The sequence below is a fragment of the Streptomyces hygroscopicus subsp. hygroscopicus genome, assembly GCF_001553455.1.
GTDB lineage: Bacteria > Actinomycetota > Actinomycetes > Streptomycetales > Streptomycetaceae > Streptomyces > Streptomyces hygroscopicus.
Map to the genome: position 1 here is coordinate 1 of NZ_BBOX01000260.1, position 43,201 is coordinate 43,201.

At 70.1% G+C, this 43,201-nt stretch carries 43 protein-coding genes and 3 pseudogenes; 23 read left to right on the forward strand and 23 right to left on the reverse strand.

Annotated features, from left to right (window positions below):
- The coding region (locus tag AXW62_RS24970) for a TerD family protein (RefSeq protein WP_442267818.1) at positions 1 to 702 on the forward strand (702 nt) is incomplete at its 5' end.
- A 52-nt stretch (positions 703 to 754) separates the two neighbouring features.
- Here AXW62_RS24970 and AXW62_RS24975 read toward each other — a convergent pair.
- Complete coding sequence (locus AXW62_RS24975) at positions 755 to 1,957, reverse strand: glycosyltransferase (RefSeq protein WP_174556427.1); 1,203 nt, start codon at positions 1,955 to 1,957, stop codon at positions 755 to 757.
- Positions 1,958 to 2,037: 80 nt separating this feature from the next.
- On the opposite strand from AXW62_RS24975, the gene AXW62_RS24980 reads away from it, so the two are divergent.
- Positions 2,038 to 2,832 (forward strand): glutamate racemase, encoded by a 795-nt coding sequence (locus AXW62_RS24980; protein ID WP_060946478.1) that lies wholly within the window; start codon positions 2,038 to 2,040, stop codon positions 2,830 to 2,832.
- A gap of 98 nt (positions 2,833 to 2,930) precedes the next feature.
- Positions 2,931 to 3,488 carry a hypothetical protein gene (locus AXW62_RS24985; RefSeq protein WP_060946479.1) on the forward strand — a complete coding sequence of 186 codons (558 nt, stop codon included), beginning with the start codon at positions 2,931 to 2,933 and terminating at the stop codon, positions 3,486 to 3,488.
- Positions 3,489 to 3,587: 99 nt separating this feature from the next.
- Here the strand turns inward: AXW62_RS24985 and AXW62_RS46740 are convergent, their stop codons facing one another.
- Positions 3,588 to 4,613 (reverse strand): O-antigen ligase family protein, encoded by a 1,026-nt coding sequence (locus tag AXW62_RS46740; RefSeq protein WP_060946480.1) that lies wholly within the window; start codon positions 4,611 to 4,613, stop codon positions 3,588 to 3,590.
- A gap of 204 nt (positions 4,614 to 4,817) precedes the next feature.
- Between AXW62_RS46740 and AXW62_RS24995 the strand changes: the two genes are divergently transcribed.
- From AXW62_RS24995 to AXW62_RS25005, 3 genes are all read left to right on the forward strand, one after another.
- Complete coding sequence (locus AXW62_RS24995) at positions 4,818 to 5,297, forward strand: NUDIX hydrolase (protein ID WP_060946481.1); 480 nt, start codon at positions 4,818 to 4,820, stop codon at positions 5,295 to 5,297.
- 54 nt (positions 5,298 to 5,351) lie between these two features.
- A complete protein-coding gene (locus tag AXW62_RS41395) occupies positions 5,352 to 5,636 on the forward strand; it encodes a hypothetical protein (protein ID WP_060946482.1) in 285 nt (94 codons plus the stop codon).
- Positions 5,637 to 5,938: 302 nt separating this feature from the next.
- A complete protein-coding gene (locus tag AXW62_RS25005) occupies positions 5,939 to 6,157 on the forward strand; it encodes a hypothetical protein (protein ID WP_060946483.1) in 219 nt (72 codons plus the stop codon).
- Here AXW62_RS25005 and AXW62_RS25010 read toward each other — a convergent pair.
- From AXW62_RS25010 to dhaK, 9 genes are all read right to left on the reverse strand, one after another.
- The gene (locus AXW62_RS25010; protein ID WP_060946484.1) at positions 6,151 to 7,566 is read right to left on the reverse strand and encodes an MFS transporter; all 1,416 of its coding nucleotides are present in this window, start codon (positions 7,564 to 7,566) and stop codon (positions 6,151 to 6,153) included. The two genes, AXW62_RS25005 and AXW62_RS25010, sit on opposite strands and share 7 nt — an antisense overlap.
- Before the next feature lie 345 nt (positions 7,567 to 7,911).
- Positions 7,912 to 8,592, reverse strand: a complete 681-nt coding sequence (locus AXW62_RS25015) for a TetR/AcrR family transcriptional regulator (protein ID WP_060946485.1) — start codon at positions 8,590 to 8,592, stop codon at positions 7,912 to 7,914.
- Positions 8,593 to 9,028: 436 nt separating this feature from the next.
- The gene (locus tag AXW62_RS25020) at positions 9,029 to 10,390 is read right to left on the reverse strand and encodes a cytochrome P450 (RefSeq protein ID WP_060946506.1); all 1,362 of its coding nucleotides are present in this window, start codon (positions 10,388 to 10,390) and stop codon (positions 9,029 to 9,031) included.
- 82 nt (positions 10,391 to 10,472) lie between these two features.
- Complete coding sequence (locus AXW62_RS25025; RefSeq protein WP_060946486.1) at positions 10,473 to 11,834, reverse strand: cytochrome P450; 1,362 nt, start codon at positions 11,832 to 11,834, stop codon at positions 10,473 to 10,475.
- 13 nt (positions 11,835 to 11,847) lie between these two features.
- Entirely contained in the window at positions 11,848 to 12,771 is a 924-nt protein-coding gene (locus AXW62_RS25030) for a terpene synthase family protein (protein WP_060946487.1), read from the reverse strand.
- A complete protein-coding gene (locus AXW62_RS25035) occupies positions 12,768 to 13,847 on the reverse strand; it encodes a polyprenyl synthetase family protein (RefSeq protein WP_060946488.1) in 1,080 nt (359 codons plus the stop codon). Before AXW62_RS25035 ends, AXW62_RS25030 begins: the two co-directional genes overlap by 4 nt.
- 841 nt (positions 13,848 to 14,688) lie before the next feature.
- A complete protein-coding gene (dhaM, locus tag AXW62_RS25040) occupies positions 14,689 to 15,105 on the reverse strand; it encodes a dihydroxyacetone kinase phosphoryl donor subunit DhaM (protein WP_030829539.1) in 417 nt (138 codons plus the stop codon).
- Positions 15,102 to 15,737 carry a dihydroxyacetone kinase subunit DhaL gene (gene dhaL / locus AXW62_RS25045; RefSeq protein ID WP_030829537.1) on the reverse strand — a complete coding sequence of 212 codons (636 nt, stop codon included), beginning with the start codon at positions 15,735 to 15,737 and terminating at the stop codon, positions 15,102 to 15,104. Before dhaL ends, dhaM begins: the two co-directional genes overlap by 4 nt.
- 58 nt (positions 15,738 to 15,795) lie before the next feature.
- The gene (gene dhaK, locus AXW62_RS25050; protein ID WP_060946489.1) at positions 15,796 to 16,788 is read right to left on the reverse strand and encodes a dihydroxyacetone kinase subunit DhaK; all 993 of its coding nucleotides are present in this window, start codon (positions 16,786 to 16,788) and stop codon (positions 15,796 to 15,798) included.
- Between the two features lie 143 nt (positions 16,789 to 16,931).
- Between dhaK and AXW62_RS45185 the strand changes: the two genes are divergently transcribed.
- The 4 genes and pseudogenes from AXW62_RS45185 to AXW62_RS25070 form a co-directional block, all read left to right on the forward strand.
- A complete protein-coding gene (locus tag AXW62_RS45185) occupies positions 16,932 to 19,166 on the forward strand; it encodes a pyridoxamine 5'-phosphate oxidase family protein (protein ID WP_079115780.1) in 2,235 nt (744 codons plus the stop codon).
- A gap of 136 nt (positions 19,167 to 19,302) precedes the next feature.
- On the forward strand, positions 19,303 to 20,481 hold the full coding sequence (locus AXW62_RS25060; protein WP_060946490.1) for an acyl-CoA dehydrogenase family protein: 1,179 nt from the start codon (positions 19,303 to 19,305) through the stop codon (positions 20,479 to 20,481).
- Positions 20,482 to 20,523: 42 nt separating this feature from the next.
- Positions 20,524 to 21,483 (forward strand): oxygenase MpaB family protein, encoded by a 960-nt coding sequence (locus tag AXW62_RS25065; RefSeq protein WP_060946491.1) that lies wholly within the window; start codon positions 20,524 to 20,526, stop codon positions 21,481 to 21,483.
- 128 nt (positions 21,484 to 21,611) lie between these two features.
- Positions 21,612 to 21,885 (forward strand): annotated as a pseudogene (locus AXW62_RS25070) (transposase); the annotation flags it as partial.
- A gap of 69 nt (positions 21,886 to 21,954) precedes the next feature.
- Here the strand turns inward: AXW62_RS25070 and AXW62_RS25075 are convergent.
- From AXW62_RS25075 to AXW62_RS41400, 5 genes are all read right to left on the reverse strand, one after another.
- Positions 21,955 to 22,383, reverse strand: coding sequence for a VOC family protein (locus AXW62_RS25075; RefSeq protein WP_014677231.1), 429 nt, complete (start codon positions 22,381 to 22,383; stop codon positions 21,955 to 21,957).
- A 150-nt stretch (positions 22,384 to 22,533) separates the two neighbouring features.
- Entirely contained in the window at positions 22,534 to 23,541 is a 1,008-nt protein-coding gene (locus AXW62_RS25080; RefSeq protein ID WP_060946492.1) for an ABC transporter permease, read from the reverse strand.
- 1 nt (position 23,542) lies between these two features.
- Entirely contained in the window at positions 23,543 to 24,571 is a 1,029-nt protein-coding gene (locus tag AXW62_RS25085; protein WP_060946493.1) for an ABC transporter permease, read from the reverse strand.
- Entirely contained in the window at positions 24,568 to 26,100 is a 1,533-nt protein-coding gene (locus AXW62_RS25090) for a sugar ABC transporter ATP-binding protein (protein WP_060946494.1), read from the reverse strand. The genes AXW62_RS25085 and AXW62_RS25090 overlap by 4 nt, the downstream gene beginning before the upstream one ends.
- A gap of 46 nt (positions 26,101 to 26,146) precedes the next feature.
- Positions 26,147 to 27,151, reverse strand: a complete 1,005-nt coding sequence (locus tag AXW62_RS41400) for a substrate-binding domain-containing protein (protein WP_159060954.1) — start codon at positions 27,149 to 27,151, stop codon at positions 26,147 to 26,149.
- A 66-nt stretch (positions 27,152 to 27,217) separates the two neighbouring features.
- Here AXW62_RS41400 and AXW62_RS41405 point away from each other — a divergent pair.
- Positions 27,218 to 27,408, forward strand: a pseudogene (locus tag AXW62_RS41405) (IS5/IS1182 family transposase); the annotation flags it as partial.
- Positions 27,409 to 27,495: 87 nt separating this feature from the next.
- Here AXW62_RS41405 and AXW62_RS25095 read toward each other — a convergent pair.
- Positions 27,496 to 28,383, reverse strand: a complete 888-nt coding sequence (locus AXW62_RS25095) for an alpha/beta fold hydrolase (RefSeq protein ID WP_107406344.1) — start codon at positions 28,381 to 28,383, stop codon at positions 27,496 to 27,498.
- Between the two features lie 475 nt (positions 28,384 to 28,858).
- On the opposite strand from AXW62_RS25095, the gene AXW62_RS25100 reads away from it, so the two are divergent.
- Complete coding sequence (locus tag AXW62_RS25100; RefSeq protein ID WP_062011767.1) at positions 28,859 to 29,863, forward strand: LacI family DNA-binding transcriptional regulator; 1,005 nt, start codon at positions 28,859 to 28,861, stop codon at positions 29,861 to 29,863.
- 154 nt (positions 29,864 to 30,017) lie between these two features.
- Here AXW62_RS25100 and AXW62_RS25105 read toward each other — a convergent pair whose 3' ends face one another.
- The gene (locus AXW62_RS25105) at positions 30,018 to 31,127 is read right to left on the reverse strand and encodes an FAD-dependent monooxygenase (protein WP_060946496.1); all 1,110 of its coding nucleotides are present in this window, start codon (positions 31,125 to 31,127) and stop codon (positions 30,018 to 30,020) included.
- Positions 31,128 to 31,183: 56 nt separating this feature from the next.
- On the opposite strand from AXW62_RS25105, the pseudogene AXW62_RS46085 reads away from it, so the two are divergent.
- Positions 31,184 to 31,348, forward strand: a pseudogene (locus AXW62_RS46085) (serine/threonine-protein kinase); the annotation flags it as partial.
- Here AXW62_RS46085 and AXW62_RS25110 read toward each other — a convergent pair.
- Complete coding sequence (locus tag AXW62_RS25110) at positions 31,317 to 32,672, reverse strand: NsdA family TPR-like regulatory protein (protein WP_174556426.1); 1,356 nt, start codon at positions 32,670 to 32,672, stop codon at positions 31,317 to 31,319. The pseudogene AXW62_RS46085 and the gene AXW62_RS25110 overlap by 32 nt on opposite strands.
- Positions 32,673 to 32,697: 25 nt before the next feature.
- Positions 32,698 to 33,183 (reverse strand): DNA-processing protein DprA, encoded by a 486-nt coding sequence (locus AXW62_RS25115; protein ID WP_244503218.1) that lies wholly within the window; start codon positions 33,181 to 33,183, stop codon positions 32,698 to 32,700.
- A 36-nt stretch (positions 33,184 to 33,219) separates the two neighbouring features.
- Here AXW62_RS25115 and AXW62_RS25120 point away from each other — a divergent pair, with 36 nt between their 5' ends.
- From AXW62_RS25120 to AXW62_RS44105, 4 genes are all read left to right on the forward strand, one after another.
- Entirely contained in the window at positions 33,220 to 33,465 is a 246-nt protein-coding gene (locus AXW62_RS25120; protein ID WP_060946497.1) for a hypothetical protein, read from the forward strand.
- Positions 33,462 to 34,058: a hypothetical protein gene (locus AXW62_RS25125; RefSeq protein WP_060946498.1), complete on the forward strand. Its 597-nt coding sequence runs from the start codon at positions 33,462 to 33,464 to the stop codon at positions 34,056 to 34,058. Before AXW62_RS25120 ends, AXW62_RS25125 begins: the two co-directional genes overlap by 4 nt.
- Entirely contained in the window at positions 34,055 to 34,540 is a 486-nt protein-coding gene (locus tag AXW62_RS25130) for a hypothetical protein (RefSeq protein WP_060946499.1), read from the forward strand. The genes AXW62_RS25125 and AXW62_RS25130 overlap by 4 nt, the downstream gene beginning before the upstream one ends.
- 165 nt (positions 34,541 to 34,705) lie before the next feature.
- Positions 34,706 to 34,879 (forward strand): hypothetical protein, encoded by a 174-nt coding sequence (locus AXW62_RS44105; protein WP_159060955.1) that lies wholly within the window; start codon positions 34,706 to 34,708, stop codon positions 34,877 to 34,879.
- A 15-nt stretch (positions 34,880 to 34,894) separates the two neighbouring features.
- On the opposite strand, the gene AXW62_RS25135 is transcribed toward AXW62_RS44105, so the two are convergent.
- The 3 genes from AXW62_RS25135 to AXW62_RS44595 are packed head-to-tail and all read right to left on the reverse strand — an operon-like array spanning position 34,895 to position 36,395.
- Positions 34,895 to 35,692: a hypothetical protein gene (locus tag AXW62_RS25135; RefSeq protein WP_060946500.1), complete on the reverse strand. Its 798-nt coding sequence runs from the start codon at positions 35,690 to 35,692 to the stop codon at positions 34,895 to 34,897.
- Positions 35,689 to 36,240 (reverse strand): RNA polymerase sigma factor, encoded by a 552-nt coding sequence (locus AXW62_RS25140; protein WP_078961908.1) that lies wholly within the window; start codon positions 36,238 to 36,240, stop codon positions 35,689 to 35,691. The genes AXW62_RS25135 and AXW62_RS25140 overlap by 4 nt, the downstream gene beginning before the upstream one ends.
- Positions 36,237 to 36,395 carry a hypothetical protein gene (locus tag AXW62_RS44595; RefSeq protein ID WP_164502468.1) on the reverse strand — a complete coding sequence of 53 codons (159 nt, stop codon included), beginning with the start codon at positions 36,393 to 36,395 and terminating at the stop codon, positions 36,237 to 36,239. The genes AXW62_RS25140 and AXW62_RS44595 overlap by 4 nt, the downstream gene beginning before the upstream one ends.
- 277 nt (positions 36,396 to 36,672) lie before the next feature.
- On the opposite strand from AXW62_RS44595, the gene AXW62_RS25145 reads away from it, so the two are divergent.
- From AXW62_RS25145 to AXW62_RS25170, 6 genes are all read left to right on the forward strand, one after another.
- A complete protein-coding gene (locus AXW62_RS25145; RefSeq protein ID WP_060946501.1) occupies positions 36,673 to 38,229 on the forward strand; it encodes a phytoene desaturase family protein in 1,557 nt (518 codons plus the stop codon).
- A 300-nt stretch (positions 38,230 to 38,529) separates the two neighbouring features.
- Positions 38,530 to 39,633, forward strand: coding sequence for an NAD(P)H-dependent flavin oxidoreductase (locus tag AXW62_RS25150; protein ID WP_060946502.1), 1,104 nt, complete (start codon positions 38,530 to 38,532; stop codon positions 39,631 to 39,633).
- Positions 39,634 to 39,763: 130 nt separating this feature from the next.
- A complete protein-coding gene (locus AXW62_RS25155) occupies positions 39,764 to 41,311 on the forward strand; it encodes an acyl-CoA synthetase (RefSeq protein ID WP_060946503.1) in 1,548 nt (515 codons plus the stop codon).
- Between the two features lie 111 nt (positions 41,312 to 41,422).
- On the forward strand, positions 41,423 to 41,848 hold the full coding sequence (locus AXW62_RS25160) for an Hsp20/alpha crystallin family protein (RefSeq protein ID WP_060946504.1): 426 nt from the start codon (positions 41,423 to 41,425) through the stop codon (positions 41,846 to 41,848).
- Positions 41,849 to 41,893: 45 nt separating this feature from the next.
- Positions 41,894 to 42,340: a DUF2267 domain-containing protein gene (locus tag AXW62_RS25165; RefSeq protein ID WP_030829493.1), complete on the forward strand. Its 447-nt coding sequence runs from the start codon at positions 41,894 to 41,896 to the stop codon at positions 42,338 to 42,340.
- Positions 42,341 to 42,475: 135 nt separating this feature from the next.
- On the forward strand, positions 42,476 to 43,084 hold the full coding sequence (locus tag AXW62_RS25170; RefSeq protein ID WP_060946505.1) for a chorismate mutase: 609 nt from the start codon (positions 42,476 to 42,478) through the stop codon (positions 43,082 to 43,084).
- The last annotated feature ends 117 nt before the right edge of the window (positions 43,085 to 43,201 follow it).

Consider the following 43,201-nt stretch of genomic DNA (forward strand, 5'->3'; position numbering starts at 1 on the left):
GCCGTCCCCACGCCCCTGCCGCCGCCCCCGCCCGCCCCGGCCCCCGCGCCCGCCACGGCGCCGGTGAGCCTCAGCAAGGTCACCCTGACGAAGGAGGCGCCCGCGGTCTCGCTCACCAAGCAGGGCGGCACCTCCGGCGCCATGCGGGTCAACCTCAACTGGCAGTTGCACAAGCAGTTTTCCGGGTGGGCCTCCAAGCTTGGCAAGGCCATGGCCCTGCACAGCGACCTCGATCTCGACCTGGGGGCGCTGTTCGAACTCGCCGACGGCAGCAAGGGCGTGGTCCAGGCGCTCGGCAACTCCTTCGGCGCACTGCACCAGCCGCCCTTCATCCACCTGGACGCCGACGACCGGACCGGTGCGCGGGCGGCCGGTGAGAACCTCACCATCAACCTCGACCACCGGCAGGCGTTCCGGCGGATCCTGGTCTTCGTGACCATCTACGAGGGCGCCCGCAGCTTCGCCAACCTCCATGCCACGGTCACCCTGCAGCCGCAGTTCGGCGCCCCGATCGACTTCTCGCTCGACGAGTGCACCGTCCCGTCCCCGGTCTGCGCGCTCGCGCTCATCACCAACACCGGCGGCGATCTCGTCGTCCAGCGCGAGGCCCGCTATCTGGTGCCGGAGCGCGGCGTCAGTCCGCAGCGCACCCTCGACCACGCCTACGGCTGGGGCATGAACTGGACCCCGGGCCGCAAGTGACGGCCCGGGGCCCACACGGCGCGGGCGTCAGGGCGTGGCGCTGGGACGGGCGTCAGGGTGCGGCGCTGGGGCGGGCGTAGGTGCGCCCCTTCCAGGCCGCGCCCGCCCCGAGGTGGTGCCGCACCGCCGAATCCACCGTCATCAGCAGGTAGAGAAAGGCCGTCAGCGGCAGCAGCGGCGCCAGCCACAGGGTCTGCCGGTAGTAGCGCAGCATCGGGATGTAGCTGCCCGCCATCAGGGCCCAGGCGGCGACGCCCGCCGCCAGCGGCGCGGGACGCCCGGTCAGCGCTCCGGCGGCCACGGCCACGGGCGGTACGAGGTACACCACCGCGAGCCCCGCGACCGTCAGCAGCAACAGCAGCGGATTATGGCGCAGTTGGGTGTACGCGCTGCGCGCGACCATCCGCCACAGCTCGCCCAGCCGCGGATACGGCCGCACGCTGTCGACCCGGTCGGCGAGTCCCAGCCAGATCCGTCCGCCGGACCGTTTCACCGTACGGGCCAGCGCCACGTCGTCGATGACCGACCGCCGGATCGTCTCCGGGACCCCGGCCCGCTCGGCCGCCTCCCGGCGCAGCAGCACGCAGCCGCCCGCGGCCGCCGCCGTACGCGCCCCGGGCCGGTTGACCCACCGGAAGGGGTACAGCTGTGCGAAGAAGTAGACGAACGCGGGCACGATCAGCCGCTCCCAGTAGGTCGCCACCCGCAGCCGCGCCATCTGGGAGACCAGATCCAGCCCGTTCGCCTCGGCCGCGCGCACCAACTCCCGCAGGGAGTCAGGCTCGTGCGCGATGTCCGCGTCCGTCAGCAACAGGTAGTCGACGCCGCCGTCCTCGGCGTCCGTGGCGGGACGGTGCGAGGCGAGCGCCATGCCGTGCCGCACCGCCCACAGCTTGCCGGTCCAGCCCGGACCGGGTTCGCCGGGGGAGGCGACCGTCAGCGGCAGCCCGCCGTACTCGTCGGCCAGTTCCCGGGCCAGCTTCCCGGTGCCGTCCGAGCTGCCGTCGTCGACCAGGAAGATCTCGGCGGGCCCCGGATAGTCCTGGGCGAGCAGCGAGGGCAGGCTCGCCGGAAGCACGGCGGACTCGTCCCGGGCGGGCACCACGACGGCCACCGAGGGCCATACGGCGGGCTCCGGCGGCCCGGACGGCTCCGGTGGGCCGGTCCGCGGCAGTCGGACGTCCGTACGCCAGAAGAAGCCCTGGCCCAGCAGCAGCCACAGCCAGGCGGCCAGGGACCCGGCGGCGATCCACATCAGCACGCTCACCCGTCGAAGTCTGCCGGAAGGTGTGCCCGGCCGTCGGGCACACCGGACCGATCCCTTAAAGTGATCGGGTGAAGATCGCGCTCATGGACTCCGGAATCGGGCTGCTGCCCGCCGCCGCGGCGATGCGCCGACTGCGACCGGACGCCGATCTCGTCCTCTCCTCCGACCCCGCCACCATGCCGTGGGGGCCGCGCACCCCCGAGGACGTCACCGAACGCGCCCTGGGCTGCGCGCGGGCCGCCGCCGACCACCGTCCCGACGCGTTGATCGTCGCCTGCAACACCGCCTCCGTCCACGCCCTGCCCGCGCTGCGGGCCGAGCTGGAGCCCGGACTGCCGGTCATCGGCACCGTGCCCGCGATCAAGCCCGCGGCGGCCGGGGGCGGGCCGATCGCCATCTGGGCCACCCCCGCCACCACCGGCTCCCCGTACCAGCGCGGACTGATCCGTGACTTCGCGGACGGCGTCGAGGTGACCGAGGTGCCGTGTCCGGGGCTCGCGGACGCGGTACAGCACGCCGACGCCGAGGCGATCGACGCCGCGGTGGCCGCCGCGGCGGCCCGCACCCCGCGCGATGTGACCACCGTGGTCCTGGGCTGCACCCACTACGAACTGGTCGCCGACCGCATCCGCGCCGCCGTGCAGCGGCCCGGCACGCAGCCGATCGCGCTCCACGGCTCGGCCGGGGCGGTCGCCGCACAGGCCCTGCGCCGGATCGGCGCCGACCCCTTCCCACCGGGCGACGAGGTCCCCGCGGGCGGCCTGACCGTCCTCCTCGGCGGGCGTGAGGCCACCCTGCCGGAGACCGCCCTGACCTACGCCGAAGGGGTGCTGCTGGCACCCGTCGCGCCGGCGCGCGGTTGACGGCGGCGCCCCGTGCGCTGAGCTGACCGAAACGCTCCTCACCAGCGTATTCGCCCGCCCCGCTGCCGTGGTGCCGGAAGGTGAGTACGCTGCCAGACATGAGGCACCACGACCACGGCACGCCGACCGCCCACGGGCAGCTGCCCGAGGTCTGGACCGGACGCGCCCACAACCGTGTGCAGTGGGTGCTGGCCGCGGCGGGCGCCGCGTGCCTGGCGCTCGGTGTCGACCTCGCCGTCGACTCGCCCTGGGGCTCGGGCCTCGCCCCGCTGCTGATGGCCGTCATCGGCTGTGTCGCCGCCGGGCTGCTGATGCTCTTCGGCACCCTCGCCTTCGTCCATGTGGCGGTGCGGGTCGACCACGAGGTGCTGGAGGTCCGCTGCGGCCATATGGGGCTCCCGCGCCGCCGTATCCCGCTCAGCGATGTGATCGACGCCGATGTGGCCCACAAGGTCACCCCCTGCCAGTGGGGCGGCTGGGGCTACCGCTGGCGCCCCGAGAAGGGCACGGCGGTGGTGGTGCGCCGGGGCGAGGGGCTTGTGGTGCGCCTCGGGGACGGCCGCGTCTTCACGGTCACGGTGGACGACGCGGAGGCGGCGGCCCGGGTCATCCGCGACCGGCTGCGGCTGATCGCGGCGCGCACGTCCCAGGTCTAGCCGGTCCGCGCTCCCCTTTTCCGCGGTTCCGCGTCCCCCTCTTGACGGGGGACGCGCTCATCTTCCGGGGGGACGCGCTCCCTGGGGCCGTACCGGGCGTCAGGGAAGCGCCCCCGAGCCGTCGTCCGGGCGGCGGGCGGCCGCCAGCCCGGCGAGGAGGCCCGCTCCCGCGGTGATCTGGGAGAAGCTCAGGGCGTTGCCCAGACAGGACACGACGGCCAGGGCCGTCAGGGCCGCGCCCGCCGTAAGGACCACCGGAGTGGGGCGCGGTGACCGCCACAGGGCGTGGAGCAGCCACCCGAAGGCCGCGCCCAGCAGGGCCACCCCCGGCAGTCCCTGACCGGCCGCCTGCTGAAGCGGCGCCGAATGGGGCTTGGCCTCCAGGCCCGCCGGCTGGGGCACCGCGGAGCTCAGCTCCCCGAAGCGGTCCGGGCCCGCGCCGCGCACCGGGTCCGTCGCGCCGATACGGGCCGCGTCCTGCCACAGCCCGATCCGGTGCTCGGTGAGACGGGTGCGCAGGGTGGACGGCAGCCCGCCCGGGACCGCGTCCTCGGCCACCATCCAGGTGCCGCCGACCGCGACCGCCGCGACCAGCGCGCAGCCGGCGAGCGCCGGGAGCCGCCGCCGCGGCCGGGCGGCCATGAGCGACAGCAGCAGGACGGCGCCACCGGCCGCCGCGCCCGCCGTCGCGCCGCTCACCACGGCCGTCAGCGTGATCGCCGCGGCCGACAGCCACAGCGCCGGCCGGAACGCTCGCGGGGCGGCCCAGGCCGCGCAGCAGACCGCGCCGGTGGCCAGGGTGAGCTGGGCCGCGCCCGGCCCCTCGTGGCCGGTGAGTCCGTACGGCGAGGTGCAGGCCAGGACGAAACCGGCGAGCCCGGCGGCCGCCGCCGAGGCGACCGGCAGCAGCGATCCGGCGATCCGGCCGCACGCGTAACCGGCGGCCACGGCCAGCACCGCCAGCAGCACCCCCTCGGGACGGGCCGGCCGCCCCAGGGCCGCGATCAGGGCCCAGACGGCACAGCCGCCCAGGACCAGGACCCCCGCGACATCGGACGCGCCGCCGCGTCCCCCGGCCGGTCTGCCGTGGTTCCGCGCGACCGGCTCCACCACTGATGACGTCATCCCGCCGACCCCCCGTCGTGACGGGCATCGCGTCCGGCGGCCTTGCGCCCGGGACACGAGCCATGACACCCGGAACGGTAGCGCTTGTCGTAAGGAATGTGTATATGGGTCGCAGAAACGTTGAGTCGGAGGTGAAACACCCGGCGCGGAGGGCGCGGTTCGGCCGCCGGACGCACTCCCGGCCGCGCCCGATACCCTCGGCCCATGCCGACTCCCGACTTCATCCGTGACCTCAGGGCCTCCATCGGCCACCAACTGCTCTATCTGCCGGGCGTGAGCGCCGTGGTCTTCGACGACCAGGAGCGGGTGCTGCTGGGCCGCCGGGCCGACAACGGCCGCTGGACGATCATCTGCGGCATCCCCGAGCCCGGTGAGCAGCCGGGGACGGCGGTGGTCCGCGAGGTGGAGGAGGAGACCGCGGTGCGCTGCGTCCCCGAGCGCATCGTGCTCGTACGGACCCTGGCGCCGGTGACCTACCCCAACAACGACACCTGCCAGTTCGTGGACATCTGCTTCCGCTGCCGCGCGGTCGGCGGCGAGGCGCGGGTGAACGACGACGAGTCGCTGGACGTGGGCTGGTTCCCGCTCGACGCGCTGCCCGAGATGGAGGACTTCTCCCTGTCCCGGATCAAGCAGGCGCTCGACGACGGCCCGGCATGGTTCGAACCCATCGTCGCGCAGTGAGGTATGTGGCGCCCCCACATCGGTCCGGGCCCGGCGGCTGCCCAGGGGCCCCTCATGAGCGCGTCCACCACACCAGGCCCGGCCCTCCGGCCCTCCGGTGGCCCCGGCCGCCTCGGTCTGTCCGGCCGTACCGCACTCGTCACGGGTGCCGCCGGGGGCGTCGGCCGGGCCGGTACGCTGCGGCCGGCCACCGCCGGGGCCCGGGTGCGGGCCGTCGATCCGGACGCCGGGGGCCTCACCGACCCGGCCGCCGGGGCCGTCGCGTACCTCCGCGGTCCGCACACCTCCTCCAGCACCGGTGCCTCGCTCGGCATGGACGGCGGATGGACCGCCCGCTGAGCGGCCCACCGGACCGGCCACCGGCCGATGGAGGCCGATCGGCGCGGCCGGCGGGGCACGGAAGGCGACGGGCGCAATCGGCTCAGCCGGCGGACCACGGAGGAACCATGGCTGAGCCACCGGACCATGAGGGCGCATCGGTTCAGCCACCGGGGCAGGAAGGCCGATCGGCTCCGCCAATCGGCCATGAGCGCCCCTTGGTTCAGCCACCGGACCGCGTATTGCCCGGTCGCCCCCTCGCGGGGGCACCGGGCCGCCTTACGGCTGGCGCCGCCGCGCCCGGCGGGAGTATGTCTGTGCCCATGTCCGACGACCCGCCGGAGAACCCCTACCTGGAACTGCTCGTACGCGGCGCGCCCGCCGAGGCGTACGAGCGCCCGGTGCTGCGCGCCCGCGCCGACAGGGCACCGGCCGACCGGCTGGGGTGGCTGCTCGGCCCCGACTGGCAGTCGCCCGCTCGCTCCCTGGAGATCCAGCTCGCCTTGCGGTTGCACCGCCTGGCCTCGGCCGTGGCCTACTGACCCGAGCCCGAACGCGCCCGGTGTCCGGCCGGCTTGGGCGCCGGGGGCGGGGACGGGGCCGCGGCCGGTTCGACGGAGGCCAGATCGCGGTCCCGGGTCTCCTTGGCGGCGCCCACGGCCACCAGGGTGAGCAGGGCCGCCGCGATCACATAGAGCGCGATCGGCGTGGCGCTGTCGTAGTCGGCCAGGAGCGCGGTGGCGATCAGCGGGGCGGGCGCGCCGGCCGCGACCGACGAGAACTGCGCGCCGATCGACGCCCCCGAGTACCGCATCCGGGTCGCGAACATCTCGGAGAAGAAGGCCGCCTGGGGCGCGTACATCGCCCCGTGGAAGATCAGCCCGACCGTCACGGCGAGCACCAGGGCCGAGAAGTCCTCGGTGTCGATGAGGAGGAAGAAGGGGAAGGCCCAGGCGCCCACGCCCGCCGCGCCCAGCAGATACACCGGGCGGCGTCCGATTCGGTCCGACAGCGCGCCCCAGGCGGGGATGACCGCGAAGTGCACGGCCGAGGCGATCAGTACGGCGTTGAGCGCGGTCTGCTTGCCGAGGCCCACATGGTCGGAGGTCGCGTAGACCAGGACGAAGGCGGTGATCACGTAGTAGCTGATGTTCTCCGCCATCCGCGCGCCCATGGCGACCAGTACGTCCCGCCAGTGGTGGCGCAGGACCGCCACCAGCGGCATCTTCTCGGCGGCGGCCCCGTCCCGGCCCGCGGCCGCCTTACGGGCCTCGGCCTGCGCCAGCGCCGCCTTGAACACCGGCGACTCATCGACGGAGAGACGAATCCACAAGCCGATCAGCACCAGCACACCCGAGAGCAGGAACGGCACCCGCCACCCCCATGACTCGAAGGCGTCGTCCGAGAGCAGGGCGGTCAGCGCGGAGAGCACCCCGGTGGCCAGCAACTGCCCGGCGGGGGCACCGGTCTGCGGCCAGGACGCCCAGAACCCCCGCCGCCGCGCGTCCCCGTGCTCCGACACCAGCAGCACGGCCCCGCCCCATTCGCCGCCGAGCGCGAAACCCTGGATCAGACGGAGCGCGGTGAGCAGTACGGGCGCTGCCGAGCCGACCGTGGCGTGGGTGGGCAGCAGCCCGATGGCACAGGTCGCGCCGCCCATCATCAGCAGGCTCAGGACCAGCAGCTTCTTACGGCCGAGCCGGTCCCCGTAGTGGCCGAAGGCCAGGGCGCCGACCGGCCGGGCGGCGAAGCCGACCGCATAGGTCAGGAACGACAGCAGCGTTCCGACGAGCGGATCGGAGTCGGGGAAGAAGAGCTTGTTGAAGACGAGCGCGGCGGCCGACCCGTAGAGGAAGAAGTCGTACCACTCGATGGTGGTGCCGATGAGGCTCGCGGCGACGATGCGGGGGAGGTTCGCCGGTGGTGGGGGAGCGGTTCCTGCGGAGGCCATGTGCGCCACTTCCTCGTGTGCGGTGGGGACGGGTAGGTGTCGGCACACGGTAGGAAGCCGCTGGTCGGGCGCACATGTGGTGGGACAACACAGTATTGCGGCGGGCTATGCGCGCGGCCCCCATACCCCCGGGGCGCCCGCAGCGCCGTGCGGGACGCCTCGAGGCACCGGCTGGGCCGTGCGAGCCGCCTGGAGGCTCCTGTTGGGCCGTACGGGGGCGTTCTCGGGGTCCCGTTGGGCCGTACGGGGCGTTCTGGGGCTCCCGTTGGGCCGTACGCGGCGTTCTCGGGCTCCCGTTGGGCCGTGCGAGCCGCGCCGGGTGCCGCCGGGCCGCGTGGATCCGCGCTAGTCGGCCCGCCCCGTGCGCGGCCGGCGCACCTTGCCGAGCTGGAGCATGGCGGCGCCGAGCTGGTCGGAGGTGAGCGAGGGGGCCGGGAGCGGGTGGGAGCCCTCGGGGCGGAGCCCGTCGAGCAGCAGGGCCAGATAGCGGCGCCAGGCCAGCGGTGCGGCGACGGTCGAGCCGGGGACCGCGCGGCCGAGCGCGGCCAGCAGGAACTGCAGGTCCTCCGCGGTGACATCCGGCCGGGCGGCGCCCTGCTGCTGGGCGCGGCGCAGCAGGACGTCGAGCGTCTTGTGGTTCTCCGCGCGGAGCGCGTCGAGCGAGGGGACGCCCTGGATGCCGGTGGTCATCAGGTCGTTGGTGCCCCGGTCGGCGGCGAGCAGCCCGAAGATGCGCTCCAGATAGGCCGTCAGCCCGGCCCAGGCGTCGGGCGCGGAGCGGGCCTCCTCGGCGGCCCGCAGGATGTCCCGCAGGGAATCGCCGAACACCGCCTCGATGAGTTCCGCCCGGCCGGCGAAGCGCCGGTAGAGGGTGGCGCTGCCGACTCCGGCCCGACGGGCGATGTCGTCGAGCGGGGCGTCCACCCCCTGATCCGAGTAGATCTCCCGGGCGGCTGCTATCAGCATCTCGCGATTGCGCCGTGCGTCCCGGCGCAATGGTGTCTCTTTCTCCACACGGCTGCCCATGGCCCGCAACCTTAACACTAACCGGGGGAATCTCTCCGGTTAGTGTTGAGATCATCGGAAGATCGGGGAACGGCCCCCGGTTCTGGCCTCGGGGGACGTGATGTCGCCAACGGGCTGAGGGGGACCGCCCGGACCGCCCACCGGGACCTGTCCGCGCTCGGCGCGGAGTCCGTGGCCGCGATGTCCGAGCCCCTGGCCGCGGTGCCTGCGCCTTCGGCCGGAGCGCCTGCGCATCCAGCCGCGATGCCTGCGCCCCCGGCGCCCCCGGCCATAGCGCCCGGGCCCCCGGCCGGACCGCCTGCGCCCGTGCGACGGACCGCGTTCGCCGGGCCCGCTCGACGGACCGCGTTCGCCGGGCCCGCTCGACGGACCGCGTTCGCCGGGCCCGCTCGACGGACCGTGGCGAACGGTCGCCGCGGTCCGCGGGGCACGGCGTTCAGCGTGGTTCCGGAATCATGCGCAGCGGCCCTGCGGTGAGGCTCATCCGCGCCCTCGGCCGGATCTTCGTCCCCGGAACCGGGCGCATCCGCCAGCGGCCCGCGATCGCGGCCAGGGCGAGCGTCGCCTCCGTCATCCCGAAGACATCGCCGATGCACTTCCGGCTGCCACCGCCGAACGGCAGGTACGAGCCGCGTGCCACGTCCTTGGCCCGCTCGGGGAGCCAGCGGTCGGGGTCGAAGGACTCCGGGTCCGGGAACAGCCCGGGGTCGCGGTGCAGCACGTACGGGCTGATCAGCACGTCCGACGCCGGAGGCAGCCGCCGCCCGCCGAGTTCGGTGGCCTCGGTGGTGGTCCGGGTGAAGAGCCACGCGGGCGGGAAGAGCCGCAGCGCCTCGCTGAACACCCGCTGGGTGTGGCCGAGCCGGGGGACGTCGGCGTAGACCGGGGCCCGCCCGCCCAGCACCTCGTCGACCTCGGCGTGCAGCGCGGCCTCGGCCCGGGGGTTGCGGCCGAGCAGGAACCAGGCCCAGGTCAGCGCGGAGGCAGTGGTCTCGATCCCGGCCAGCAGCAGCGTCATGACCTGGTCGTGGATCTCCTGGTCCGACATCGTGCCGCCGGTCTCGTCGTCCTGCGCGGCGAAGAGCGCGGACAGCACGTCGCCGCGGTCGCCGTCGTCCGACGCCCTGTAGTCGTCGATCATGCGGTCGATGAGCTGGTTGAGCCGGGTGAGCGCGTCGACGAAGCGCCGGTTCGCCGCGGTCGGCAGCTTGGCCAGCAGCCCGGTGGGGTCGATCGCCTGCCGGTAGGCGCCCTCCACGACGACCGGCAGGCAGTGCTGGATCTCGGCCACGGCATGCGGCGCCATATCGGTCGAGAAGAGCGCCCCGGCCGTCACCCGCGCGGTGAGCGCGAGCATCTCATGGCTGACGTCGACGGGCCGGCCCGCCGTCCACGCCGTCGCCGCGGCCTCGCATTCGCGCTCCATCACCTCGGCGTACCTGGCGATCCGGGCGGCCTGGAAGGCGGGCTGCACCAGCCGGCGCTGCCGGCGGTGGTCCGCCCAGCCGGAGGTGATCAGACCGTTGCCCAGGATCGGCTTGGCCTTCTCCTTCACCGGTCCGCCGGTGTCGTAGACCCGCGCGTTGACCAGCACCTGCTGGACCAGTTCCGGATGACAGGGCAGGTGGGCGGGCCGGGGCCCCAGCCGGAGTTCCACCAGATCGCCGTGGGCGGGCAGGGAGGCCAGGAACTGAAGCGGCTTGCGGCCCATGAGCAGGGCGTGGCCGGCCAGCGGAAGCCCGCCGGGGGCGATGGCGTGCCGCCAGTGGCGCGTCGCCGGGTGCTGCGCGGTCCTCATGCGGAAGATGTCCTTCACTCGCGAGGTGGGGTACGGAGGGTACGGGGCGTCCGGTCCGGGGCGGACCCCGGACCGGACGCCGTCAGCGTGGCTCGCACACCATGGGCAGCGGGCCGGGTTCGAGCGTCGCCTTCGGCTGGGGGCGCAAGGCCGTCCCGGGCACCGGACGGAGCCGCCACCGGCTCGCGACCGTGGCCACGATGAGGGCGGTCTCGGTGAGCGCCAGGACATCCCCGATGCACTTGTGGCTGCCCGCGCCGAACGGGAGCAGTGCCCCGCGCGGCACCTCCTTGGCGCGGTCGGGAAGCCAGCGCTCCGGGTCGAACCGTTCGGGGTCGGGGAAGAGCCCGGGGTGGTGGTGCAGCGCCTGGGCGCTGTAGAGGATCATCGTACCGGCCGGGATGGTCCGGCCGCCCAGTTCGGTCTCGGCCGCCGTGACCCGCATCGCCATCCAGGACGGCGGATACAGCCGCAGCGACTCGGTGATGACCCCGCGGGTGTACTCCAGGGACGGCAGGTCCTCGAAGGCGGGGGCGCGGCCCCCGAGGACCGCGTCGATCTCGGCGTGCACCCGCTGCTCCACCTCCGGGTGGGTGCCCAGGAGATGGAAGACGAAGGCGAGGGTGGAGGCGGTGGTCTCGCTCCCGGCGACCAGGAAGGTGACCACCTGGTCCAGGACCTCGCCGTCGTCCAGCCCCTTCCCGGTCTCGGGGTGTTCGGCGCGCAGCAGTGTGGAGAGCAGATCGCCGTGGTCGGCGCCGGACCGCCGGCGGTCGCTGATCATCTCGTCCACGATCTGCCGCAGCCGGGCATTGGCCCGGTCGTAGCGCCGGTTGCCCGGGGTGGGGAGCTTCTCCATGATGCCCAGGGGCGCCATGGTGCGCTTGTAGATGCCGTGTGAGACGACGCGCAGACAGTGGCGCGCCTCGTCGATCGTCGCCTCGCCGACCCCGGTGGAGAACAGGGTCCGCGCCGCGACCCGCATCAGCAGGGCGTGCATGGTGTCGCTGATGTCCAGGGTCCGCCCCGGCTGCCAGGAGCCGATCGCGGCGCGGGTGTCGTCGGCCACGGCGGCGGTGTAGGCGGCGATCTTCGGGGGGTGGAACGCGGGCTGGATCATCCGCCGCTGGTGGCGGTGGTCCTCGCCCCGGGAGACCGAGAGGCTGTTCCCGAGCAGCTGCCGCGCCTTGTCGAAGACCCCGCCCTTGTCGAACACGCGGGGGTTGAGCAGCACATGGCGGACCAGTTCGGGGTGGCAGACCAGATAGGCGCGGCTGGGGCCCAGCCTGACCTCCACCAGGTCGCCGTGGGCGGGCAGGGAGGCCAGGAACTGGAGCGGGCGGCGCCAGAGCGCCAGGGTGTGTCCCAGCAGCGGCACCGAACCGGGCGCCGTACCGGTGGTCCAGGGGCGCTCCGGCGGTGCGGAGTTCTTCGTGGGAGTCACGGTCCCCGTTCCCTTACTGGATGCGGGAGTTGACGTCGTTGACGGCCGTCCGGTAGCGCTGGTTGCTGATGGTCCAGACGAAGTTGCCGTAGATCAGATCGAGGAAGACGTCCCGCGTCAGTGGGTCGAACGCCTTGATGCACTCGATGTCCTCGATCATGTCGTCGAGCCGGGCCTGGAAGAACTCCTTGAACGCCGACTCGTCGCTCACATCGCAGAGCCGGAAACAGTTGGTGATCTGGCCCAGGGAGACCTCGCGGTCATAGGAGTAGAAGTCGTTGACGATGGTGAGTCCGCGGGTGGTCATCCGGGCGGCCAGGCTTGTCTTGGCGTGTTCGGTGAACTCCGGATGGCGGTAGATCGGGTAGGACATCTTCATCCAGAAGTCCACTCCGATGTCGGTGACCCGGAAACGGAAATACTGCTCCGGGGACCGGGTGCACAGCGCCGCCTTGATCGGCGAGTTGCGGAACATGTGATCGCTGGTGACGAAGGCGCGTGCGGCCTCGTACGCGACCTCCGCGTCCTCGGGGCGGTAGTACTTCTCGCAGATCCTGCGCAACTGGGGAAGGAAGAGGTCGAAATCGTGCAGCGCGGGATCCATGTCGTCCCATACGAACGTCACGCAGTTCAGGACGCAGACGGCCTTGAACGCCGCCATGTCCTTGATATGGCGGGGGCTCTGGGACCAGAGCACCACCCCCATATAGGAGATCCAGCGTTTGTCGGAAACCTCTGTGCCGAGGGGGGCCACCGCCGTGTTGCAGTCGTCGATGACCTCGCGCAGTTCGGCGTCGGTCAATTCGACCTTGGTGGGCCGGGTGACGACATGGCGGTCGAACATCTCCTGGAAGCGGCGGGTGCACTCCTCCAGATGGGGGCGGACGGTGTTCCGGCCGGTGTGCTGGGCCCCGGCCGTGGAAAGGTCGGTCGTCATGAGTTCCTCACAGTGGCCATGCGGGCGATCCGCTGCAGCGCGTCGACCGCTTCCGCGGTGAATGGGGCGTTGTCGAGGGCCCGCAGGGCCTGCGTCCGGCGGTCGTCGATCATCTGCTCGACGGCCTGCCGGGCGGTGGTGGCGGCGAAGATGTCCTGGACGGTCGCGGCGTCCTTCTCGTCCAGCAGCGGATTGCCGATGAGGCTGCGCAGCCGCGCCGCCTGGGCGCTGTCCGAGCCGCGCAGGGCGAGCGCGATCAGGGTGGTGTTCTTCCCGGCCCGCAGATCGTCCAGCTGGGACTTGCCGGTGGACTCCGGATCGCCGTACACGCCCAGCAGGTCGTCGCGGAGCTGGAACGCCTCGCCGAGCGGCAGGGCGTAGGCGGTGAACGCCTCCATGACCTCCGGTCCGGCGCCCGCGATGGCGGCCCCCAGGTGCAGCGGACGCTCGATGGTGTACTTGGCGGTCTTGTACCGGACGACGGTGAGCGTGGCCTCGACGTCGTCGGTCAGCTCCCCGGTAGCCGCCAGGTCGAGGTACTGGCCCAGCATCACCTCGGTGCGCATCTGTGACAGCAGCGGCAGTACGGAGCCGAACTGGGCGGGGGTCAGACCGGCCGAGTGCAGCAGTTCGTCCGACCAGGCGAGGGCGAGATCACCGAGGAGGACCGCCCCGCTCACCCCGAACCGCTCGATCTGATCGGGGCTGCGGCCGTCGGCACACAGCGCGGCGAGGGTGCGGTGGATGGTCGGCCGGCCGCGGCGGGTGTCGCTGTCGTCCATGACGTCGTCGTGGATGAGCGCGAAGGCGTGGAACATCTCCAGGCAGGCGGCCACCCGGAACACCGCCTCGGTGTCCTCTCCGCCGCCGGCGGCCTGCCAGCCGGTGACACACAACAGGGGCCGAATGCGCTTTCCGCCGGACAGGAAATCCTTGAGCAGTCCGGAGAGACAGGGAAGATGGTGCTGCGGGGTGGTGCGGGTCTTCGCCGTCAGAAAGTCTTCGAGTACGACGTCCACCGACGTGCGGATAGCATCCGCGTCCAGGAGGCCGGGGTTGAGCGTGGGTGTGGTCATGCGGCTGACTCCTCCACGTCGAAATGTCGAAATCCGCTGATCAAGAAGACGAAAAAAGGCACGCGGAAACCCTTGGCTCGTATGGATGAAGACCGGTGGCCGTGCGTGTTGCCGGATAAAGGCCGACAGCCGTGCGTGGTGGGTCACGGCACCATGAAAGCAGCCGCGTGTGGCGGTTGCCGTGCCCTGGTCGATATGTCGAACGCGCTGCGGAGGGTGCGGAGATCAGGCGCTCAGGGAGCCGTCGGGCCGGCGTGGTCGGATCATTTCCGCGCAGGGAATCCGGGCCGGGCCGCAATGGGGCCCTGGTCGGCGCGGCATCCGCGTGGGCAACATCGGTCGGATGGCTGCCAGGTGTGCGCGGGTACACTCAATTACGCCCATTATTCCCCCTGAGTGCCGCCGGTCCCCCAGTCGGATGTAGGCAGTCTAGACACAAGATCGACGGATTCGGAAGCCCGTTCTGCCGATGCGCCTATCACTTGACGGTCGCGGAGCGGGGAAGCCGTCACCGCGACCGGTGCGGTCCGAAACCGGGCACCTCGCCCCGTACGCGTCGAGTATCAGAGAAATAAGCGGGTGCGCAATATGGCCGCGGGGAGTTCGTTGAAGTCTGAACGGGGCCCGCCTTCGGTGGCGGCGCCCCGTTCGCAAGCGCGCGTTGCGCGGGAGCTCCCGCACCGGGCGCGGACGGCCCCGCACCGGGCGTGGGCGGCCCCGTACCGGGCGTGGGCGGCCCCGTACCGGGCGTGGGCGGCCCCGCACCGGGCGTGGGCGGCCCCGCACCGGGCGCGGACGGCCCTGCACCGGGCGCGGGCGGCCCCGCACCGGCCGGGACCGTTCAGACCTTGCGGTAGTCGTACGCCTCCGAGGCCGCCTGGAGCACCGCATCCACATCCGCCCCGGTGGAGGCGGTGACGACGGCCGCCACCGCGCCCTCCACCAGCGGCGCGTCCACCAATCGGGTGCCCTCCGGCAGTTCGTCGCCCTCGGCCAGCAGCGCCTTGACGGCCAGTACCGCACTGCCCAGGTCCGCCAGGACCGCCACCCCGGCGCCCCGGTCGACCGCCTGGGCCGCCTCGGCGATCAGCTCCGGACTGGTGCCGAATCCGCCGTCCGGGGTGCCGCCCGCGGCGCGGACCGGCGCGGCGCCACCGCCGGACAGCTGCTTCGCCAGCTCGGCCACCGAGTCCGCCACCGCCGCGCTGTGCGACACCAGGACGATTCCGACCAGCTTCTGCTCGTCCTCGTCGGTCATCGGGCCGCCTCCGCCAGCGCCGCTATGATCAGCGCCGACGAGGTGGCGCCCGGGTCCTGGTGGCCGACGCTGCGCTCACCCAGATAGCTGGCCCGGCCCTTGCGGGCCTGCATGGGCACGGTGGCCAGCGCGCCCTTCTCGGCGGCCTCGGCCGCGGCCGGGAACGACCCGGCGCCCGCGCCCAGCGCCTCCACGGCGGGGAGCAGCGCGTCCAGCATCGTCTTGTCACCGGGCGTGGCGCCGCCGAGCTGCGCCACCGCGTCCACCCCGGCCCGCAGCGCGTCCGCCAGCTGCCGCGGGGTGACCTGCTCGGCGTCGCCGAGCGCCTTGCCGGCGCGCCGCAGCAGCGTCCCGTACAGCGGTCCGGAGGCGCCGCCCACCTTGGAGATCAGCTGGCGCCCGGCCAGGACCAGCGCGGCCCCGGGGGAGCCCGGCGGCTCCTTCTCCAGCGCCTCGGCCACGGCGGCGAAGCCGCGCTGCATATTGGTGCCGTGGTCGGCGTCGCCGATCGCGGAGTCCAGATCGGTGAGACGGGCCGCCTCACGGTCCACGGAGCCGGCCGCGGCGATGAGCCAGCGGAGGAAGAAAGGGGTGTCGAGCACGTCGTCGACGGCGGGTTCACTGCTGGACACAGACGCCTCCTCAGGGGTGGGCAACGGCGACAGCGTAGGTATCGGGGGCCGGCCGGCCTCAGTCGCCCCAGCGCAGGCCGACCGTCCGCACGGGCGCGTCCCACAGCCGCAAAAGGTCCTCGTCGACCTGGCACAGGGTGATCGAAGCGCCCGCCATGTCCAGTGACGTGACGTAGTTGCCGACGAGCGTACGCGCCACCGCCACCTGGCGCTCGCCGAGCGCCCGGTGCACCTCGGCGGCGAAGCCGTACAGCTCCAGCTGCGGGGTCGCCCCCGCGCCGTTGACCAGCAGCAGCACCGGACTGTCCGGGCGCAGATCCGCCACCACCACGTCCACCGCGTAGTCGGCGATCTCGCGGGAGGTCATCATCGCCCGCCGCTCGCGCCCCGGCTCGCCGTGGATGCCCACGCCCAGTTCCAGCTCCCCGGCGGGCAGGTCGAAGGTGGGGCCGCCCTTGGCCGGGGTGGAGCAGGCGCTGAGCGCGACACCGAAGCTGCTCGAGAGGTCGTTCACCCGCCGGGCGATCGACTCCACCCGCTCCAGCGGCGCGCCCTCCTCGGCCGCGGCGCCCGCGATCTTCTCCACGAACAGGGTGGCCCCGGTGCCGCGCCGGCCCGCCGTGTAGAGGCTGTCGTCGACCGCCACATCGTCGCTGACCAGGACCTTGGCGACCTGGATGCCCTCGTCCTCGGCGAGTTCGGCGGCCATGTCGAAGTTGAGCACATCGCCGGTGTAGTTCTTGACGACGAACAGCACGCCCTTGCCGCTGTCCACCGCCGCCGCGGCGCGCACCATCTGGTCCGGCACCGGGGAGGTGAACACCTCGCCGGGGCAGGCGGCGTCGAGCATGCCGCGTCCCACGAACCCGCCGTGCAGCGGCTCGTGCCCCGATCCGCCGCCGGAGACCAGCGCCACCTTGCCCTCGACCGGTGCGTCGCGCCGGACGATCACCCGGTTCTCGACGTCGACGATCAGCTCGGGGTGCGAGGCCGCCAGTCCGCGCAGCGCGTCGGCGACCACGGTCTCGGGGACGTTGATGAGCATCTTCATGGCTGTGTCCGTCCTCCGCCGGATGGGGGCTGTGCACCGCCTGCCACAGCCTACGGATCCGTCACGGCCGCGGCACCCCTGGGCCGCTGAGCCGAATGGCCTCATAGAACGAAAAAGGTACATAGGTATCATATGGTGCGCGCATGGAGAATACTGCCGCACCGGCGGCCGCCGTCCTGCCCTCGCGCTCCCAGCCCCACCAGCCGCGGCGGTCCCGCCGCCCGCCCCCCTGGCTCGGTCTGGTGGCCATCGGGTACGCCGTGGTCCAGCTCGCCGTGGTGATCCCGCACACCGGGCACGCGCTCGGCTGGGACGAGTCCGTGTACGTCTCCCAGGTCGATCCGCGCACCCCGTCCGCGTACTTCAGCGCACCCCGCTCGCGCGGCATCAGCCTCCTGGTCGCGCCCGTGGTGGCCGCGACCGACTCCATCCGGGTGCTGCGGGTCCTGCTCATGCTGCTGTCCGCGGGCGCACTCTACGGCGCCTTCCGGGTCTGGACCCGGCTGCTGCCCGTCGGTCAGGTCGCCCTGGGCGCGCTGCTGTTCTCCGGGCTGTGGATCACTCAGATCAGCGGGCCCGCGGTGATGCCCAACCTCTGGGTGGCGATCGGCGCGGTCGCCGCCGTCGGATGGTTCCTCCGTGTCCCCGGCGACCCCCGGGCCCGCTGGTGGCTGGCGGCCGTCCTCGCGGGCGTCACCCTGGTGCGCACCCCCGACGGGGGATGGCTCGCGCTGCCGCTGCTGATCGGCGCGATCGGGGTGCGCGCCTGGCGGCCCGCCCTGCCCGCGCTGGTCGGCGGGGCGCTGCTCGGCGCGGCCCAGTGGATCGGCGAGGCGTACGACCGGTTCGGCGGTATCACGGAGCGGCTGGGCGTCTCCAGCGACGTCGAGGGCGGCATGGGCCTCCACTTCGGCGTCGGGGCCGCGCTGCGCAGCCTCAACGGCCCCCAGCTGTGCCGCCCCTGCGAGGTGCCGCTGCGCCACCCGGAGCTGACCGTGTGGTGGCTGGCGCTGCCGGTGCTGACCCTCCTCGCCGTACACGCCGCCCTGCGCGACCGCCATGAGCTGCGGCGGACGCGCGTGGGGCTGGGCCGTCCGGGCGTCCGGCCCCCCGCCGTACCGCTGACCGTGCTGCCGGTCGTCTGCGCGGCCGCCCTCGCCCTGCCGTACCTGCTGCTCATCGACTACTCCGCACCACGGTTCCTGATGCCCTCCTACGCGCTGCTGGCGCTGCCGGTCGCCGGGCTGGCGCCGCGCGCCGTACGGGCCGCGCGCTCACCGCGGCACCTGGCGGTCGCCCTCGCAGTGGTCGTCACGGCCCATCTCGGGAGCCAGTTCGTCGTCCTGGGCCACGCCGCGCAGCAGTCCGAGGCCACCACCGGGCGTTATCGCGCCGCCGCACAGGGGCTGCAGCGGCTGGGGCTGCGGCCGCCCTGTCTGGTGACCGGCGACCGGGCCCTGCCCATCGCCTACCACGCGGGCTGCTCCTCCGCCCAGACCAGCGGGAACAACCGGTCCACCGCGCTGCCGGCGCTGCTGCGGCGGGCCGCCCGGGAACCCACCGCGCTGCTGCTGCCGCGCGGCCGGGCCCGGCCGCCGTCCTACGCCCGCACCTGGGTCGCCTATCCGCTGGCCGGTACCGAGTGGAACGCGTACCGGCCGCCGGACCAGGCGCGGGAGTGGGAGGACGGGAAACCCCGACAGGGGGTGTCCGGTAACGGCGGGAGCATGGGCGCCATGACGACGACCTACCCGACGACCAGCTGGGCCGGATTCCAGGCGGCCGAGCCCGCCTTCGCCCGCTATGCCCAGGACCGCTTCCGGCGCTACCGCCACCATGTGCTGGCCACCCTGCGCCAGGACGGCTCCCCGCGGGTGACCCCGCTCGAGGTGAACTTCCTGTCGGGCGAGTTGTGGCTGGGCATGATGCCGGACTCGCGCAAGGCGCTGGACCTGCGCCGCGATCCGCGGTTCTCGGTGCAGGCCAACCCCGGTCCGGGCGAGGGGCTCACCGAGGGGGACGTGCGGGTGAGCGGCCGGGCGGTGGAGGTGACCGACCCCGGGGCGGTCGCCCGCTTCGCCGCGGAGTTCCGGCCGCCCGAGCCCTTCCACCTCTTCCGCGCCGAGGTGACCGAGGTGGTGCACATCGCCAAGGAGGACGGGGCGATGGTGGTGCGGACCTGGCGTCCGGGGCGACCGGTCACGGTCGTACGGCCCGGCGTCGACGACGGCCCCGGCGTCGACGACGGTCCGAGCGTCGACGACAGCCCCGGCGCCGATGGCGGCCCGAGCGCCGACGGTGGCCCGAGCGCCGACGGCGGCCCCGGCGCCGACGGTGGCCCGAGCGCCGACGGCGGCCCGCCCCGGGCGGAGGGCTGAGGCAAGGGTCGTGGACCGGGCCCGCCGGACCGGTCCACGCCCCTTCCGTATTGTTGGAACACGTTCTACCGTGCCCCTCGATCCCAGGACGCTCCCAGACCGCCGTCACGGCGCACGCGAGACTCCAGGAGGGGCCGTGGACCTCGAATACACCCCTGATCAGCGGCGGTTACGCGATGAGCTGCGCGCGTACTTCGCCGAGCTGGTCCCCGACGACGCCTACGCCCGCTACACCGACTCCGCCGGGCAGAAGCGGTTCTACCGCGAGACCATCCGCCGCCTCGGCGGCGACGGCTGGCTGGGCGTGGGCTGGCCCCAGGAGTACGGCGGGCGCGGACTCGGCCCGGTCGAGCAGTTCATCTTCTTCGACGAGGCGGCCCAGGCCGGGGTGCCGCTGCCGCTGATGGCGCTCAACACGGTCGGGCCCACGATCATGCGGTTCGGCACCGACGAGCAGAAGGAGTACTTCCTGCCCAGAATCCTCTCCGGCGAGATCGACTTCGCGATCGGCTACAGCGAACCCGACGCCGGTACCGACCTCGCCTCCCTCCGGACCCGCGCCGTGCGGGACGGCGACACCTACGTCGTCAACGGCCAGAAGACCTGGACCACCAACGGCGACACCGCCGACTGGGTCTGGCTCGCGGTCCGCACCGATCCGGGCGCCACACCCCACAAGGGCATCAGCATCCTGCTGGTCCCGACCGACGACCCCGGCTACTCCTCCACCCTCATCAAAACGCTCGCCTCCCACGACACCACCGCCAGCTACTACGAGAACGTCCGCGTCCCGGTCACCCGCCGCGTCGGCGCCGAGAACGAGGGCTGGCGCATGATCACCACCCAGCTCAACTACGAACGGGTCACCCTCGCCGCCCACGGGACCATGGCCATCCGCGCCCTGCGCGGCGTCCGCCAGTGGGCCGCCGACACCAAGCTCCCCGACGGCCGCCGGGTGATCGACCTCGGCTGGGTGCGCGGCCGGCTGGCCCGGACCCACGCCCGGCTGGACGCCATGAAGCTGCTCAACTGGCAGATGGTGGACGCCCTCCAGCGCGACACCCTGACCCCGCAGGACGCCTCGGCGGTCAAGGTCTACGGCTCCGAGGCGCGCCGGGACGCCTACGCCTGGCTGATGGAGATCGTCGGCGCCGCCGGTCCGCTCAAGGAGGGCTCCGCGGGCGAGGTCCTCCACGGTGAGCTGGAACGCGGCTACCGCAGCAGCGTCGTCTTCACCTTCGGCGGCGGCAACAACGAGATCCAGCGGGAGATCATCTCCTGGATCGGCCTGGGGATGCCCCGGGTGCGCCGCTGAGCCGTGCGACGGGCCTACGCTGGCCACCGGGAGGTGGTGGCCATGGCGGCGGCCGTAGGACAGGGCGGACCGGACGCCGACCCGGGGCTCTACGGCCCCCGGTCGGTCACCTGGCAGATGCACGGCGACCCGGTGATGTGGATCGCGGGGGTGCGCGCCCTGTACCTCCAGGCCCTGCATCCGCTCGCGGTGCGCGGCGTCACCCAGAACTCCGACTTCCGTCAGGACGCCTGGGGCCGGCTGCTGCGCACCGCGCGGTTCGTCGCCACCATCACCTACGGCACCACCGAGGCGGCCGAGCGGGCCGGCGCGAAGGTCCGGGGCATCCACCGCAGGCTCTCCCTGACCGACCCCGCCACCGGCCTGCGGCACGGCGTCGACGAGCCCGAGCTGCTGCTGTGGGTGCACTGCGCCGAGATCGACTCCTACCTCCAGGTGATGCGGCGCTCCGGCTATCCGCTCACCGACGCCCAGGCGGACGCCTACGTCGCCGAGAACGTGGTGTCCGCCCGGCTGGTCGGCCTCGACCCCGCCGACGTACCGGCCGACACCGCCGCGCTCGCCGCGTACTTCGAGAAGGTGCGCCCCGAACTCGCCGCCACCCCCGAGGCCCGCGAGGTGGACGCCTTTCTGCGACGGCCCCCGGTCCATGCCCTGCTCGTCCCGGCGCGCGAGGTGATCTGGGGGCGCTTCGCCGCGCTCGCCTACGGATCCCTGCCCCCGTACGCCCATGCACTGTACGGCCGCCCCGCGCCCCCGCCCCAAGTGGTCACCCGCCGGCTGAGGGCGATGGGCAGGGCGCTGCGCTGCGTCCCGCCCCGGGTCCGCTGGCAGTTGCCGCCCAAGCACATCCTGCGGGCGGTCGAGCGGCTCGGCCCCGGCAGCCGCCCCTCGCCCTACAAGCTTCGCCGGAACGCGGCCATAGGCGCACCAGGAGCCTCTGTTGCGCCAGGCTCTCCAGGCACCCCCGGCGGCGCCGGAGCACCGGGTGCTCCGGGCTAGCTAAGGGCTGTCCCGTAACTGCTGATCACGGATGAGATGCTCTTGACGTGTCTGGTGTGATCACGGCGTCAGAGCCCTCCTGGATAGCTCCATTCACCGGGCTGAGTCGACGTCAGTTCGACCAACTGAAGGCCGCTGTCGGCCGGGCCATGGTCATCGCGGACGGTGGCTATCGGGGCACCGGCCTGCTCATTCCGCACTGCCGTGAACGCGGCCAGACCGAACTGCCAGCTTGGAAAGAGGAGCACAACACCTCCCACCAAGGTCCGGGCCCGCGTCGAGCATGTCTTCGCGCGGATGAAGGCATGGAAGATCCTTCGTGACTGCCGCCTGAAAGGCGACGGCGTTCACACCGCCATGCTCGGCATCGCCCGGCTGTACAACCTCGCCCTCGCGGGGTAACTCCCGCCCTATACGAGACCAGGGAGGCCCAAGGGAGGTGGCTCCCTGCCTCCCCGCCTCACAGGGTGTTCAGTCGATGCAGAACTCGTTGCCCTCGATGTCCAGCATCGGGATGCACGAGTCGTTGCCGTCGTACAGCGTTTGCACGTGGACCGCGCCGAGCGGGATCAGCCGTTTGCATTCGGCCTCGAGTGCGGCGAGGCGTTCCTCACCCACGAGTCCCGTGCCGACCCGCACATCGAGATGCACCCGGTTCTTGACGGCCTTGCCCTCGGGGACGCGCTGGAAGTACAGTCGCGGCCCCACACCCGAGGGGTCGACGCAGGCGAACCATGCATCCCGCTCCTCAGGCGACTGGGAACGCTTGAAATCGTCCCAGGTGGCGAACCCCGCGGGTGGTGGCGGTACGACGTAGCCCAGCACCTCGCACCAGAAGCGGGCGAGGCGCTCGGGTTCCGCGCAGTCGAAGGTGACCTGGAACGTCCTGATCTCTGACATCGGCGCACCGTACCGCGTACCAGGGGGATCCCGCCGCTCATTTCCCCAGGCGGATCCGTCCGCCACCCGTCGCATCCTGGGCCGCTCGCAGATCAGGTGGACGTCGAGGCCGGCGGGGGCCTCCTTCCTCAGCACCGTCGACGATGGCCTTCACCCTGCGCCACGGACGACGTCCTTGCGCACACTGCCGACGATTAGCGCGGCAATGAGAATGAGTCCCGTGACGATATTCTGCACATAGGAACTCACGTCCAGGAGGTTCAGGGCATTCGCGATCACCGTGATGAATATCGCTGCCGTGAAAGTCCCCAGCAGCGTCCCCCGCCCGCCTCGAAGGGCAGTCCCACCGACAACAGTGATCGCTATCGCGTTCAGTTCCATGTCCTTGGCCATGGTCCCGCCGGAGGAGGACAGCAACGCGGATAGCCCGATCGCGGCGATAGCGGTGAACAGCCCAGTGAGGCCAAATGCCAGGATCTTTACGCGGTCCACAGGAATCCCCGCCATGCGCGCGGCCGGCTCACTGCTGCCGATCGCACGTAGGCGTCGGCCGAAGTAGGTCCGGTACAGAAGGCAGTATGACGCGGCCGCGACCACGAAGAAGGCAATGAACACCAGAGGCACTCCCGCCACCGTCGCCGTACCCAACTGCTGAAAATAGTAGGAATTGATGGGGATCACCTGCCCGCCAGTCGCAATGAACGCGACGGCCAGATAGATATTCAGCATACCGAATGTGGAAATGAACGGAGGTATTCTGAGCTTGGTCACTACTACACCATTCGTCAGCCCGAGCAATATGCCGACCGCAATTGCTAGTAGCAACGCCATGCCGATCGTTGTCGCCGGCAGTACCTTAGCCGTTACGACACCGACAACCGCTATAATGCCGGCGACCGAGAGGTCGAAAAGCCCCGCCGTGATGAGAAGCGTCATTCCGCAGGCCACCAAGCCCGCGAACGAAGCCTGCGTGGCTATGTTCTGCAGGTTGGCCCTATTTCCGAAGTCCGGCACGAAGACGGATAGTCCAACGATCACGACCGCGGTCGTTACTTGCAGGTAGTAACCCGTCATGAAGGAAAGAAGGTACGACCGTCGTTCCCTCACGTCAGCCTTCGATGGACCGTCCTCCACAGCACTCTGCAGCTGGTTGGTCATCTCAACCTCCCACTATCATTTGGCGAAGGAAAACCCGACGGATGCTGTCGAGGGAGAGCGCAAAGATGAGCAGCACGCCAACCGCGAGGTACTGGTAATACGAAGGAATGTTGAGGAGGTTAAGCGCGGAAGAAATCATCGCGAGCAGTAGCGCGGCTGCCAGTGTCCCCACCACATTTCCAGTCCCACCGGTGAGGCTGGTGCCGCCCAGAACCACTACCGCGATAACCTGCAGTTCGACTCCGCTGCCGAGGCTTCCGTTGACGAGGCCGAGTTGGCTCGTCAGCAGCACACCGCCCATGCCCGCCGTAAAACCCGATAGCGTGAACGTCATCAAAGTGACGCGCTGGACATTGATACCGCTGTCACGGGCCGCTTCTGGACCTCCTCCGACGGCACATATGTGCCGCCCAAAGGCTGTGTAGTGGAACACCAGATATGCGAGGCCCAGCAGGACTATGGCGATGAAAAATGGAATCGGCAAGCCAACGAGCCGCGCTGAGGTTACGCGCCCCAGAGCGCGATTCACGCCGTCGACCGTACCGCCGTCCGTGGCCAAAAGGGCCGCGCCACGAACAATACCCATGGTGCCAAGCGTCGCAACGAATGCAGGTACCCGCAGGTAGGCGATGAGTGCACCGTTGACGAGGCCGATGAAAGCACCCGCAATGATCCCAGCCAGTACCCCGAAACCGAGTCCGGCCGTGGAAATGAAAATAGCGGTCACGCAGGCACACAATCCCTGAGCGGAGCCGACCGAAAGATCGAGGCCCCTCAGCGCGATCACAAACGTCATACCAAACCCGATCACCGCAATGATCGATCCGTTGATGAGCACGTTAGTGACATTGCTGGGGGACGTGAAATTCGGCACGAGCAGCGTCCCTGCGACCATCGCCAGCAGGAACGGCACAAAGACGCCGTAGTCCTCGATCAGCTTCCAGGCACCGAAAGCGGATGAGACGGACCAGCGGCCACCAGTCGGGCTCGCCCATCGAGGGGCCACCCGCTTAATCACACTATTGGTCATGATGCTGCCTCCTCACTCTTCGTTCGGAGTGCGGCGGCCAAAATGGACTTCTCATCGATGTCTGCGCCGGTCAGTTCCGCCATCACCCGTCCGGCCCGCAATACCAGGCAACGGTCGGCAAGCGCCACCAACTCGGATGTGTCCGATGTGCTGACCAGGACAGTGACGCCAGCGCGCGCCAACTTCTTGATCAGATGATAGATCTCCTCCTTTGCGCCGATGTCGACACCGCGAGTTGGCTCGTTGAGCAACAGCACGCCACAATCCGCGAGCATGGCACGCCCCAGCAGAACCTTTTGCTGATTTCCGCCGCTGAGATTCCCGATCAGCTGCTGGGCACGGTCGACGCGGATTTTGAGATCCTGCTTGAGCCGTGTGTACGTCCGCGTTTCCGCCTGCGGCGAGGGAACCCACTTGGCAACCCTCTCACGCTTCCTTTGGCTCGCCGAGATCACCATATTCTCCAGCACGTTGAGGTGTGGAAGAATGCCCTCCGACTTACGGTCCTCGCTCAGGAGGAAGATTCCAGAGGAAATTACTGAAGCCGGCGAGCTGTTGCTCACAGGTTCGCCGTCGAGCGTAATTTCACCTCGGCTCGGGAGCATACCGAAAACACTTTGCATGATTTCTGTCCGGCCGCATCCGACGGGACCGGAAAGCCCGAGGATCTCACCTCTCCGCGCGCTGAAGGAAACCGGCTCATGCAGCCGCGGACACGTCAGACCCTTCACCTGCAGTCGGATGGGCCGGTCGTCTGCAGCAGCCCTCCTGGACACGGGCTGAGACATGTGCGGCTGAAACTCGCGACCGAGCATCAATTCGACCAGGCGCTTCTCACTCAGCTGCGATACAGGGAGATCTGCCACTTTGCACCCGTCTCGAAAAACAGCGATGCCATCGGAAACATCGAACACCTCATCGAGACGGTGCGATACGTAGAGCACGGCTTTTCCTCGATTGCGCAGACGCCGCACAAGGGCCAGCAGCCTGTTTACTTCGTCACCCGAGAGTGCCGCCGTTGGTTCGTCCATAATCAGGACGTCGAACTTTCGTGACAGAGCCCGCACAATTTCGACCATCTGCTGGTCGCCGATGCTGAGTGTACCGACGGTCTGAGAAGGATCCAGCTCGAGATCAAGCTCGGCCAGCAGCTCCACTGCCCGACGCTTGGCCTCCTTGGGACGGATCAACCCGAGCCGAGTTACCTCATGGCCCAGGAAAATGTTCTCCGTTACGGTGAGTTGGGGAACCAGCCGGAACTCCTGGCTGACGATACTGATTCCCGCACTGTGTGACTGTTGAGCATTGTGCAGGACCGTCTCGGTTCCGTGCAGTCGCACGATCCCGGACGACGGCTGCTCGATCCCCCCAAATATCCGAATCAGAGTGCTCTTGCCAGCTCCGTTCTCGCCGACCAGGGCCTTTACTTCACCAGGGTGGAGAGCCAGGTCCACGCCACGGAGCGCCCGAACCCCAGGATAGGAGCGGCTGATGCCTATCGCCTCTAGCACCGGTGGCTTGTCACTCATCTTTGAGTCCTTTCCTGGGGCCGTTTCGTCCGACGCGAGGTGCGCCCTATTTCGAGTGCTGACGGGACCTTAGGTATGCGTCCAGGTTCGTTGAGTCGACTACCCGAATAGGAACTCTCAAGGTCTTCGTCGCCGGCTCGTCGTAGTTCGGAGACTTGCCCTCGAGAAGCCGCAACGCAGTCTCTACTGCCAGCTTCCCCTGAGCGTAGGGATCCTGAGCGACCGTGGCCGTCTCTGTTCCCTCCCGGATGAGGTTCATCTCTACCGGGTCGCCATTGAAACCGACCAGCTTGAAATCCTTGCCTTTTCCTGAGGCTTGGATGGCACGTGCCGCCCCTTGCACGTTGTTGCTGTTCATCGCGTAGATGCCATCAAGATCAGGATGGGCTGAGAGCATGTCCTGAGTTGCCTTGTAGGCAGTGTCAACGGTCTGGCCCGGCAGGCTTGCTACGACACGGAAGTGCGGATCACGGGCCAGTTCTTCCTTGAAGCCTTCACTGCGCTCCTTGCCGACAACCACGCCAGGCGCAAGGTCGACGATCCCGATCTTGTGTTGGCCCGGCCTTCCGGAAAAGGCCCTCTTCATGTACTCGGCTGCCTGTTTGCCGCCATCCCGATTGTCCGACAGGATATAAGCGTCGTAATCGCCTTGAGCGCCGACGTCACCGATAATTACAGGGATCTTTTGCCGATGGGCTTGATTGATGGTGGCCGGAAGGGCGGCCGGCTGGACAGGCGACACGATCAAGGCCGAGATACGACGGCTTATGAGGCTCGCACTGTTGGAAACTTGTTCCAGTTGCGAACTCTTCGCGTCAGCGATAATTGCCCTGACGTGTCTCCTGGCCGCTTCTTCCTTGATTCCCGCTGCATAGGTCTGGAAGTAAGGATCCTGCAAGTCGAATACCGAGTATCCGATGGTTACAGGGTGCTTGGCTCTGAACTGGATATTCGCACTTCCAGGCAGGGCGGTCTGGGCACCGCTGGCGCAACCGCTAATGACTAGAAGAATAGTAGCCATCGCTGCCGAGATTGGAACACTCTTCTTCACGTTTCCTCCTCGGTTAGCCTAAAGGGCTGTCCCGTAACTGCTGGTCATGGGTGAGATGAGCTTCCCGTGTCCGGTGTGAGCACAGCGTCGGAGCCTTCCTGGATAGCCCCGTTCGCCGGGCTGGCCAGTGCCGGTTCGGCAAGCTGATCAGCGCTCTGCGGCGTGCGGGTGCGGACCCGGTGCGCAAGGGCCGGCCCTGGAGCCAACGTGCCCCGCTGTTCGTGGTGTCCAGGTCGGCCGCCGACTGGATCATCGACGAGCACGTCTGCACAACCTCACCCTGGCCGGGTGACGGAAAACGAGCAGGTCACCTGCCATGCTGTAGATCATTGACAGGACAACGCTCAGGTAGCCTGAAGGAATTCGAGCAAGGAGTGGGCGAGCTGATCCGGTATTTCTTCGGCGAGCTGATGGCCCGCCGGCAGAATAAGGCCCGTTACATTCGTCGCCAGCTTCTTCATCTGTTCCTCGACGTACGGCCCGTGGAACTTTTCCGCGCCAATCGCAAGCACGGGGATGGTGATCGGGTTCTTCTCGGCCGCGTAGTTCAGCTCGGCATCTTCGATCGATGCCCGATAAATTTCGCACATGGCGCGGATGCCACCTGGTGCGGAATAGGCGCGGATGTATTCTTCGATTGCGTCTTGGCTGACCGCCTGAGGGTTGTCTGCCTCGTGACGGAAGAAGTAGTCGAAGTAGATTCGTTCGCGGCCCGTGATGAGCATTTCCGGGTAGTCGCGAACCGCGTAAAAGTTGACGTGCCAATGCCAATTGCGTGAAGCGTAGTTCTCCTTCGTGAGGAACGACTTGGCTTCAAGGCCATATCCAGGTATGCCGGCATCAATGAAGGCCAGACGCCGGACCTTGTCACGATACTGGGATGCGACATGGTAGGCCGTCACTGCCCCCCAGTCTTCTCCGACGAGATCGTAACTGCCATGGCCGAGGTGGTCGGCGAGCTGGGCGATGTCCTCAGCCATGGTGATGGAATCGTATCCATCGCGAGGCTTCTCGGAATCTCCGAGACCACGGAGGTCGGGAACAATGACCTTGTAGTGCGACGTGAGGTGAGGGAGTACACGCCGCCAGTAGTAGGAGGTCTTGGGCACGCCGTGGAGAAGGAAAACCGGCTCGCCCTGACCGGCCGTGTAGTAGTGCAGTCGCACTCCATTGACTGTCGCACGTGCGTGCTGTACTGGCGTGCCTTCGTGATCCGTGATGATGTTCGCCATAGCGGTCCTTCGATGAGGGGATTCCCCCATGCGTGTGAGCGATTCAGATGATTCGCGCGACGTGGGGGCTCGGTTAGAGATCGTGCTTCGGGGACGCTGAGAACTGCGAGTGGGCGAGTGAGCCGGACGCGAGGATCACTCTGTGCTGAGGGCCTCGCCCACGACGGCAGCGGAGCGTCTGTCCAACGCGAGACAACGTTGACTCGATGAACGTAACGCGGGCGGGATCACGTTGTCCAGACTCGGTACGTCCCGAGTTGACATACCGCCTCTCACCAGGCCCTATGTGTGAGACAACGTTGGCTCAGTCGTGTCTCATGGGCTCGACTACGTTGTCTAGACTGGGCAGCAGGGGGCGGAGTGCTTGAGATGCTGTTGCGTGCTGACCAGCAGGGAGCAGCTCGTCCAACGAGTCGGAGTCAGAAGGGCGTTCATGAGGAATCCGTCAACTGAGCCAGCAGGGCGTCGGCCGACCATGACTGATGTAGCCCGTCTGGCCGGCGTAAGTGTGAAGACCGTTTCGCGAGTGATCAATAACGTCGCCACCGTCGACGACGTTCTTGCTGGGCGCGTCCGGGAGGCAAGTGAACGTTTGGGGTACCGGCCGAATCAGGTGGCAGCGAGCCTGAGGGCCGGGCGCGCCACCGGAACGATTGGTGTCCTGGTCAAAGACGTGAGCAACGCCATGTACGCGACGATCGTCGCCGGTGCGACCAGTGTGGCGGAGGACAGGAAGACCCGGGTCATCACCGCACACACCGGCGAGAACTCGGACGCCGAACTGGCTGTTATCGACGACCTGTGCCGGCGCCGCGTCGACGGGCTGCTCATCGTCCCAAGCGGGGGCGACCATGCCTCATTGCGACAGGAGATCGATCACGGCGTGCCGATGGTCTTCGTTGATCGAGCTCCGAGCGGGCTCGAGGCGGACAGCGTGCTGATTGACAACTACGGTGGCAGTAAGAGTGGGGTTGCGAGACTCATCGCAAGTGGCCACAGCAAGATAGGGATCATCCTGGACAAGTTGTCGCAGCAGACGATGAGTGAGCGGTTGGCGGGTGCGCAGGCGGCATTTGCTGAGGCTGGAATGAGTCTCGACAGTGACCTCATCCGGACGTCAGTTTCAAATCCGGCGGAAGCTGCGGCCGCGGCTGCGGAGCTGATCCAGTCACGGCCCGCGCCCACTGCTTTTTTCTGCGGCAATAATCGCCTTGCAGTAGGTGTCCTGGAGCTTCTTTGGGACGGGGGATACGATCACGCCCTCCTGGGGTTCGACGACATTCCTCATGCTCGCCTCATGCCGCGCCCAGTAAGTTGCATTGTTTATGACAGTAGGGTTCTCGGTATGATCGGTGCCAAATTGCTCTTCAGGCGTATCGACGGGGAGGAGTTTTCCCCGAAAACCGTAACGTTGCCCACGCAAGTCATTGACTACCGCGGGACGCATGGAGATCAGTACGCCGCCGGGCGTCGTGCATAGTTGCACGTCGCCTGATGCTCCAGCTGTAGGGCATGATCTTCATGGGGCCGTGCCGCCGGTAGTGGCTGGTCCGGGCTCGCGCTTGATGGCGGCGTCGCCAGTCGGACCAGCCCAGCCGGTGGCTGCTCGGCGAGCCGTGGACGGGTGCGACGGCTCAGCCTCTGGGCAGTGCACGAAGTCGTTCGTTACGGGCGTCCAGCGCCTGCTGAGTAGCGGGCATGATGAGGTCGCCGCCGGGTCCGGCGCTGTCCTGGGCACGTGTGGCGTACGGACGCTGGTTGGACTCGTACTCGTCGAAGGCCGTTTCCAGGTCTCCTTGATGCTTGTGCAGCGCCTGGGCCAGTAGCCAGGTGCCGGTGATGGCCAGGGATGCGCCGCGGCCGGACAGGTTGGAGGCGCAGTGCGCGGCGTCGCCGACCAGGACGACCCGGCCCTTGTGCCAGGTCGGCATGTGAATCTGGCTGACGGAGTCGAAATACAGTTCTGGATCACTGCGTACGGCGTCGAGGATCTCGGGAACCCGCCATTCGTCGTGGCCGGCGAACACCTCGAGCAGGATCCGCCGTTGGGCGTCGAGGTCGCGGTAGTCGTAGTCGATCCAGTCGGAGCGGAAGCTCAGGACGCCGAGCGCGGTGTCGTGGTAACGGGCGATGCCGATCATGTGACCGGGCCAGTTGAGGAACGAGCTCTCCCGGTCGCCGCCCCGCTGCGCGGGCAGGCCGGTGAGGGCGACGTAGAAGCCGAGGTGTCTCAGGTAGTCGCCCTCGGGCCCGAACGTGAGCCGGCGGGTCAGCGAGTGCATTCCGTCGGCTCCGACGACCAGGTCGAAGCGGTCCTGCCTGCCGGAGGCGAACGCGACATCGACGCCGGCACCGTCGTCGTGGAGGTGGGCAATGGATTCCCCGAAGACCAGCGAGGTCGTGGTGGGCAGCGCCCCGTGCAGGACGTGCGCAAGGTCTTCGCGGGGAATTTCGATGTCGTCTTCGGAGTCGCCTATCTCGCTGACGGGAAGTTCAGCAAGCACGGTGCCGTCGGCGTCGATGAATTGGGACCGCTCGGTCATGGTGACCCGGCGGGCGTGGATCTGGTCGAGGACGTTCATCGAGCGGGCGGCGTCGAGGGCGTCGCCACGCACGTCGATGGGTGAGCCGTTGACCCGCAGATGGTTGGCGCGTTCGACGATGGTGACGTCGTTGCCGGTGACGCCGAGGTTGATACCGGCGGCGAGGCCGGCTATGCCGGCTCCGGAGACGAGAATGCGCATGTCTTACTCCAATAAGAAACGAGAAGTATCGTGTCCGTGAGGCAGCATGATGCGGGGGCCGGTACCGACCCTGGACAGGATCGGAACGCGGGGGAATGGGCCAGGTGTGGCGGGCGCGCGACGCGTCGCCCGGCCGGCGTGTCGCCGTCACGTGCCTCGAACCGCCGGGGTCGCGGCACGCCCCCTCGTTCACCGGTGTGCTGCGCGAGCGCTTACGTCGATGAGGTGATCATCTAGATCGGCAACGAAACCCTCGCGCCGCCACGGACGCAGTTCCTTACGCGCCTGGCGCAGCCGTAGCGCAGGTACACGCCCGCCGGTGCTGGCTGCCGAATCAACGCAGGCGTGCAGGAGGTCCGCTGCCCTTTCCGGCGCACCGAGGCGGATGCAGGCCAGGGCCTGGTCGGTTGAGACGATGGCCCGTTGTACCCGCTCACGTGGCCTGTCCAGGGCCTCCGCGCTGTCGGCGAAGACATCGTGCGCGACCGCCGCATCTCCTACGTACAGCTCGCACAGGCCCTCGAAGCCGCGTAGGTGATCGGCGGTGAAACTCGTTGGTGCCGGATCGCCGTCCAGGTCGCGGTCGAGGTCGTACCAGGCGAGCGACAATGCCGTCTGCGCGTGCCGCTCGGCGCCCGACCGGGCGGCGATCTCGGCCTGTAGCGCATGTGCTCGGGCCCGGACACGGACGCTGTCGCCGGTACGGGCATCGCGTACTGCGGCGTCGACCAGCTCACGGGCCGCTTCGATGCCTGGTGCCGAGTACAGGGTGACCAGGGCGTGGCTCATGTGAACGACTGCCCGGCGCCAAGGGACGCCGAGTTTCCCTGCCGCGTCGGTGGCGGCCGCGTAGAGCGCGCGGGACGCCTGGTCATCCCCGGTCTCGAACGCCAGCCGCCCGGCGAGGGTGTACGCCTGTGCTGCGACCGTGCGCAGTTCGGACCGCAGCGGGCCGGGCACGCCGCCGGCCAGCAGTCGCCGACAGGACTCGATCACCGGCGCGAGCAGCAGCTGCAGCCGGGCGAAAGGTAGCGAGCCGACCTGCGCATTGACATCGGCAACGGCTGCCCGCATCCCGGCGAGCAGCGCATCGTCGACCCGCGCCGGATCGGCGAGCGCGGCCGCCATCGATAGCTGGGTCGTGGGCCCCAGTAGAGCGAGCAGCCCGGTGCCGTCGTCGGTGGCCGTGCGTACGAGCAGGGCACGCAGCTCACGTAGCTGCGTCTCTGACTCGCCCAGGTCGGCGAGGGCATTGAGCAGCTGGGCGAAGTCGCTTCCGGAACCGAGCGCGATCTGACCATCGGCGTCGCGGGCGTAGAGGTGCGCGAGCAGTAGTTGGTACCGATCACTGGGGAGAATGGGGCGTTTCGCGCTCTCCCACCGGGCGACGGACCGTTGCACACTTGCGGCCGAGGAGTCGAGCGGTTGGCCGAGCCGACGCGCTGTCTCGACGAGCGCTCTCGCTGTGTCGGCCAGGGACAAGCCTCGCGCCTTTCGGAGAGCTTTGAGGGCAGCAGCGCCACGAAGGCTTTCACACGTGCTCATACCCTCATCATGCCGGTGATCCGCGTCACACGGGCACGATGAGATGCGGTTTCACCTGCTGCGCTGCGTAATCAAGGGTGTGCCAAGTCCCGGAGGTCCCGTGAGGGCCCGCCAGAGGGAATCCGATGACCATGTCGGAGTGGTCGACCATCCATCGATTCCGAGCGTGAAATGCGGGCGTATGGAGCTGTTCGGCGCGCAGCTCGATCACCTCCGTGATGCGGCTGCGGCTGCGGATGATGGCCTGTCGCGCATCATCAGGCTGCTGTTGGACCGTGCCAGGGACGACGACCGTGATCCGTGCTTTGGTGTTCCCGGCTAGCCACAACAGGGACAGGCTGTCGATGCCCTTGGCTCCTCCGATGTAGAAGTGGGTGCTGGCGGCTACGAAAGGGCTGAGGTAGTTGGCGAACAGCTTGGCGTAACTGGCCAGATCACGATGTGCTGTTGACCGGGTGCCGGTAATGGTCACAGCTCGATTCATGATCCACTCCGTGTCATAGATTGTCATATCCCATACCGACTAATGGTGCGATGACATCGATGCATGGACGCATCCGGTTACCGCGACCTCGCCGATCGACTGAAAGCCTACGGACTGTCGATAGTGGCGAAGGGTGCACAGCTGAGTGTGGCGAATCCGCTCGGCACCGATCTGGTGGAGGAGATCGCCAGCAAAGGGGGACGCTACGTCGCCACCTGGGGGTATGAACTCGGTGAGCGTGACGACGAGGGCGGTACGGCTCTCCGCCTCGCCTTTCTTCTCGGCGCGTGTCCGGGAGGTGCGGTATGAAGACCAGAGCCCTGCCGTGGACACCGCCGCCTGCCGTTGATGTCGAGGCGTTACCCGTGGGTAAATGGTGGGACGCCGTGCGGGCCCCGGCGATCCTCGGCGAACGTGCCCTGAAGACGCTCGGCGACGAGACCGGCGCCGTGATCCAGGACATGTACGGCACTCTGTACTGGCTCGTCGCCGTGGGGTCCATTGAGCGGAACTGGCAACTGCGGGGGGTTCGCCTCCTGACCGAACTCGCCGACGAGCGGACCTACCTCGGCGTACCGCCCGTCTCCTGGACGACGGGCCCCAGGTCCCACTGGCGCGTATCCCTCGGCCCCGACAGCTACCTGACCCACCCCTGGCGCCTGCGGCAGGCACTGGCCGAGGCCGACCGCGCCGAGTACGGGCCCATGCCCGAGGGCCGCCAGCTCTGCTACGGCTGCCAACTGCCCACCGACGAACCCATCCCGGTCGACGTGGATGGCCGAGGCAACGACGTCGGCGAGATCATCTACGCCTGCCCCACCCACGCACCGCTCTACCCGACAGGCCAACGCCCCCGAACCCTCACCAGCGCATCCGCAGCCGAGCACGAGGGGCGCCGATGAAGAGGGACCAGCCGGCCACCACGGCGCCGGGCCCGGCCGGTATCGACCCGGCCGCCCTCACCCGGGAGCAACTTCTGGGCTGGCGCTGCGCGCTGTGCGGGACGCTGCTCACCGGGGACCGCCCGCTCGGCACGGTCACCGTCAGCCAGGGACCCGCCCTCACCACCTACCCCCTGTGGGCCTGCGACCCCAACTGCACCACAGAGAACGCATGGCGCGCCGCCCTCACCCACGCCGCGGGCTGTGAAGCGTGCAGAACGGGCGAGTGCGCGACCGGCCAGCGCCCTCCTGGACGCCTACTCAACAGCCATCCGGCAGGAACACGCGGAAGACGCCGGATGAGACACCACCGGCAGCCTCCCACCGAGCGGGCCGCGCTGCTCGCCTTCCGCACCGCCCGGCCGGTTCTGTCCCTCAGCCCGATCCCGCTGCTGCCGGTCCTCGCGCTCCACCTCTGCGTGGCCGGGGACTCGGCCCGATAGACGGCCGGGGACTCGGCCCGATAGACCGGGTGGGCCGCCGGTGGCCCGGGGTCCCCCGCCCCGGGCGCGGACTTCGGCCGGCGGTTCACCCTCTCGACCCTGGTCCGGCTGCCATGTGACGGCGCTGGCGGCCGGACCAGGCCCCACGCTCAGCGAGAGGACATCGTGACCCAGCCCCACTGTGCCGATCCGGACTGCCTGATCTGCGAGAACGGATGGGTGGCAACCACTCCCGAGCCGTACTCGGTCGTCCGCGATATCGCGTATGCCATCGGCGTCGCCGTCCTCGTCGCGCTCCCGCCACTGCTGCTGATCTACAGCTACGCCCGCCGCAGCTGATTCGCCGTGCGGGCCCTACGCGGGTGAGCCGCTGCGGGGCCGCTCGGGCAGTACGGCCCGGTCGGGGGGAGGCGAGGGGGCGGCCGTGGTTCTGGCGGTGGTGAGGTCCTCGATGCGGTCGGCGAAGTCCGGTTCCGGCAGGGGGAGGTCGATGTCGGGGTCGTCGGTGAAGTCGACGGCCCGGGCGACGTAGTCGATGACCGCCGTGGTGGCGGGCGGGACCTCCTGTCCCCTCTTGAGCCCGTGCAGGATGCGCAGGGCGGCGGCCATCTCGTGGTCGGTGGTGGCCCAGTCCTCCACGGTGTCGGTCACCGGTGGGACGTCGTTGCCCGCCTGCTGGTGCCACCACTCCAGCCAGGCGTGCGCCTGGCCCTCTTCGTTCAGGGCCATGTGGTGGAGGTAGAGGCAGTACGCGGCGGCGGGGTCGCCGGCGCCGGCGGCGAACTGCCACCAGAACTGGGCGTGGTCCTCATGGCCGGCCAGTTGCAGGACGCAGCCGAGGACACGGGAGCCGGGCGGCTCCAGGATCCGGCGGGTGAGGAAGTCCCGCAGCTGGGTCAGCGCGTCGGGGCGGGCGATGATCGCCTCGCACAGGGTGTGCAGGTCCTGCGCCATCCGTTCGTCCGCGCTCGGTGCTGGGCTTCCGGGGGCCGCGGGCGTCCGCCGGGGGGGTTCCGGGGGGCGCTCGTGGAGCGGGGCGCCACCGGGGTGGGCGAGGCGGGCGGCGAGCCGGGCCTCGGCGGCGTCGAAGTCGATGGGAGGGGTGGGGTTGAGGAGGGCCCGCGCGAGGACGCGGTCAATGGGTGAGGTCATCGGTGTTCCTTGGCCAGGAGCTGTTGCAGACGGCGGCGGGCGTAGCGGGCGGTGGAGCGGACGCCGGCTTCGGTGATGCCGAGGTGGGTGGCGGTCTCGGCGACGCTGTAGCCGCGGCAGTGGAGCAGGATGACCACGTCCTGCTGGCGCTCGGGGAGTTGCTTGATCGCCTGGTAGAGGTTCAGGCTCTCCTCGAGCATGGCGATCGGGTCGACCGCGTCCTTGAGCATCGCCGTTTCGAAGGTCGCGTTGTCCAGGAGGGCGGGGCCGCGGTTGCGGGCGCGGGCGAGGTCGATGGCCCGGTTCTTCATGACCTTCCAGGCGTAGGCGGCCGGGTTCTCCATCCTCAGGACCTTGGGCCAGCAGCGCAGCAGTTGTTCGAAGGCGGCGTCGACGGCTTCTTCGGCGTCGGCGTGGTTGCCGAGGTAGACCATGGCCCGGTCGATGTACGCCTTGCGGTGGAGTTGGTGGAAGGCACGGAAGTCCGCGGGGAGCCCGGTGGTCATCGAGGTGATGTGGCGTTGCGAGCGCAGGAAATCGTGGGTCACCGCTCCCCTCCGCCCTTGTTGCTGCGATGCAGTTCCGATACGCCGACGCGGACTCCCATCGCGGCCGCGCGGCGCAGGAGGGCGATGGCGTCACTGCCGAATACCCGTGTGACGAGTACGGCGGTGACGACGTTCACCACGGTTTGAAGATTCACGGACTTCGTTGTCCTTCTGTTCGTCGTACGAGGAGTGGCCCCCACACGCCCCGCGAGTGCGCCGTGTTGCGCCCTCTGTTCAGATAGCGCTCGGGGCGGCCGGTTCGTGCATCCGATGAGCTTAAAATCTTACGGAACGCAGCGATCCAATTACGGAAGTATGAAAATCACATCGCCAGCGTCCGGGCGAAAGCCCCCATCGCGTCCCCCCCATCGCGTCCCCGGCACCGGCACTCGCGCCATGGCCCCGGCGGTCACCGCGTGCTAACCAGGGGGCATGTCTCACAGCGATGCGTATGACGTCGTCATCGTCGGCGGGGGCCACAACGGTCTGGTCGCCGCCGGGTACCTCGCCCGCGCCGGGCGGAGCGTGCTGGTGCTGGAGCGCCTCGGCCGCACCGGCGGCGCGGCGGTGTCCACCCGGCCGTTTCCCGGTGTGGACGCACGGCTGTCGCGCTACTCCTACCTGGTCAGCCTGTTGCCGCGGCGGATCGTCGACGACCTCGGACTGCGCTTCGCGGTGCGCAGGCGCGCGGTGTCCTCGTACACGCCCGACGTCCGGGGCGGACGCCACACCGGGCTGCTGGTGGACGCCGGGGGCACGGCCCGGACGCGCGCCGCGTTCACGCGGCTGACCGGGTCGGACCGGGAGTACGAGTCCTGGCAGCGCTTCTACGGCATGACCGGGCGGGTCGCCGAGCGGGTCTTCCCGACCCTGACCGAACCGCTGCCCACCCGCGCGGAGCTGCGGGCGCGAATCGGGGACGACGCGGCGTGGGAGGCGCTGTTCGAACGGCCGCTGGGGGAGGCGATCGAGGCCGCCTTCGACGACGACCTGGTCCGGGGCGTGGTCCTCACCGACGCGCTCATCGGCACCTTCGCCGGCGCCCACGATCCGTCGCTGCGTCAGAACCGCTGTTTCCTCTACCACGTGATCGGCGGCGGCACCGGCGACTGGGACGTCCCCGTCGGCGGCATGGGCGCGCTCACCGACGCCCTCGCCGACGCCGCCCGCGCGGCAGGCGCCCGGATCGCCACCGGACGCGAGGTCACCGCGATCGCCACCGACGGCACCTCGGCGGAGGTGCGGTACTGGGACGAGGCGGGGGAGTCCACCGCGGCGGCCCGGTACGTGCTGGTCGGCGCCGCTCCGCGGGAGCTGGCACGGCTGCTGGGCGAGGAGCCGCCCACCCCGCCCGCCGAAGGGGCGCAGCTGAAGGTGAACATGGTGCTGCGCAGGCTGCCCGCGCTGCGCGACCGCGAGGTCGACCCGCGCGAGGCGTTCTCCGGGACGTTCCACATCGCCGAGGGATACGGCGCCCTGGAGGAGGCGTACCGCCAGGCGGCCGCGGGGGAGCTGCCGCACCGGCCGCCCTCGGAGATCTACTGCCACTCGCTGACCGATCCGTCGATCCTCGGTCCGGAGGCGGCCCGCGCGGGCTACCAGACCCTGACCCTGTTCGGACTGCACGCCCCCGCCCGGCTGTTCACCGAGGACAACGACGTGGCGCGCACCGCGCTGTTGCGGGCCACCCTCGCGGAGCTGGACGCGCACCTCGCCGAGCCGATCGCCGACTGTCTGGCCCATGACGCCGACGGCAGGCCGTGCATCGAGGCCAAGACCCCGCTGGACCTGGAGGCCGAGCTGCGGCTGCCCGGCGGCAACATCTTCCACCGGGACCTGGCCTTCCCGTACGCCCAGGAGGGCACCGGCCGCTGGGGGGTGGAAACCCGCCACGCCAATGTGCTGCTGTGCGGCGCGGGCGCGGTGCGCGGCGGCGGGGTGAGCGGAATCCCCGGGCACAACGCGGCCATGGCGGTGCTGGAGAGGTGATTCCCGGGCGGACGGGACCCGCCGCCGCGGGAACATGGGGGCGGGGTCCGCCACCGCCGGAAGAAGCGGAGGGGGCCGCCGCCGCGCAGAGGAACGGGCGGGGGTCCGCTGCCGCGCAGACGAACGGACGACGGGATCCGCCACCGTCCGAAAGCGGAGGGGGTCCGTCGCCGCGCGTACATGGGGGCGGGGTCCGCCACCGTCCGAAGCAGCGCACGGGACCGGCCGCCGCCCAAAGAATCTGACGTAGCGTCAGAAAAAGTCTTCCTTCGTCCGGCGCCCTGCGGCATCCTGCCGCCCATGCAGACGGAGCTGAGCACAAGGCTGGGTGTCGAGCACGCCGTCTTCGGCTTCACGCCGTTCCCCGCCGTGGCCGCGGCGATCAGCCGGGCCGGCGGGTTCGGGGTGCTCGGCGCGGTCCGCTACGGCGCGGGCGAGGACCTGGCACGCGACCTCGACTGGATGCAGGAGCACACCGACGGCGCGCCCTACGGCCTGGACGTCGTGATGCCCGCCAAGAAGGTCGAGGGCGTCACCGAGGCGCAGATCGAGGCGATGATCCCCGAGGGCCACCGCGCGTTCGTCCGGGACACCCTCGCCAAGCACGGCGTCCCGGAGCTCGCCGAGGGCGAGGCGTCCGGCTGGCGGATCACCGGCTGGCTCGAGCAGGTGGCCCGCAGCCAGCTCGACGTCGCCTTCGACTATCCGGTGAAACTCCTGGCCAACGCCCTGGGTTCGCCTCCGCCCGACGTCGTCGCCCGCGCCCATGACCACGGCATCCTCGTGGCCGCCCTCGCCGGCAGCGCCCGCCACGCCCGCCACCACCAGGAGGCGGGGCTCGATGTCATCGTCGCCCAGGGCTACGAGGCGGGCGGCCACACCGGCGAGATCGCCTCCATGGTGCTCACCCCCGAGGTGGTGCGGGCCGTGGACCCGCTGCCCGTGCTCGCCGCGGGCGGCATCGGCAGCGGTGAGCAGATCGCCGCCGGGCTGGCCCTGGGCGCCCAGGGCGTCTGGATCGGCTCCCTCTGGCTCACCACCGAGGAGGCCGAACTGCATTCGGCGGCGCTCACCCGCAAACTGCTCGCGGCCGGGTCCGGGGACACCGTGCGCTCCCGCGCCCTCACCGGCAAACCCGCCCGCCAGCTGCGCACCGAGTGGACCGACGCCTGGGAGGACCCGGACGGTCCGGACCCGCTGCCCATGCCGCTCCAGGGGCTGCTGGTCGCCGAGGCCGTCTCCCGCATCCAGAAGTACGAGGTGGAACCGCTGCTCGGCACGCCGGTCGGCCAGATCGTCGGCCGGATGGACTCCGTCCGCCCGGTGCGGGCCGTCTTCGACGATCTGACCCGCGGCTTCGAGCGCGCCATCGACCGGGTCAACCGCATCGCCGGGCGCGCCTGACCCCGCCCGGCCCCGCCCGACCCGTTTCCGTATCACCTGCCGCATCACCTGTCGCATCACCTGTCGCGTCACCTTCCGCACCGCCTTCCGCACCGCCTGACACCGCCGTCAGAAGGAGGACCGGACCGCCATGTCCCCTACACCCAACGGCTTCTGGGCCCAGGCCGCGCTCGAGCCCGACCGCACGGTGCTCATCGCCCCGGACGGTGAGGAGTGGACCGCCGGCCGGTTGCACGGCGCGTGCAACCGGCTCGTCGGCGGGCTGCGCGCCGCCGGGCTGCGCCGCGGCGACGCCCTGGCGATCGTCCTGCCCAACGGCGTGGAGTTCTTCGTCGCCGCGCTCGCCGCCACCCAGGCCGGGCTCTACCTGGTGCCGGTCAACCACCACCTGGTCGGCCCCGAGATCGCCTGGATCGTCTCCGACTCCGGGGCCAAGGTGCTGATCGCCCACGAGCGCTACGGTGAGCAGGCGGCCGCGGCGGCCGACGAGGCGGGGCTGCCCCCGACCCACCGCTATGCGGTCGGCGCGATCGACGGCTTCCGCCCGTACGCCGAACTCGTCGCGGGACGGTCCGGGGAGCCGCCCGCCGACCGCGAGCTGGGCTGGGTGATGAACTACACCTCCGGCACCACGGGCCGGCCGCGCGGCATCCGCCGCGCGCTGACCGGCAAGCTCCCCGAGGAGAGCCACCTCGGCGGCTTTCTGCGCTTCTTCGGCATCAGGCCGCGCGCCGAAGAGCCCGACCACGTCCATCTGGTGTGCTCACCGCTCTACCACACCGCCGTACTGCAGTTCGCGAGCTCGGCGCTGCACATCGGCCACCCCCTGGTGGTCATGGACAAGTGGACGCCGCGGGAGATGCTCCGGCTCATCGACACCCACCGCTGTACGCACACGCATATGGTGCCCACCCAGTTCCACCGGCTGCTCGCCCTCCCCGAGGAGGTCAGGCGGTCCTATGACGTCTCGTCGATGCGCCACGCCATCCACGGGGCCGCGCCCTGCCCGGATCACATCAAACGCGCGATGATCGACTGGTGGGGCGGCTGTGTCGAGGAGTACTACGCGGCCAGCGAGGGCGGCGGCGCGTTCGCCACCGCCGAGGACTGGCTGAAGAAGCCGGGGACGGTCGGCCGCCCCTGGCCCATCAGCGAGATCGCCGTCTTCGACGACGAGGGCAACCGGCTCCCGGCCGGTGAACTCGGCACCGTCTACATGAAGATGTCCACCGGGGGCTTCACCTACCACAAGGACCGGAAGAAGACCGAGAAGAACCGCATCGGCGACTTCTTCACCGTCGGCGACCTCGGCGTGCTGGACGAGGACGGCTATCTCTACCTCCGCGACCGCAAGATCGACCTGATCATCTCCGGTGGGGTCAACATCTACCCCGCCGAGATCGAGGCCGCGCTGCTCACCCACCCGGCCGTCGCCGACGCCGCCGCCTTCGGAATCCCGCACGAGGACTGGGGCGAGCAGGTCGTCGCGGTGGTGGAACCCGCCGAGGGGCATCCGCCGGGGCCCGAGCTGGCCTCGGAGATCCTCGCCCACTGCGCCACCCGGCTCGCGGGCTACAAATGCCCGAAATCGGTGGAGTTCATAGCGGAGATGCCGCGCGACCCCAACGGCAAGCTCTACAAGCGGCGGTTGCGCCAACCCTACTGGGAGGGGCGGTAGGCGCAGGTCAGGGGCAACATTGAGCGTGGGGTTGTCAACTTAATGTCGGTCGCGCTATATAAGAAGGCATAGGGCATCGCACGCAGCGCGATACGAAAGGAGTGATCTGTGATGCTCATGCGCACCGACGCCTTCCGGGAGCTCGATCGCCTGTCCCAGCAGCTGCTCGGCACCGCCACACGGCCGGCCGCCATGCCGATGGACGCCTACCGGGCGGGCGACGAATTCGTCGTCCACTTCGATCTCCCGGGCATCGATCCGGCCACCATCGATCTCGATGTCGAGCGCAATGTGCTGACCGTCCGCGCCGAGCGCCGCTCCCCGGCCCCCGAGGGCGCCGAGATGATCGCCTCGGAGCGCTCCTCCGGCCCGCACACCCGTCAGCTCATCCTCGGCGACACCCTCGACACCGAGCGGATCGACGCCTCCTACGACGCGGGCGTCCTCACCCTCCGCCTGCCGATCTCGGAGAAGGCCAAGCCGCGCAAGATCAAGATCAGCGAAGGGGCGAGCGCTCCGCACCAGCTGACCGCCTGACGCATCTCCCCCCCACTCCTTCACGAGAAAGGCGCTCTCACACCCATGTTCCAGCAGCGTCGCCCGGGGCGGCAGGAACCCGGTATGACGTACGACGAGCTGATCGAGGCGGTGCGGTACGACGGTCTCTACCCCACCCGGGAGCGGGCCGAGGAGGTCACCCGCACCGTGCTGGCCGCCCTGGGACGCCAGCTCACCGGTGAGGAACGGGTCGCCCTCGCCGGGGTGCTGCCCAGGCGGGCGGCGCGGGTGCTCGCCGCCGAGATCCCCGCCCCCGAGCGGCTGACCGGCTGGGGCTTCGTCAAGGACATCGCCGCACACACCCCCGGATCGACCCGGGCCACTGCCCGCTGGGACGCCGGATCCGTGCTGGGCATCGTCGGACGGCTGGCAGGCCCCGAACTGCGGCGCCGCATCCTCGGCCAACTCCCCGAGGGCTACGCGCTGCTGTTCGGCCAGGCCGAGCTGGCCCGCCCGCCGCAGCCCGCCTGACCCGGTCCGCGCCACGGGGCCGGTCCCGCTTCCCCGCGGGACCGGCCCCGTGGCGCGGCCGCGGTGCGGCGCCCTATCGTGCCAGAGCCCGCCGCGCGCCGGGCCGCCCGTACCGCCGAGAGAGGGGCCCCGCCCATGCGACCGCACCTGTCCCCCCGTCATGCGCTGATCGCCGTGCTGGCCACGGTCGTGCTGGGCACGGGGGCCACGGCGGGGGCCGCGGCCGCCGTCGCCGCTCCGGGCGGCCTCGTCCGCGCCTCCCTGCGCCCGCTGGTCGAACTGTCCGCGGAGCGCGCACTGGTGGCCGACGAGGTCGCCGCCGCGAAATGGGGCACCGACAGCCCGATCGACGACCCGGCGCGGGAGCGGGAGGTGCTGGACGCGGTGGCGCGGCAGGCCGAGGAGCTGGGCGCCGATCCGGTGGCCACGGCGAGGATCTTCCGCGACCAGATCGAGGCCAGCAAGGTCGTCCAGCGCGGCCTGTACCGCCGCTGGGCCGCCGATCCCGCCCAGGCGCCCACCGACCGCCCCGACCTCGGGCGGATCCGGCTGGAGATCAACCGGATCAACGGCGAACTCGTGCGTGCCATCGCGGACTCGGCGGCCCTGCGCGAGGCCCCCTCCTGCGAGGGACGGCTCACGGCCGGGGCCGCCGCCGTGATCCACGGGCGGCGCCTGGACACGCTGCACACCGTGGCGCTGGGCCGCGCACTGCCGTCGGTGTGCGAGCGCGCGGAGCGGTAGCGCGGCGGGGTGCGGTACGGCCACGGCCGCGGCCAGCGCGGCGGGGTGCGGCATGGCCACGGGCCCGGCCAGCGCGCGGCCAGCGCGGCGGGATGCGGCAGAGCCACGGGCCCGGCC

Bases quoted from the DNA above. Each gene is read 5' to 3' on its own strand.
- AXW62_RS24975 (WP_174556427.1), bottom strand. From the start codon at position 1,957: ATGTGGATCGCCGCCGGGTCCCTGGCCGCCTGGCTGTGGCTGCTGCTG.
- AXW62_RS24985 (WP_060946479.1), top strand. From the start codon at position 2,931: ATGAGGCACCACGACCACGGCACGCCGACCGCCCACGGGCAGCTGCCC.
- AXW62_RS46740 (WP_060946480.1), bottom strand. From the start codon at position 4,613: ATGACGTCATCAGTGGTGGAGCCGGTCGCGCGGAACCACGGCAGACCG.
- AXW62_RS24995 (WP_060946481.1), top strand. From the start codon at position 4,818: ATGCCGACTCCCGACTTCATCCGTGACCTCAGGGCCTCCATCGGCCAC.
- AXW62_RS41395 (WP_060946482.1), top strand. From the start codon at position 5,352: ATGAGCGCGTCCACCACACCAGGCCCGGCCCTCCGGCCCTCCGGTGGC.
- AXW62_RS25005 (WP_060946483.1), top strand. From the start codon at position 5,939: ATGTCCGACGACCCGCCGGAGAACCCCTACCTGGAACTGCTCGTACGC.
- AXW62_RS25010 (WP_060946484.1), bottom strand. From the start codon at position 7,566: ATGGCCTCCGCAGGAACCGCTCCCCCACCACCGGCGAACCTCCCCCGC.
- AXW62_RS25015 (WP_060946485.1), bottom strand. From the start codon at position 8,592: ATGGGCAGCCGTGTGGAGAAAGAGACACCATTGCGCCGGGACGCACGG.
- AXW62_RS25020 (WP_060946506.1), bottom strand. From the start codon at position 10,390: ATGAGGACCGCGCAGCACCCGGCGACGCGCCACTGGCGGCACGCCATC.
- AXW62_RS25030 (WP_060946487.1), bottom strand. From the start codon at position 12,771: ATGACGACCGACCTTTCCACGGCCGGGGCCCAGCACACCGGCCGGAAC.
- AXW62_RS25035 (WP_060946488.1), bottom strand. From the start codon at position 13,847: ATGACCACACCCACGCTCAACCCCGGCCTCCTGGACGCGGATGCTATC.
- dhaM (WP_030829539.1), bottom strand. From the start codon at position 15,105: ATGACCGACGAGGACGAGCAGAAGCTGGTCGGAATCGTCCTGGTGTCG.
- dhaK (WP_060946489.1), bottom strand. From the start codon at position 16,788: ATGAAGATGCTCATCAACGTCCCCGAGACCGTGGTCGCCGACGCGCTG.
- AXW62_RS45185 (WP_079115780.1), top strand. From the start codon at position 16,932: ATGGAGAATACTGCCGCACCGGCGGCCGCCGTCCTGCCCTCGCGCTCC.
- AXW62_RS25065 (WP_060946491.1), top strand. From the start codon at position 20,524: ATGGCGGCGGCCGTAGGACAGGGCGGACCGGACGCCGACCCGGGGCTC.
- AXW62_RS25075 (WP_014677231.1), bottom strand. From the start codon at position 22,383: ATGTCAGAGATCAGGACGTTCCAGGTCACCTTCGACTGCGCGGAACCC.
- AXW62_RS25080 (WP_060946492.1), bottom strand. From the start codon at position 23,541: ATGACCAACCAGCTGCAGAGTGCTGTGGAGGACGGTCCATCGAAGGCT.
- AXW62_RS25085 (WP_060946493.1), bottom strand. From the start codon at position 24,571: ATGACCAATAGTGTGATTAAGCGGGTGGCCCCTCGATGGGCGAGCCCG.
- AXW62_RS25090 (WP_060946494.1), bottom strand. From the start codon at position 26,100: ATGAGTGACAAGCCACCGGTGCTAGAGGCGATAGGCATCAGCCGCTCC.
- AXW62_RS25095 (WP_107406344.1), bottom strand. From the start codon at position 28,383: ATGGCGAACATCATCACGGATCACGAAGGCACGCCAGTACAGCACGCA.
- AXW62_RS25100 (WP_062011767.1), top strand. From the start codon at position 28,859: ATGACTGATGTAGCCCGTCTGGCCGGCGTAAGTGTGAAGACCGTTTCG.
- AXW62_RS25105 (WP_060946496.1), bottom strand. From the start codon at position 31,127: ATGCGCATTCTCGTCTCCGGAGCCGGCATAGCCGGCCTCGCCGCCGGT.
- AXW62_RS25110 (WP_174556426.1), bottom strand. From the start codon at position 32,672: ATGAGCACGTGTGAAAGCCTTCGTGGCGCTGCTGCCCTCAAAGCTCTC.
- AXW62_RS25115 (WP_244503218.1), bottom strand. From the start codon at position 33,183: ATGACAATCTATGACACGGAGTGGATCATGAATCGAGCTGTGACCATT.
- AXW62_RS25120 (WP_060946497.1), top strand. From the start codon at position 33,220: ATGGACGCATCCGGTTACCGCGACCTCGCCGATCGACTGAAAGCCTAC.
- AXW62_RS25125 (WP_060946498.1), top strand. From the start codon at position 33,462: ATGAAGACCAGAGCCCTGCCGTGGACACCGCCGCCTGCCGTTGATGTC.
- AXW62_RS25130 (WP_060946499.1), top strand. From the start codon at position 34,055: ATGAAGAGGGACCAGCCGGCCACCACGGCGCCGGGCCCGGCCGGTATC.
- AXW62_RS25135 (WP_060946500.1), bottom strand. From the start codon at position 35,692: ATGACCTCACCCATTGACCGCGTCCTCGCGCGGGCCCTCCTCAACCCC.
- AXW62_RS25145 (WP_060946501.1), top strand. From the start codon at position 36,673: ATGTCTCACAGCGATGCGTATGACGTCGTCATCGTCGGCGGGGGCCAC.
- AXW62_RS25150 (WP_060946502.1), top strand. From the start codon at position 38,530: ATGCAGACGGAGCTGAGCACAAGGCTGGGTGTCGAGCACGCCGTCTTC.
- AXW62_RS25155 (WP_060946503.1), top strand. From the start codon at position 39,764: ATGTCCCCTACACCCAACGGCTTCTGGGCCCAGGCCGCGCTCGAGCCC.
- AXW62_RS25160 (WP_060946504.1), top strand. From the start codon at position 41,423: ATGCTCATGCGCACCGACGCCTTCCGGGAGCTCGATCGCCTGTCCCAG.
- AXW62_RS25165 (WP_030829493.1), top strand. From the start codon at position 41,894: ATGTTCCAGCAGCGTCGCCCGGGGCGGCAGGAACCCGGTATGACGTAC.
- AXW62_RS25170 (WP_060946505.1), top strand. From the start codon at position 42,476: ATGCGACCGCACCTGTCCCCCCGTCATGCGCTGATCGCCGTGCTGGCC.